Origin of the sequence: Nostoc sp. JL23 (assembly GCF_017115065.1) — a bacterium.
Taxonomy (GTDB): Bacteria; Cyanobacteriota; Cyanobacteriia; order Cyanobacteriales; family Nostocaceae; genus Nostoc; species Nostoc punctiforme_A.
This window is the reverse complement of record NZ_JABXKN010000126.1, coordinates 1-57,671: the sequence shown is the minus strand read 5'-3', so window position 1 is coordinate 57,671 and position 57,671 is coordinate 1. Positions and strand designations below refer to the sequence as shown.

Annotated in this window: 51 protein-coding genes and 1 pseudogene (1 of these 52 running past the window's edge); 33 read left to right on the top strand and 19 right to left on the bottom strand. The window is 40.4% G+C overall.

Features of this window, described 5'->3' with window-relative positions; all coding sequences use genetic code 11:
* A protein-coding gene (locus tag HWQ42_RS25715) for an AAA-like domain-containing protein (protein WP_292817055.1) crosses the window boundary here: on the top strand, positions 1-1,360 show its 3' portion. It extends 89 nt beyond the left edge of the window; the window shows 1,360 of its 1,449 coding nt (coding positions 90-1,449); its start codon lies beyond the left edge, outside the window; it ends in the stop codon at positions 1,358-1,360.
* Between the two features lie 234 nt (positions 1,361-1,594).
* Here HWQ42_RS25715 and HWQ42_RS25710 read toward each other — a convergent pair whose 3' ends face one another.
* On the bottom strand, positions 1,595-1,972 hold the full coding sequence (locus tag HWQ42_RS25710) for a hypothetical protein (RefSeq protein ID WP_292817054.1): 378 nt from the start codon (positions 1,970-1,972) through the stop codon (positions 1,595-1,597).
* A gap of 594 nt (positions 1,973-2,566) precedes the next feature.
* Between HWQ42_RS25710 and HWQ42_RS25705 the strand changes: the two genes are divergently transcribed.
* A complete protein-coding gene (locus HWQ42_RS25705) occupies positions 2,567-3,058 on the top strand; it encodes an orange carotenoid protein N-terminal domain-containing protein (RefSeq protein WP_292817053.1) in 492 nt (163 codons plus the stop codon).
* A gap of 316 nt (positions 3,059-3,374) precedes the next feature.
* Here the strand turns inward: HWQ42_RS25705 and HWQ42_RS25700 are convergent, their stop codons facing one another.
* Positions 3,375-4,148 carry a glucosamine-6-phosphate deaminase gene (locus HWQ42_RS25700; RefSeq protein ID WP_292817052.1) on the bottom strand — a complete coding sequence of 258 codons (774 nt, stop codon included), beginning with the start codon at positions 4,146-4,148 and terminating at the stop codon, positions 3,375-3,377.
* Positions 4,149-4,384: 236 nt separating this feature from the next.
* On the opposite strand from HWQ42_RS25700, the gene HWQ42_RS25695 reads away from it, so the two are divergent.
* A complete protein-coding gene (locus HWQ42_RS25695) occupies positions 4,385-5,071 on the top strand; it encodes an HAD-IA family hydrolase (protein WP_292817051.1) in 687 nt (228 codons plus the stop codon).
* A gap of 73 nt (positions 5,072-5,144) precedes the next feature.
* Here HWQ42_RS25695 and HWQ42_RS25690 read toward each other — a convergent pair whose 3' ends face one another.
* Positions 5,145-6,059 (bottom strand): AraC family transcriptional regulator, encoded by a 915-nt coding sequence (locus tag HWQ42_RS25690; protein ID WP_292817050.1) that lies wholly within the window; start codon positions 6,057-6,059, stop codon positions 5,145-5,147.
* A 208-nt stretch (positions 6,060-6,267) separates the two neighbouring features.
* On the opposite strand from HWQ42_RS25690, the gene HWQ42_RS25685 reads away from it, so the two are divergent.
* A complete protein-coding gene (locus HWQ42_RS25685) occupies positions 6,268-6,999 on the top strand; it encodes an SDR family oxidoreductase (protein ID WP_292817049.1) in 732 nt (243 codons plus the stop codon).
* A gap of 62 nt (positions 7,000-7,061) precedes the next feature.
* On the top strand, positions 7,062-8,060 hold the full coding sequence (locus tag HWQ42_RS25680) for an aldo/keto reductase (protein ID WP_292817048.1): 999 nt from the start codon (positions 7,062-7,064) through the stop codon (positions 8,058-8,060).
* A 95-nt stretch (positions 8,061-8,155) separates the two neighbouring features.
* Here the strand turns inward: HWQ42_RS25680 and HWQ42_RS25675 are convergent, their stop codons facing one another.
* The 3 genes from HWQ42_RS25675 to yvcK form a co-directional block, all read right to left on the bottom strand.
* Positions 8,156-8,794 (bottom strand): PadR family transcriptional regulator, encoded by a 639-nt coding sequence (locus HWQ42_RS25675; protein WP_292817047.1) that lies wholly within the window; start codon positions 8,792-8,794, stop codon positions 8,156-8,158.
* Positions 8,795-9,827: 1,033 nt separating this feature from the next.
* A complete protein-coding gene (tsaE, locus tag HWQ42_RS25670) occupies positions 9,828-10,283 on the bottom strand; it encodes a tRNA (adenosine(37)-N6)-threonylcarbamoyltransferase complex ATPase subunit type 1 TsaE (protein ID WP_292735393.1) in 456 nt (151 codons plus the stop codon).
* Between the two features lie 71 nt (positions 10,284-10,354).
* Positions 10,355-11,758, bottom strand: coding sequence for a gluconeogenesis factor YvcK family protein (yvcK, locus tag HWQ42_RS25665; protein ID WP_292817046.1), 1,404 nt, complete (start codon positions 11,756-11,758; stop codon positions 10,355-10,357).
* Between the two features lie 175 nt (positions 11,759-11,933).
* On the opposite strand from yvcK, the gene ruvC reads away from it, so the two are divergent.
* The 23 genes from ruvC (at position 11,934) to HWQ42_RS25550 (ending at position 38,641) form a co-directional block, all read left to right on the top strand.
* Positions 11,934-12,425, top strand: coding sequence for a crossover junction endodeoxyribonuclease RuvC (gene ruvC, locus HWQ42_RS25660; protein ID WP_292735399.1), 492 nt, complete (start codon positions 11,934-11,936; stop codon positions 12,423-12,425).
* A 462-nt stretch (positions 12,426-12,887) separates the two neighbouring features.
* A complete protein-coding gene (locus HWQ42_RS25655; RefSeq protein ID WP_292817045.1) occupies positions 12,888-14,942 on the top strand; it encodes an N-6 DNA methylase in 2,055 nt (684 codons plus the stop codon).
* Between the two features lie 30 nt (positions 14,943-14,972).
* Positions 14,973-16,352 carry a restriction endonuclease subunit S gene (locus tag HWQ42_RS25650; protein WP_292817044.1) on the top strand — a complete coding sequence of 460 codons (1,380 nt, stop codon included), beginning with the start codon at positions 14,973-14,975 and terminating at the stop codon, positions 16,350-16,352.
* A complete protein-coding gene (locus HWQ42_RS25645) occupies positions 16,349-16,822 on the top strand; it encodes a helix-turn-helix domain-containing protein (protein WP_292817043.1) in 474 nt (157 codons plus the stop codon). The genes HWQ42_RS25650 and HWQ42_RS25645 overlap by 4 nt, the downstream gene beginning before the upstream one ends.
* 72 nt (positions 16,823-16,894) lie before the next feature.
* Positions 16,895-17,281 (top strand): hypothetical protein, encoded by a 387-nt coding sequence (locus tag HWQ42_RS25640; RefSeq protein ID WP_292817042.1) that lies wholly within the window; start codon positions 16,895-16,897, stop codon positions 17,279-17,281.
* Positions 17,282-17,288: 7 nt separating this feature from the next.
* The gene (locus HWQ42_RS25635; RefSeq protein WP_292817041.1) at positions 17,289-17,459 is read left to right on the top strand and encodes a hypothetical protein; all 171 of its coding nucleotides are present in this window, start codon (positions 17,289-17,291) and stop codon (positions 17,457-17,459) included.
* Positions 17,459-18,046, top strand: coding sequence for a hypothetical protein (locus tag HWQ42_RS25630; protein WP_292817040.1), 588 nt, complete (start codon positions 17,459-17,461; stop codon positions 18,044-18,046). Before HWQ42_RS25635 ends, HWQ42_RS25630 begins: the two co-directional genes overlap by 1 nt.
* Complete coding sequence (locus tag HWQ42_RS25625; RefSeq protein WP_292817039.1) at positions 18,043-18,345, top strand: helix-turn-helix domain-containing protein; 303 nt, start codon at positions 18,043-18,045, stop codon at positions 18,343-18,345. Before HWQ42_RS25630 ends, HWQ42_RS25625 begins: the two co-directional genes overlap by 4 nt.
* 201 nt (positions 18,346-18,546) lie before the next feature.
* Positions 18,547-18,771, top strand: a complete 225-nt coding sequence (locus HWQ42_RS25620; protein WP_292817038.1) for a hypothetical protein — start codon at positions 18,547-18,549, stop codon at positions 18,769-18,771.
* Positions 18,772-19,062: 291 nt separating this feature from the next.
* The gene (locus HWQ42_RS25615; protein ID WP_292817037.1) at positions 19,063-19,908 is read left to right on the top strand and encodes a TnsA endonuclease N-terminal domain-containing protein; all 846 of its coding nucleotides are present in this window, start codon (positions 19,063-19,065) and stop codon (positions 19,906-19,908) included.
* On the top strand, positions 19,905-22,097 hold the full coding sequence (locus HWQ42_RS25610) for a Mu transposase C-terminal domain-containing protein (RefSeq protein WP_292817036.1): 2,193 nt from the start codon (positions 19,905-19,907) through the stop codon (positions 22,095-22,097). Before HWQ42_RS25615 ends, HWQ42_RS25610 begins: the two co-directional genes overlap by 4 nt.
* The gene (locus tag HWQ42_RS25605; RefSeq protein WP_292817035.1) at positions 22,094-23,668 is read left to right on the top strand and encodes an ATP-binding protein; all 1,575 of its coding nucleotides are present in this window, start codon (positions 22,094-22,096) and stop codon (positions 23,666-23,668) included. The genes HWQ42_RS25610 and HWQ42_RS25605 overlap by 4 nt, the downstream gene beginning before the upstream one ends.
* An 11-nt stretch (positions 23,669-23,679) precedes the next feature.
* Positions 23,680-25,638: a TnsD family transposase gene (locus HWQ42_RS25600; RefSeq protein ID WP_292817034.1), complete on the top strand. Its 1,959-nt coding sequence runs from the start codon at positions 23,680-23,682 to the stop codon at positions 25,636-25,638.
* A gap of 42 nt (positions 25,639-25,680) precedes the next feature.
* Positions 25,681-27,606, top strand: a complete 1,926-nt coding sequence (locus tag HWQ42_RS25595) for a TnsD family transposase (protein ID WP_292817033.1) — start codon at positions 25,681-25,683, stop codon at positions 27,604-27,606.
* Between the two features lie 758 nt (positions 27,607-28,364).
* A complete protein-coding gene (locus HWQ42_RS25590; protein ID WP_292817032.1) occupies positions 28,365-29,057 on the top strand; it encodes a type I restriction enzyme HsdR N-terminal domain-containing protein in 693 nt (230 codons plus the stop codon).
* A gap of 3 nt (positions 29,058-29,060) precedes the next feature.
* Positions 29,061-30,404, top strand: a complete 1,344-nt coding sequence (locus tag HWQ42_RS25585) for an N-6 DNA methylase (RefSeq protein ID WP_292817031.1) — start codon at positions 29,061-29,063, stop codon at positions 30,402-30,404.
* Between the two features lie 13 nt (positions 30,405-30,417).
* Positions 30,418-31,113: a restriction endonuclease subunit S gene (locus HWQ42_RS25580; RefSeq protein ID WP_292817030.1), complete on the top strand. Its 696-nt coding sequence runs from the start codon at positions 30,418-30,420 to the stop codon at positions 31,111-31,113.
* Between the two features lie 5 nt (positions 31,114-31,118).
* Positions 31,119-31,649: a hypothetical protein gene (locus HWQ42_RS25575; RefSeq protein WP_292817029.1), complete on the top strand. Its 531-nt coding sequence runs from the start codon at positions 31,119-31,121 to the stop codon at positions 31,647-31,649.
* 849 nt (positions 31,650-32,498) lie between these two features.
* Positions 32,499-33,032 (top strand): translation initiation factor IF-3, encoded by a 534-nt coding sequence (gene infC, locus HWQ42_RS25570; RefSeq protein WP_099103961.1) that lies wholly within the window; start codon positions 32,499-32,501, stop codon positions 33,030-33,032.
* Between the two features lie 313 nt (positions 33,033-33,345).
* Entirely contained in the window at positions 33,346-36,351 is a 3,006-nt protein-coding gene (locus HWQ42_RS25565) for an MFS transporter (protein WP_292817028.1), read from the top strand.
* 399 nt (positions 36,352-36,750) lie between these two features.
* The gene (locus tag HWQ42_RS25560; RefSeq protein WP_292817027.1) at positions 36,751-37,287 is read left to right on the top strand and encodes a hypothetical protein; all 537 of its coding nucleotides are present in this window, start codon (positions 36,751-36,753) and stop codon (positions 37,285-37,287) included.
* A gap of 54 nt (positions 37,288-37,341) precedes the next feature.
* Positions 37,342-38,019: a TrkA family potassium uptake protein gene (locus HWQ42_RS25555; RefSeq protein WP_094352965.1), complete on the top strand. Its 678-nt coding sequence runs from the start codon at positions 37,342-37,344 to the stop codon at positions 38,017-38,019.
* Positions 38,020-38,086: 67 nt separating this feature from the next.
* Positions 38,087-38,641: a DUF3124 domain-containing protein gene (locus tag HWQ42_RS25550; RefSeq protein ID WP_292817026.1), complete on the top strand. Its 555-nt coding sequence runs from the start codon at positions 38,087-38,089 to the stop codon at positions 38,639-38,641.
* A gap of 114 nt (positions 38,642-38,755) precedes the next feature.
* Here the strand turns inward: HWQ42_RS25550 and HWQ42_RS25545 are convergent, their stop codons facing one another.
* From HWQ42_RS25545 to HWQ42_RS25535, 3 genes and pseudogenes are all read right to left on the bottom strand, one after another.
* A complete protein-coding gene (locus HWQ42_RS25545) occupies positions 38,756-39,055 on the bottom strand; it encodes a hypothetical protein (protein ID WP_292817025.1) in 300 nt (99 codons plus the stop codon).
* Between the two features lie 30 nt (positions 39,056-39,085).
* Positions 39,086-40,639, bottom strand: coding sequence for a cation:proton antiporter (locus tag HWQ42_RS25540; RefSeq protein ID WP_292817024.1), 1,554 nt, complete (start codon positions 40,637-40,639; stop codon positions 39,086-39,088).
* A 70-nt stretch (positions 40,640-40,709) separates the two neighbouring features.
* Positions 40,710-41,734: pseudogene (locus tag HWQ42_RS25535) on the bottom strand (DUF389 domain-containing protein).
* Positions 41,735-41,845: 111 nt separating this feature from the next.
* Between HWQ42_RS25535 and HWQ42_RS25530 the strand changes: the two are divergent.
* Positions 41,846-41,977, top strand: a complete 132-nt coding sequence (locus HWQ42_RS25530; protein WP_292817113.1) for a hypothetical protein — start codon at positions 41,846-41,848, stop codon at positions 41,975-41,977.
* Positions 41,978-42,045: 68 nt separating this feature from the next.
* On the opposite strand, the gene HWQ42_RS25525 is transcribed toward HWQ42_RS25530, so the two are convergent.
* The 7 genes from HWQ42_RS25525 to HWQ42_RS25495 all read right to left on the bottom strand — a co-directional run bounded on the left by HWQ42_RS25525 (position 42,046) and on the right by HWQ42_RS25495 (position 50,060).
* Complete coding sequence (locus tag HWQ42_RS25525) at positions 42,046-43,098, bottom strand: saccharopine dehydrogenase NADP-binding domain-containing protein (RefSeq protein ID WP_292817023.1); 1,053 nt, start codon at positions 43,096-43,098, stop codon at positions 42,046-42,048.
* Positions 43,099-43,117: 19 nt separating this feature from the next.
* Positions 43,118-43,423, bottom strand: a complete 306-nt coding sequence (locus tag HWQ42_RS25520; RefSeq protein WP_292817022.1) for a putative quinol monooxygenase — start codon at positions 43,421-43,423, stop codon at positions 43,118-43,120.
* Positions 43,424-43,452: 29 nt separating this feature from the next.
* The gene (locus HWQ42_RS25515; RefSeq protein WP_292817021.1) at positions 43,453-45,093 is read right to left on the bottom strand and encodes a lipoxygenase family protein; all 1,641 of its coding nucleotides are present in this window, start codon (positions 45,091-45,093) and stop codon (positions 43,453-43,455) included.
* Positions 45,094-45,186: 93 nt separating this feature from the next.
* Positions 45,187-46,620, bottom strand: a complete 1,434-nt coding sequence (locus tag HWQ42_RS25510; RefSeq protein ID WP_292817020.1) for a c-type cytochrome — start codon at positions 46,618-46,620, stop codon at positions 45,187-45,189.
* An 89-nt stretch (positions 46,621-46,709) separates the two neighbouring features.
* Positions 46,710-47,120 carry a hypothetical protein gene (locus tag HWQ42_RS25505; RefSeq protein WP_292817019.1) on the bottom strand — a complete coding sequence of 137 codons (411 nt, stop codon included), beginning with the start codon at positions 47,118-47,120 and terminating at the stop codon, positions 46,710-46,712.
* Positions 47,121-47,132: 12 nt separating this feature from the next.
* Positions 47,133-48,599: a cytochrome c gene (locus tag HWQ42_RS25500; protein ID WP_292817018.1), complete on the bottom strand. Its 1,467-nt coding sequence runs from the start codon at positions 48,597-48,599 to the stop codon at positions 47,133-47,135.
* A gap of 66 nt (positions 48,600-48,665) precedes the next feature.
* Positions 48,666-50,060, bottom strand: a complete 1,395-nt coding sequence (locus tag HWQ42_RS25495) for an NADH:flavin oxidoreductase (RefSeq protein ID WP_292817017.1) — start codon at positions 50,058-50,060, stop codon at positions 48,666-48,668.
* 721 nt (positions 50,061-50,781) lie between these two features.
* On the opposite strand from HWQ42_RS25495, the gene HWQ42_RS25490 reads away from it, so the two are divergent.
* The 3 genes from HWQ42_RS25490 to HWQ42_RS25480 all read left to right on the top strand — a co-directional run bounded on the left by HWQ42_RS25490 (position 50,782) and on the right by HWQ42_RS25480 (position 55,403).
* Positions 50,782-52,737 carry a hypothetical protein gene (locus HWQ42_RS25490; RefSeq protein ID WP_292817016.1) on the top strand — a complete coding sequence of 652 codons (1,956 nt, stop codon included), beginning with the start codon at positions 50,782-50,784 and terminating at the stop codon, positions 52,735-52,737.
* A gap of 158 nt (positions 52,738-52,895) precedes the next feature.
* Positions 52,896-54,368: an alpha/beta hydrolase gene (locus HWQ42_RS25485; protein ID WP_292817015.1), complete on the top strand. Its 1,473-nt coding sequence runs from the start codon at positions 52,896-52,898 to the stop codon at positions 54,366-54,368.
* A 243-nt stretch (positions 54,369-54,611) separates the two neighbouring features.
* Positions 54,612-55,403, top strand: a complete 792-nt coding sequence (locus HWQ42_RS25480; RefSeq protein WP_292817014.1) for an SDR family oxidoreductase — start codon at positions 54,612-54,614, stop codon at positions 55,401-55,403.
* Between the two features lie 117 nt (positions 55,404-55,520).
* On the opposite strand, the gene radC is transcribed toward HWQ42_RS25480, so the two are convergent.
* The 3 genes from radC to HWQ42_RS25465 form a co-directional block, all read right to left on the bottom strand.
* The gene (radC, locus tag HWQ42_RS25475; RefSeq protein ID WP_292735444.1) at positions 55,521-56,252 is read right to left on the bottom strand and encodes a DNA repair protein RadC; all 732 of its coding nucleotides are present in this window, start codon (positions 56,250-56,252) and stop codon (positions 55,521-55,523) included.
* A 143-nt stretch (positions 56,253-56,395) separates the two neighbouring features.
* Positions 56,396-56,812 (bottom strand): transcriptional regulator, encoded by a 417-nt coding sequence (locus HWQ42_RS25470; protein ID WP_292817013.1) that lies wholly within the window; start codon positions 56,810-56,812, stop codon positions 56,396-56,398.
* Entirely contained in the window at positions 56,793-57,095 is a 303-nt protein-coding gene (locus HWQ42_RS25465) for a type II toxin-antitoxin system HigB family toxin (RefSeq protein WP_292817012.1), read from the bottom strand. The genes HWQ42_RS25470 and HWQ42_RS25465 overlap by 20 nt, the downstream gene beginning before the upstream one ends.
* A 214-nt stretch (positions 57,096-57,309) precedes the next feature.
* Here HWQ42_RS25465 and HWQ42_RS25460 point away from each other — a divergent pair, with 214 nt between their 5' ends.
* Positions 57,310-57,654 (top strand): hypothetical protein, encoded by a 345-nt coding sequence (locus HWQ42_RS25460; RefSeq protein WP_292817011.1) that lies wholly within the window; start codon positions 57,310-57,312, stop codon positions 57,652-57,654.
* Positions 57,655-57,671: the final 17 nt, after the last annotated feature.

Sequence of the window (57,671 nt, the reverse complement as noted above, 5' to 3'; positions counted from 1 at the left end):
AAAGGTAGAAAACAATGGAGAACGCTTCACTCTAGAAGATTTAGGCGATCGCATGAAGGTATCTACCAAAACTCTGAACCGATTATGGTCGTTGAATACAGGCGTCGATCAAAAAACCTTAAAATTGTGCTTTAGCGCCTTTAACCTAGAATTATGCAGGGAAGACTATGGAATCCTGAGTGAGCCTAATTATACGGAAGGCTCTCAAGCTCTCTCAGTAAGTTTAGACACAGGAGAAAGAAAATTATTTCCGTCTTTATCTTTAGATTATCTTGCGACTCAACACCATAACCAACTCGAAAATCTTTGGTCATACCCAGATGGTCCCGTACCTGTAGATTCCCCCTTCTATGTCGATCGTCCCCCAATCGAGGAACTAGTTTATCGAGAAGTAATTCAACCAGGCTGTGTGATTCGGATTCGAGCAACAAGAGAAATGGGAAAAAGTTCTCTTGTGGTGCGGCTGTTAGCCTTTGCCAAAATGCAAAGTTATCGCTCGGTGAATGTGAATTGCAACCAAATCGATTCAAGCTGTCTGACAGACTTAAATAAACTTTTGCGTTCTCTTTGTTGGCAAATTGCAACAGAATTAGGCATTGACCCAAAGCTAGATGACAACTGGGATGAGGAAATAGGTTGTAAGTTGAGTTGCAGTTTATATTTGCAATCTTATTTGCTCAAGCAGTGCAAAAGTCCAGTAGTTTTAGTGTTAAATGAGGTTGACCGCTTTTTTGAATATCCAGAAATTGCTCCAGAGTTCTTTGGTTTGTTGCGCTCTTGGTATGAAGAAGCACGACAAGATACCACCTTGCAGAAACTCAGGCTAGTGGTAGTTTACTCCACAGAAGTATATGTCTCGCTGGATATCAACCGTTCTCCATTTAATATTGGCCTACCGATCCGTCTGCCAGAATTTACTGACCACCAAGTAAAATACTTAGCCCAACGACATGGTTTAGATTGGACTCCTGATAACGAAGTTAACCAACTGATGTCTCTGGTGGGGGGACATCCAGCACTGATTCGGATTGCTCTATATTATCTATGCTGTCAAGGACTGACCTTAGAAGAACTGATAGAAGATGCGATCGCTAACGGCGGTATCTATCGCTATCATCTATGGCGACACTGGGCAATTTTACAAGAAAATCCTAGTTTAGTAAAGGCGTATGTTGAAGTTGTAGCCGCAAAGCAAAGCATTTCTCTCAATCCCATTGACACTCATAAGCTCGAAAGCTTGGGTTTGATCGCTTATAAAGGCGATCGTATCCTACCGCGTTGTGAACTCTACCGTGCTTACTTTAAAAAACAACTAGGTGTTGCTGAATTTGAATATAAATCATTGAAAAAACGTGCTTGAGAAATAATACTATTACAGATGCTTTCTCTGACGTTCATCGTAATCGCTCCCCTTAATCCCTTATTTGGCTAGAAACAAGTAGAATATAAAATCTACGTTTTGTCTTTTTAGGGTTCTTCAGACTTAATTAAGTAATCAAGCAAATTATGATCTTACTCCTGAATCCTGACGAATTACGATTTTATTTTGCTGGAGTTTAGGGCTGATGATTTTGTTATTTTCAACGAAAAATAATTAATTGTTTGACCAATAAAGTTGATAATCCTCGATATAAAATCTTCCATTATTGGAAGACATTTTGAAAAAGAAGTAATAATCTTCTGATTCCCAAATACTAAATTCTTGCTCTTGTTCTTGAAAACTAGCTGTTGAGCCACTATTAGGGATAGTCATACCAGCAGTTAGTGTTCTATTTTTCGCTCTCATTAGGAAAATTTCTAGCAGACAAAAGCCCTGTAGTTCAGCAGAATAACGAATTTTGAAACGGATTTTTCCACCATTCCGTAGGGTCTTTTGAATAGAAAAATTTTCAGTTTTAATGGGATTGCCAGACAGATAAATCCCTTTACCTTGTGTTATTATATGAGTTTGCCTTTGGTTGAATGAATTCATTATTTTTTCTCCTCCAAAAGAATAGAATTGATTTAAATAATTGCATTTTTAGCAAATAAATATTTTAACGGTAAGTTCTTTCTGTGCTTATGAATGTCACGTTTGTATTTTCTCGCTATCTTCCAAAAAATGCAATGACAGTTAAGACAGTTAAGAAGATAATTAAAAACTGAATTCTGAAAAGCGATCGCAATCTACAAAAATAGAGATTAACGTTTGACTTGAGGCAGTAGTCCACCCACAAAAGCATTACAATGCAGAGCCTTGTAACGAGATTTAATTTGCAGTTGGTTATTTATGTCAATACCTAAGCCCTAGCATTTAGCCCTTTCAAAGATTAACAAGTAGTGCTTTTTTATCCACTATTACAATCAAGCTAACATCTATCTAGGGAAATACCTTTTAACAATCATTCAATTTGGCAATAGACTTCTAATTGCTAACTATTTCATTTGGCACTTGTCAAGCATTATTTTGCCTTTGAACGATCCTCTTTATGATTTTAATACATCTGTCTTCAGTAGGGTAAAACTCCAAATGTACATTTGGTAACATTGATGAAGATTAAATAAGTAATTGCAATTGGACTTAATCATGACATACACACAAACTAACGATCCAACTATTCGGGAACACGTTCAAGCTTGGCAAAATTTAAATGTAGATCAACAACTTGCTTTGTTTTGGTTTATCTATAAAGAAATGGGGGGTTCAATTACTCCAGCCGCTCCTGGAGCCAGTACTGTTTCTCCAGAAATAGCTGAAGGTTTATTTAATCAAGTTAAGGAATTATCTCACGAACAACAATTACAAGTTCAGCGTGATTTGATTAATAAAGCGGATACCCAAATTTCTCGTGAGTATGGCTCTTTGGGTGATACGACAAAACTCCTGTTTTGGTATCGATTATCTCAAGGGATGGATAATGGTACTATCATTCCTGTACCTGATGATTATCAACTTCCTTCCGAAGCTAAAGCGTTGTTTGGCAAAATTCAAGGATTAGAGTTTGAACAACAGATTACTCTTTTCCGCGATTATGTTTCGCCAATGGGTGCTGAAGCAAAATCAGGTGCTGAAATTTAGCACTTTGGAATTTTTTAGGATGCTTGAGGGTATCTATTAAGTTATTTCTACCCTTCTTTTAAAGCTTGCTAGATTCGCCAGTCTCTTAATATAAAGCTATATTTTGATGACTGGCGTATTTAGGAATTTTTTAGTTAATTATTTCGAGATGCTTATGTTTTGTATAAACCAATACAGTTCACTTAAGCAAAGCGTGTTTGTATATAGACGCTCGCTTGATATTTATAACCTTATTGTATACTGAAACTACCTAATGCAATTACAGCGATCGCTGCAATAATTAGCTTGGAAGATTGAGGTGTTAATAAGTTTAACTTTATTCTAGTCTGCTAGCAGAATTAACATCTAAAAACAACGTCGCTTGGGGTTGTTGACGGAGAATAGAAGCCGCACAGTCTGTACTGATAGAAGCTTGCAGCATCTGTTTTACCACATTCGCTTTACGTTTTTCTGGAGCAAGACAGATAATTTTTTTAGCCGAACAAATTGCTGGAATGGTGACAGTAAAAGCATACTGTGGGACATTTTCTAAATTCGGAAAGTGACCTGTACTTACTTGTTGCTGACGGTTCACATTATCTAGTTTTACCAGTTTCACCCTGTAAGGATCTTGAAAATTTGCTACAGCTGGATCGTTAAAAGCTAAATGCCCATTTTCGCCAACACCAAGACAGCATAAGTCAATCGGTTGTGCTTGCAATAATTTAGTGTAGCGATCGCACTCTGCTACTGGTTGTAATGTATCACCTTCTATATAGTGAAATTTCTTAGGATTAACCCGTTTTTCTACACGTTCTCGCATATAACGCCGAAAACTGGCAGAATGATCAGCAGTAATTCCCAAATATTCATCTAAATGGAACAGAATAATCCGTGACCAATCTACACCACCCAATGCAATCAAAGCATCAAGAAATTTGAGTTGGGAGTTACCTGTAGCTAACAATACAGCAGCTGTATCCTGAAGATTAAGAACTTGTTGTAAATATTTTTGCACGATTTCGGCAACATCCTCAGCCATTTCGACTTCAGAGTTGTAAATCTGCACTAATAAATCATCAACGCGAAAAAAGTTTGTAGCGGCTACCATTTGCTTACGAAGAAGGTTATCAATTATACGGCAGTTTGCCCAGAGGTTTTACCTGTCTGCCTTTATATGCCCTATCCAGTATAGATTTTAGGATTTAACAGATTAATTTCTGACTCTTGAAATTTTTTTTTCGAGTCCCCAATCCCCGTATTAACGCAGGAACAATCACTAAAGACAAAAAACAATGTAAACTATTTAAATTAAGTTAACAATTATTTACATTCTACCCAAAAATCATGCTGGCTGCAATTCTCTTTGACCTAGACGGCACTATTGTCAACACTGACCCTATACACTACCGAGCTTGGCGGGAAATGCTGTTAAATTACAGCATAGAAATAGACGAAACATTTTATAAATCCCGAATTAGTGGAAGGCTAAATCCAGAAATTGTTAAAGATATTCTGCCACAATTATCAGCAGCAGAAGGGCAACAATTTGCAGACGAAAAAGAGGCGTTGTTCCGCAAACTCGCCCCACATCTCAAACCGCTAAGTGGATTTTCTGAACTACTAGAATGGACAGATGCACATCAGTTAAAACGTGCATTAGTTACTAATGCCCCTAGATTAAATGCAGAATTTATGCTAGAAGTTTTGGGGATAAAAGAAGCTTTCCATACAATTGTTTTAGCGGATGATTGTATTGCAGGTAAACCCGATCCTACGCCTTACCAAGTTGCCCTGAATAAATTGGGGATTACAGCAGAAGAAGCGATCGCTTTAGAAGACTCTCCCTCCGGTATTCGTTCAGCAGTGGGCGCAGATATTCGCACCATTGGCATCGCTTCCACCCACGATCCGCAAGTTTTGCAGTCAGTCGGTGCATTTATGGCAATTCCAGACTTTACTGATTTGCAGTTGTGGACATTGCTAAACTCACTCATTGAGCCAGATTTAAGTGCGATCGCTTCTAATTTTTGAGGACATGGGGAAGAGGAGGCAGAAGGCAGAAATTCTTTAATTTTGAATTTTGAATTGATTTCTCCCCTGCCCCTCATCCCCCATCCCCAAAAACTCCACTTTTTAACCGAGCCATATCACGCAACGGTGGTGCGCCGAACAAGCGACTGTATTCACGGCTGAACTGTGAGGGGCTTTCATAACCCACATAATGACTAGCTGTTGCCGCATCCATACCTTGCCCCAGCATCAGGCGACGGGCTTGTTGAAGCCTAAGTTGTTTTTGATATTGCAAAGGACTCATGGTGGTGACTGACTTGAAGTGATGATGAAGCGACGAGGGACTCATGCGCGCTTCACGAGCGATCGTATCAATCCGAAATGGTTTTTCGTAGTTCCATTTAAGCCAGTTGATCGCTCTGCTAATTGCTTGGAGTTGTTTATCGACTAAAGCAATCTGTCGCAATCTAGCACTGTGTTCGCCAGATAACAAACGGTAGAGAATTTCTCGAACAATCAAAGGTGCGAGGATGGCAATATCTTGAGGCGTTTCCAACAATCGTACAAGTCGGATTGCAGCATCAAGCAGTTGCGGGCTAACAGGATTGATAGACAAGCCCGGTTCCGGTGGTTCGTTCGCTGGAGCCTCTAGTTTTGCCTCCATCATCAGTGTGCTGAGTTCTCCCATATCTAAATCGAGCCGAAGACACAGATATGGAACACTTGGCGTTGCTTCAATCACTTGACCGACAACAGGCAGATCGATGGATACCACCAAATATTGGTCTTGACCATAAACATACAGATTGTTGGCCAACATTACCTGTTTCTTTCCCTGAGCGACGATGCACAGGGCAGGCTCATGCAGGGCATGGAGAGGCGCAGTAGGTTGTAAAGAGCGGATCAGGAATAACCGCTCGATCGCTGTGGGATGGACACCATCTCCATTACTGTTCTGTGCAATCAGAGCGGCTAGCTCAGACTGCTGCTTTCTAACAGTCTGTACCATAATGTCGTTTGAAATCCTTTATGAAACTAACATTCAGGGCAGCCGCAATTTATTTAGCCGCTTCAGTCAGCTTATCTTTTTACGATAAACAATGAAAAAAAATGCAGGATTAGGCAAGAATTTCGCAGGTTCAGATTACCGCATCAGGCTTTGACTCTCTTAGATTAAGAGTGTGCTAGAGAATACAACAACTTGGAGATCCGGTTTTATGACTACCAACCAACAGAAAGTCGTACTAATTACAGGTGCAAGTAGCGGTATCGGTGAGGCGACAGCACGTCTACTCGCTCGTAAGGGCATTCACGTCATCCTGGGCGCACGACGCACGGAGCGCCTAGAAACCCTCGTGGCTACAATCCGCTCTGAGGGAGGCTCGGCGGAGTATCAGACCCTTGATGTTACTAATCGCGCCGACTTCCAAGCCTTTGTAGAATTTGCTCAGAGCAAATTTGGCCGCATTGATGTCATCGTCAACAATGCAGGCGTTATGCCCCTCTCGAAACTAGAAGCACTGAAGGTTGATGAATGGGACTGGATGATTGACGTGAACATCCGTGGCGTACTCAATGGCATTGCCGCTGGGCTACCGCTGATGAAACGCCAGGGATTTGGCCAGTTCGTCAACCTATCCTCCATCGGCGGACATGCGGTTTGGCCAACCTGCGCCGTTTACTCAGCAACTAAGTTCGCGGTGTTGGCAATTTCAGAGGGGCTGCGTCAGGAAAATACTGACATTCGCGTTACAGTTATTTCGCCGGGCGTAACGGAGTCAGAACTGGCCGATAGCATTACTGACGCCGAAGCTGGCAAAGGTATGCAGGAATTCCGCAAGATTGCGCTTCCGGCTGAAGCGATCGCCAGAGCGATCGCCTTTGCAATCGAACAACCGGATGACGTTGATGTGAATGAGATTATCGTGCGCCCCACAGCCAGCGTATAGTTACGCAAAGATGCGGAGAATTTTCAACCTAAGCTAGCAGTAAAACAACTGAGAAGCCCTATATGACTACCCAAAATAAAATTCAACCTCGCCAACTTGGTTCTAAAGGTCTAACTGTTTTCCCCCTAGCTCTCGGATGTATGGGTATGTCTGGTGTGTACGGTGCAGCAGACGAAAACGAAAGCATTGCAACTATCCAAGCAGCTCTCGACCACGGGATTACATTACTGGATACTGGCGATTTCTATGGCAGCGGACACAATGAGATGCTAATTGGTCGGGCAATCAAGGATCGTCGAGACAAAGCACTAGTTTCGGTGAAATTCGGCGCTTTACGTACTCCCGATGGCGGATGGATTGGTATAGATACCCGCCCCGCTGCGGTGAAAAACTTTGTCGCTTATAGTCTTACCCGATTGGGAGTAGACCACATTGACATCTACCGCCCGGCTCGATTAGACCCGCAAGTTCCCATCGAAGACACCATCGGCGCGATCGCTGAACTAGTCACAGCTGGCTACATCCGACATATCGGGCTATCGGAAGTGGGAGCGGACACTATCCGCCGCGCCCACGCCATCCACCCCATCAGTGACCTACAAATCGAGTACTCCTTGATTAGCCGTAGCCCTGAGAGCGAGATTTTTCCTGTACTTAAAGAACTTGGTATTGGCGTAACTGCTTATGGTGTGCTTTCACGAGGGCTACTGAGTGGCTCCATTCCTGCCACACAGGGAGACTTCCGTGCCTACTTACCACGCTTCAGCAAAGAAAACCTTGCTCAGAATCAACGCCTGATCGAAGAACTAAAGCAAATTGCCGCCGAGAAAGGAGTTCTTCCTTCGCAGTTGGCTATTGCCTGGGTACTTGCGAAAGGCAGAAATATTGTGCCGATCATCGGCGCACGTAAGCGCACCCAACTTTCCGAATCGTTGGCGGCTCTGGATGTAAATCTATCCCCAGAAGAATTAACCCGTATTGAAGCAGCAATTCCCGCATCTGCGATCGCAGGGACTCGTTATGACGAACATCAGATGCAAATGCTGGACAGCGAACGCTAATGCTATCAACAGCGTAAGCAAAGTACTAGAGGGTTTGTAGTAAGCAGTTTGGTGCTTAGAAAATAAGGACTAAAGTCCTTACTACGAGCCTCTACTTATTTTTCAGCCAGAATCGCGTAAATTTCCCGTTTAACTTGCTCTAAAAGCTCCCGCACCCGATTTATCCGCTCCATATTGCCACTACGAGCAACCTGCACCACCGCAGCAGCTAACTCTGTGGCGGCATTCCGCAACTCAATGAACTCTTGGGGCTTACCTGTAACAAAACTTTTGAAGGTATCCCAAGGAGTATCTGAAGGTTCTTGTTGGGCACGTTCTGCCAATAATTGTTTACCCTCATCCGTAATCGTATAAATCCGCTTGCCCCCTTCCTGTGCGCTCTTGAGATAACCTCCTTCTTCCAGCAATTGGAGTGTTGGATACACCGAGCCAGGACTGAGGCGACGGAAACCACCATAGCGAGTTTCCATCTCTTTAATCAGGTCGTAACCATGACTAGGATGCTCGGATAACAATTCCAGCAGAATGAACTTGATGTCACCCCGACGAGTCCGGTATTCATCTCCCCAACCACGACCAAACATTTCATTATCAAAGCGTTTGTCATGATGTCTACCATGATGCTTGTCATGATGGTTGCCATGTCCAAACCAAGACCTGACAAGCAATGAATCCTCTTCGCTGACTCCCGCCCATGCAGGTGCGCCAAAACGTGACCGAAAATGTCTAAACATAAGTGAATCTCAAATCAACTTTCTCTAATATACGATATATCGGAATATATCGCGATATATCGGAATAGAATTTTGATGAAGATTTGTAACGAAAGCAGCTTCGACTAGCCAAGAGTCTGCACTTGTTCGACAGAAGACTCCAACTATTGCAAAAATGCTTAATCTACGATTAAACGCCGTAGGTTAAGCATTTTTGCTTAACTCTGAAGTAATAGGTGTAACAAAGAGGTCACTCCACAGACAAAACCTTGTATTTTTACATGATTAGGTTTTTTCCGTGCCAACTTACTTAATACATCTGTCTTTATAGATAAAAATATGTATAAATACGAGATATTTGAGTTAATATTTTCTTGAGATCGGTACTAATTACAGATGTGAATATAAGAATTTATTGCTAGTTAAAATTATTAGAACTAATTTTGTAAATTTATAAAATACTTTATTTTTTCTATAGATTGTGAACTTAATTTGGGAATAATAAGTGTGAGAAAAGTTAAAATTATACATAATTTTATAATCGCTTAACTTTTTCTACTAGCATTCGCTGCTAAATAATCTAGATTCCTTTTTTGAACCACAGTAGGGAACTAATCGGGTTCAATCGAAGCTGACTAAGTTCTCTCAAAACTCTCATTGACCCCAACAACAGTTTATTTACACTTGCTTGATTCATATATCCTGTTTAGTTAAGAATCACTTTAGGTTCAATACTATTCGGATAAGATAACCCCGCCTGGATTTAAGGGAGTGAAGAAAAAATATTCTCCCTTTTAAAGAAAGCCAGTGTGTTGCGAACTTTCCTCAATTTATAGAAGCAGTTATCAGCAAAGCTGACTACCAGTTTTCTATTGAAGAAAAGCTGATTAAAGATTTTTGTTTTGGTTGAGATAACAATGTTAGTAATTGACAGTGGTGAACGTGGTAGTGGCAGATAGGACGAGTGTAAAGTTCTCTCTGGATGATTTGCAGGAATTTTTGAGTGTTGCGATCAAAAAAGTGAAATCCCTCATACTTTAGTCGACCGATGAGCTTAAATCGCGGCAATGACTTTGCTAATGGCACAATTGAATGGTGTAAGTTCGACTTGACGAGTGCCTTCATGTCCATAAGTTAAACTCACGCTCAGATAACTATCTGGCTTGTAGGGCAATCGTTCCGCCCATTCAACAGCCACAATTCCTGGTATGACTTCAACACCTTCCCAGTAACTTTCTAAATTTAGGGTTGCAACTTCTTGCGGTTCTAAGCGATATAAATCTAGATGGTAAAGAGGAAAGCGCCCTTCCGTGTACTCATTAATCAGCGTGAAAGTGGGACTGACAATGGGTTCAGCAATTCCTAAACCTTTACCAATGCCTTGAACTAAAGTAGTTTTACCAGCGCCTAAATCACCTTCTAGTAAAATTACGCTCCCCGGTGTCAGGGATTCGCCAAGAGTAATACCCAAGCGTAGCGTCGCTTCTGTATCTGCAAGAAAAATTTTCATAATTTAGGTATTGGGTATTAGTCATTACTAATTAGTCTAAACAAATGACAAATAACAAACTTTCATCTTCCTTAATTTTGAATTTTGAATTTTGAATTTTGAATTCCCCGAAGGGACTGACTTCTACCGTACCACCGCAATAACACTTGTGCGAGTTTCTGCGGATTGTGACGTACAAAACCTATTTCATCTTCATACAAAACGTTAGCTGGAACAATCCGTCGCCCTAGTTGAGTTACGGCTTCTCTATCGAGGAAAACGGGATGGGAGTTTTGTTGGGCGTAGCGGATAAGTGATTGCTCCGAAGGGGATTTTTTGTGTATTAATACAGCATCGAATAGTCGTCTTTCTCCACAAGCAGCATCAATTGCTCTGATGTGATCAGCAACAGTGTAGCCTTCAGTTTCTCCGGGTTGAGTCATGATATTGCAGATATAAATACGGGGGGCATCTGATTGAGCGATCGCATCGGCAATTTCTGGTACTAATAAATTAGGAATTAGGCTTGTATAAAGGCTACCCGGACCAATAATGATGTAATCAGCTTCTTTAATTGCCTTAATCGCTGCTGGCACCGCTGGAGGATTAGCCGGAATGCAGCCAATTTTGACAATTTTACCGCCAGCTTTGGGAATACTAGACTCCCCCTCAATACGACGACCATCGGCTAATTCTGCCCAGAGGCGAACATCACTGAGAGTTGCTGGTAGTACTTGTCCTCGCACCGCTAGGACTTTAGAACTGGCTGCAACTGCTTGTTCTAAATCTCCAGTAATATCACTCATTGCCGTTAAAAACAAATTGCCAAAACTGTGACCAGTTAACCCATCTCCAGCCCGAAAACGGTATTGAAACAATTCTGTTAATAACTTTTCTTCATCAGCTAGTGCAGCCAAACAATTGCGAATATCTCCTGGTGGTAGCACTCCAAACTCTTGACGCAAACGCCCAGAAGATCCACCATCATCGGCGACAGTAACAATTGCAGTAATATTAGCGCTGTAGGTTTTCAGTCCTCTCAACAACGTAGAAAGTCCCGTACCACCACCAATTACCACGATTTTTGGGCCTCGGTACAATCGACGATGGGCCAGTAAGACATCAATGAGTTCCTCTCCGCCTTCTGCTCTTAGTACCTTAGTAATTGAGCCTACAGTGCGAGTTTGCCCCCAAAGCACCAACAGCAAGCCGCCAAGCAGCACCAAAGGCCCACTAATATAGTTCGGTAAGAGGTTGGTGATGACTCCCAAGAAACCTCTAACCAACTCAATCATCCAAAAAATTGGGGTTAGCTTAATCCAAATAGCTAACCCCAAACTCGCCAGCAGTACACCCCCAACACTAATTAACAACCAACGTTTTACCGATAGTCCAGGGGATAACCATTTGAACCACTGGTTAACCCGATAGGAAGTACGAGAGCGCGACTGCTTTTGCAGGGCGTTGAGGGCTTGTCTGAGAAAACCAATTGACATACCTGATTTGGAGCAGTGCTACAAACAATAATTAACAGAAAATTTACACCGCTTGGTTTAAAAGACCAGGCGTGAAACTATTATATTTATCAATCCTATTAGACTAAGAGCAAGTCGTGAACATTGCCAGTATTTCTAGTTAAACAATAACCCTGGCTTGGTAAAAGTGAATTTAATGGAAAAACGAATTTTAGGATTAGATCCAGGACTGGCAATTTTAGGATTTGGGGTAATTAGCTGCACACAAAATCTCAACAAAGTACCAGAGACTACAGTAAATATGCTGGATTTTGGAGTAATTAAAACGTCAGCAGATGTAGAAATGGGACAGCGCTTATGTACCTTGTTTGATGATTTACACACCGTGATGGAGGAATTTCAACCAGATTTAGTGGCGATCGAGAAACTATTCTTCTATCGTATGTCAAGTACTATCCTGGTTGCACAGGCGCGGGGTATAGTCATTTTAGTGTTAGGCCAGCGTCGTCTTCCTTATGTAGAGTTTACTCCGGCTCAAATTAAACAAGCTTTAACAGGCTATGGCAATGCCGATAAGTCAGAAGTGCAAGAAGCGGTGGCGCGGGAGTTGGATTTAGATGAAATTCCTAAGCCAGATGATGCTGCGGATGCTTTGGCTGTGGCTTTGACGGCTTCTTATCAGCTGTAGTTACTGTAAAAAGAGAATAGTTAGTTGAACTGGAGAATAATTAATTGAACTGGAGAATAATTAGTTGAACTGAGAAATAAGCGTTCTATCTATATAATTGATGGCTATGAGGGCGATTGCCTGAACCGATTAACTTTGATTGGGAATGAGCGATCGCTTTTTGCTTGAAGGTTAACTTGTGGTGTGTGGGTAGATGTCGCTAGGCTTAATTTTCTGTAGGTTAGATACTATATTTAAGTGTAACTGTCAACTACCAATGCAATAAAGTCTAAGTTAATCTAGCTTACGTAACTGGGAATAATCATCTAGGTAGCTTAGATTCTAAAATATACTACCACGTGGAATTTCTAACTACTTATAGGGTTGGTCTTAGAGTAAATACTTGCTATGTCTGATTTTCTGCCATCTTGCAGTAGTATATTAATTCGCTAGTCCATAATCTGTCATCTACAGCGATCGCTCATGCCATTCACCAATTTCACAAATCCTTACAAAAATCCAGTTGACATACCAGAGATATACCGTCAGCACATGAACTTCCAGAAGTTATTTAAATCTGATGGTTCTTACGTGCGTCCGGCGGAAGACCCTGTAACAATATGGGCAATCCAGATTTTAGTAGAGGAGTACAGTGTACCACTAGAGGCGATGGAGCTAGAACTGTACGCAGATTTTGCTGAAGGAACTTATCAAGGTGGGCGACGCTACCAAGGTCGGGCGGATGTAGTTGTTTACGATGACCGTTATGCTGACGCTGTAGGTAATTTAGATGTAGCCTTCATTATGCTGGAGGCGATGGAACCTAATAAAAAGCTTGATGGGAAAGACCCAGAAGGTTGGGTAGATCATTTAAATCGACTCAATGCTTACATGAGTGCTTCACCATCTGCTCGTTACGCAATTTTAACCAGTGGTAAGCACACAATAGTCTATCGTCGTGACCTTGACTATCCACGCAAGCTAGAACCAATTGGCGATGCTTTACCCAGTAAGTATGAAAGTTCCCGTGAAGCGGCAAAGCATAGTCGTTATACAGTAGTTCTTAATCCTAATGAGCCGGATGGTATTCAAACAGGACTCATACCACTCAGCCGTGATAGATTTCGTGAGGTTTTAGGAGATACCCGTTCTGGATGCCATTCGATCCTGAGAGATAACGAGGGTTTGCAGCCCCAGGAAGCCGTTGATGCAATGGTTAAATTCTTGTTTGCTAAATGGTACGACGAGCAGGCGACTGTTGATTTGGCCAAGCAAACAGGTGAGTCACGAGCTTACGTATTTAGTATTAATCCTGAAACTGACCCAGAACGCTTATTAGTACAAGTACGAGATACTTTTGAAAAAGCCAAGCAGTGGGAAAGAGATACACTAGCGAAAAAATTTGGTGATGATTTGGGTGTACGCTTGGCTTTTAATGAGGCTGATGTGTTGCAGTTCAAACCTTATACCACAATGCAAATTGTTGAACGGTTGCAGTCTTGGAGTTTGCGAAAATCTTCGGCAGATGTCAAAGGTGGGGTATTTGAAGACTTTTTAAGTAAAACTTTCCGTGACGATTTGGGGCAATATTTCACGCCTACGCCAGTAATTAATTTAATGGTGGGGATTTTGCAACCTACAGTAAATGATTATGTTGGCGATCCTGCTTGCGGTTCAGCGCGGATGTTGACGCACGTTTTGGATTATGTGCGTAAGCAGGAGTATGCAAAAGCAATCGCAAATAATGGTGGTAATCCTGAAGGGATTAATCCTGAAGAACCAACGCAAGAGTTTATCAAGTTTCGAGATAATCATTTATTTGGTGCTGAATATTCTCGAAATGTGATGCACGTAGCGCGAGTTAATACTTTAATGAATGGCGCACAATATGCGGATTTAAAGGTAATGGATTCGCTGGAGCGATTGGGTAGCATTACAGGAGGAATTACAGAGGGGCTTCCAGAACGTCCTGGGTTTTATCTGCGAGGGTTGACGATGATTTTAACTAATCCTCCATTTGGTTCTAAATTAACAAACGAAAGTGTTTTGAAGGATTTTGCTGGACGAGATGGGGTGACAAGGAAGAAGGGCAAGGTTGTTAAAAGTATTCCTCAAGAAGTTGCTTTTTTAAATCGTTGTTTGGAATATCTTGCACCAAATGGAAAGCTAGCAATTGTTTTACCTGATGGAGTGTTGGCAAACAGTTCAATGCAGGATGTTAGAGATTGGATTTTACGCTGGGCTAGATTGAAGGCAATTATCAGCTTACCACAAGCTACATTCGCACCTTATGGTGCGGGTGTGAAAACTAGCGTGGTTGTTCTACAGAAGCGTGAAATACTTTTGACAGCCGAAGGTCAGCTAGAACTTAGTCAGGAAGTTATGGAATTTGATGAAGATTATAAAGTTTACATGGCACGAATTGATGATATTGGTTATGATGCTGCGGGGCGTATGTCTATAGCTGAAAATCATGCTCATGAACCACCAGAAGTACAAGAGAAAATAGTGGATTTTGATAAAAATCTAGGCTGGTAATTATTAAAGGAATAGATTTAGTTATAACTTATGGTTTCAACTATAATTTCAATCAATATAATAAAAAAAGGGCGGTTTATTGCTGAACAATTTTTACTACCAGATAAAGTACTAATTGAAAAAATTAATAAAGGCAAGTTTACACTGAAAACTATCTCTAAAATAGGTAAAGTGAGAGGAGGTAAAAGATTACCCTCAAATAGTAGATACGTTTTGGAAGGAATACGAATACCTTATGTTCGTAGTACAGACATCAAGGAATTGAGAGTAGATTTTAAAAATGTTGTTTTTATTTCACCTGAACAAGAGAAATTTATACTTCGCTATCCGCTTAAATATCTTGATGTAGTAATTTCTATTGCGGGAACTATTGGTACAGTAGGTTTGATAGACGAATATATTGATCCATGCTATTTTAATGAAAATTTAGCAAGAATAACAGAAATTAACGAGCTAAATCCTTTATATCTTGCAGTTTATCTTAATTCTAAATTTGGGCAGGCATATATAAAATATTTTACAGGAGGCGCTGTTCAACCAAAATTAAGCCTCGAAAGTATTAACAAAATAGCAGTACCATGTCCTCCGCCTTCTGTTCAAAAATGTATTGCTCAAATAATGCAGAATACTTATGCTACACGACAGAATAAATTAGCTGAAGCAAAACAAATATATAGAAAAATTGAGCAATATATTTTGGGAGAATTAGGAATTGACCTTACTAAGCTTCAAAGTCAACATCGATCTATAAAATCTATTAATTCTATTGCTGGCGGTCGATTTGATTTTGAAGCTGTAGTTACTTTGCAAGAAATAAATTTTGGATTAATGAAACCAGTTTTACTCGGAGAAGTTGTTAGCCAAGTTAATCAACGTATCACTCCTGTTGATGAATATGCAAATGAAAATATTAATTATATTGGACTAGGTAATATTGCTTCAAATACTGGTGAATTAATAGATTTTTTCCCAGTTCGAGGAGAGCAAATTCTGAGTTCATCACCAAAATTTGAACCTGGTGACATACTTTTCGGACGTATGCGACCATATCTAAATAAAGTCTGGTTGGCTGAATTTAATGGCGTGTGTTCAGGTGAAGCCGTTGTACTTAGACCTAACAAACAAAAAGTAGATCCTATATTTTTACAGGGACTTCTCTTAAGTCAAATTACTCTTAATCAAGTTGTGCCACTACAGAGTGGTACTTCACTTCCCAGAGTTTCTGCATCAGATGTTCTTAGTATCAAATTACCAATACCTGAAGATTTAAATAAGCAAAGAGAAATTAGTGCTGAAATTTCACGTCGTCGTGCTGAAGGTAAAAGATTGCGTGTAGAAGCCGAAAACTTAGTCACGGAAGCAAAAACTCGCGTTGAGCGCATGATATTGGGAGAAGAAGAGGTGACATGAAGGAGGGCAGCAAGTACCAGCCACTCCTTGAATTTTTGCGTGGCAGTGAGCAAAATGAAATAAATTTATTATTTGCTGAAATTGAAACTTTAATAAATGATGTGTTGCCTGAATCAGCAAGAAATAAACAGGCATGGTGGAGTAACCGCAAACAAGGCTCATCACAAGCTTATGCTTGGATGGAAGCGGGATATCGTGTTGAGAAAGTAGATTTTGATCAGCAACAAGTGACATTTCGTAGACCTCCTGATAAATATCAAGTTGAGCTTCAGGGTGATACTGTTCTGTGGAATGCTGAATTAATCAAAGCACTGCGGCAACACATGGATTTAACACAAGCGGAGTTTGCACAAAGGCTAGGTGTGCGACAAGCAACAGTCAGCCAATGGGAAAAAAGTGTATATGAGCCGACTTTAGCCACATCTAAGTATTTGACTTTAATTGCAAAACAAGCTGGATTCAAAATTTAAACTAAACTTCTTTACATAAGAATACTTTACCGCATATATTGTTTTTTAGTCAAACATTTTATTCGGTAGAGCATGAATATTCAAAACACCGAACCCAAAGCCCTCTTTCTCTCGCCTGACGGTAACGTATACCCTGATAACCTAATTTGCACTGGCATCATCCCCGCAGAACTCGACAGCAGACCGTGCCCCCATTCCCAAGCAGGGCGCTTTCCTGGAATTAAACCCCTCAATCCTGAAGACTCAAACTACACCATCGACAAAGGAAAACCAGGCGACCTCTGCCCAATCTGCGCCAAACAACAACTTGCACACCTTGGACACTGGCAAGGTCACAGAAATCAAATATTCCCTGAAGAACTACTATCACTCCGGTTATTCAAATGCCGGATGTGGCTGTGGCTAGTAGTTCCAGGACTACACGACTATGATGCAACCAAACTTTTACTCCAACAGTGATGCGGCAATGAGGAAGTGTAGAGAAGCGATCGCCCCATCCTTACACCCAGCAGCACCAATAGTAGAAATGCAATTAATGCGATCGCAAAATTATTTAAATCTTGTCAGAAGTCAGCAAACAAGTTTCCGACGCTTCCTGCTGACTCCTGGCTCCTCAGTAACAAGGAGACTCTCATAATGATAGAGCCAATTAGCGATCGTCTATGCGTGAAACAAAGTTGTTCCAAAGGCAGACGTAATGATACTTATCAACAAGCGCTAGATGATTTTGGCATTACACAACTACTATCCCGACTCAGCAATTATTGTGATGCTGAATTCAATGCAACTTGGATACATTTAACAGAACAAGAAATAGACTGCATAGCGGCTCTGCTGATTCAACAGCTAACTGTTAATCTCAAAGGCTCTGTAATTGGCAACTACCTTCATATCCTGAGAACTTGCCAGAGCGAGATAATTTCTGACCTACCTGCAACTGAATTCAAAGCAATCTCCACACCCCAGGCTCTACCGGAGGATTTTCCGCAAAACACTATACCACCCTTATTTTGGTGTGGCGATCGCATTCGTTGGATTCCTGTTGCCGATGAACCTGAAACCAACAGTGGCATAATTATTGGGCGTTTTTTTGCCTATGCTCAACATCAGGCTCAATGGACTTGGAAATACCTAATTTGGTTACACAACTCATCCAATGTAGTTGTAGTTGATACTGCTTGGGAGCAAGATATAGAACCCATCAGCGAGGAGCCAGTTTCATGAGACATCCTCGCCCCTTAACAGAGCGAGAACTCACCCTAATCAACTCATACATCAACTGTAAGTTAGAACTTTCACCCCGTACATTTTATGCAAAGTGGGATGTAGATTACGAGATGATTGCTAAGATTTGTTCTCGCTCTCCTTCAACTGTAAGGCGTTGGTTTAGAAGAGGTTGCAATTATCGCTCACCTAGCAAATGTGACTTACACCATCTTGCATTGATGGATTTTCTTCTAGAGCATTTTGAGGAAATTCCATCTGTAATTTTTGATTTGCTATGTCCCTTAAGTCAAGGTTGATAACTAAAACACAGAAATTGACTTTTGTCAAATAGCCATTGGGCCCTTTTTAGGTTCTCTTTTTCGCATAGGGTAATCACATCACACTTTGCCATATCCCTATCAACTCATTAACCAGGAAATTAGTCTGGTATTTCCCACCAATATCAGCACGATAACAACTTTTGTTATTTGTGCAAATAAAACACAACAGGAGAATGTATGAATCATCAAAGCATTTTTTCTAAAGAATCGAGAGCATTATTACATCGTCCTTGGATAATTGTGCGTATTTTACCAACCACTAAAACATATACCATTGCTCGGTTTTTTAACCGTCAAGATGCTGACGATCACCTTAAACTTTTACGTCGCTTTGTCCCAAAAGCTGTATTTGAAATTATCTTTGAGCCTCCGGAAACAGAATACCAGGGTGATGATACTTAAAATTTAAGTTTAACTCTAAACCAGGATATACATTGATTTATATCCTGGATACATAAAAATACAAAAATATATAAAAATTTAATAATTATGTAATATATGTTTAATTTCTTGTTTTTGCAATTAAATAAAATTCAATTTACTTATTTTCCATGAAAATATATAATTAATTTCATCCCTATTAATTTAGCCTTTAATATAGCAAAATATTTATTCGTTAACTAGTTAACGAATAAATTACATTTTATAAAAGCTTTTATATTTAAGTTAATAACATACCAGTAAACATCGATTATGGCTAAACGTTCCAGGATAACAAATCAGACAACCATTCACAAACGTATAAATGACGGACGTGGTGAAGGTAGAGGGTCAGACTATAAACCCTGGCTACTAATTCAAGATGTACCTTCTCAGGGTCTAGCAACACGGATTAAGGGTTGGAAGACTCAACGAGTCCACCACTTTCTTAGTAACTTAGAACTTAGCTATTTTTATGTACTTGAATGGTCGCCAACTGTTATTGATATTCGCGAGCAGTATCCACTACTACCCTTAGTAGAAACTCTAGCTATTGCTGAAGAGTGTGGCTTCCGTCATCCAACCGATCCAAAAACAAAAGAACCGATTGTCATGACAACGGACTTTTTGATTACGGTTCCTCGGAGTATTGACATAATCGAACAAGCTCGGACAGTTAAAAGCGCAAAAGAATTACAGGAAGAACGAAAGTTAGAAAAGCTAGAAATTGAATGTCGTTACTGGCAAAATAGAAATATACATTGGGGTATTGTTACAGAAGCAGAAATTCCTCAAGTATTGGCTAAAAATGTTGACTGGTTACACCCTTTTTTCAGAACCGAAGATATTTCAGGCTTAACAGACCTCGATATCAGTTATATAGCAACTGCATTGACATTGAGAGTAACTCAAACTCATTCGTCATTAGCTGAGATTGCGGCTGACTGTGATGACAAACTAGGTCAAATTCCTGGGACTAGTCTTTCAATTGTTCGTCATCTAATAGCTAATCGCAAGTGGCAAGTTAATATGAATAAGCCAGTTCAACCTAGTAAGCCTTTATCTCTGCTAAGTGTTCCTTTAGCAGCATCACCTCAGGCAATAAGGAGTGCAGGATGAGTCTCTTCGTAAATATGCTGCTAGAGTGGCAAAATTCAACTAATGAGCCTCACATTGAGCGTGTACTTTGGATTGACCCATCTGGTACAGATGTGGTTACCATTGAGATTATTAACCGAAAAAGTCTCCCAATATGGCAGAAGTGTAAGGAAATAGAAACTGCTATTCTTGCTCAAGAAGTACATATTTTAACAGTTGACCCATATGGAATAATGCTTCGTCCTGAAAGTGTAATTCCTGAGAACCACCAAAAGCACAGGGATCAAGCATGGGAAGTCATTGCTTCATTAGTTGAAAGTGAAAATTTATTTAATCCGCGCGATCGTGGACCACTTGTAGAAGCAGCAGTAAAACGTACAGGACGGACAAAAGCCACGATTTACAGCTACTTACGACGTTACTGGCAAGCAGGACAGACAAAAAATGCTCTCCTTCCTTTATTTGATAAACGTGGTGGTAAAGGGAAGGAGAGAAAGAATGGAGATATCAAACGCGGTCGTCCCAGTAAGCTATCAAAAGCAATAGAGCTACCCTTGGGAGTAAATATTGACTTCCGAATTAAAGAAAAATTTCGTCGTGGCATTAAAGATTTCTATAAAGACCAACAAGGAATAACTTTAAAAGATGCGTTTCAGTTAACCCTAGAAAAACATCTTCATATAGGTTATGAAATCGGGGAAAATGGGAAATTAATTCCTGTGCTACCTCCTGAAAATCAGCAACCTACATTTGCTCAGTTCCGTTATTGGTATGAGAAGGAGCGCGATATTACTCAAGAAAAGATTTCGCGCGAGGGACAGCGACAATTCAATTTACGCCATCGATCTGTGCTTGGTGATTCAACTCAAATGGCATTTGGACCAGGCTCAGTTTACCAAATTGACTCAACTATCGGTGACATTTATCTAGTTAGTTCTCTAGACCGAAGCCGCATTATTGGTCGCCCTGTAATTTATTTTATCATCGATACCTTTAGTCGACTTATCACGGGATTTAGTGTGAGTCTGGAAGGTCCAAGTTGGTTAAGTGCCATGTTAGCACTCGAAAATGTCAGTGCTAATAAGGTGGTATTTTGTCAGGAATATGGCATTTCGATCAATGAAGAAGATTGGCCTAGCCATTACCTTCCGGAAGCAATCCTTGCAGACCGAGGGGAACTCGAAGGTTACAATGCAGACAATCTAGTGAATGCTCTCAATATAAAAGTATCCAATACACCGCCTTACCGAGCCGACTGGAAAGGCATTGTGGAAAGGAATTTCCGTCTTAGTAACGACAAGATGATTCATTGGATGCCTGGGGCAGTCTACCGAAAACGAGAAAGAGGTGAGCGAGACTATCGCCTCGATGCAGTCTTAGACCTCAACCAGTTCCGACAGCTAATTATCTACTGCGTCCTTGACCATAATAAAAACCACCGTATGGACTGGTATCGAATGGACGAGTTCATGATTCAGGAACACGTTGATCCATACCCAATCGAACTTTGGAATTGGGGAATCCGGAATCGGGGTGGTCATTTGCGCCAGATGGCATCTGACATAGTACGTTTAAACCTCTTGCCAACAGATGAAGCTTCTGTTACCTATCAAGGTATCTACTATAAAGGTTTGTACTACACCTGTGAACTAGCTTTGCGAGAACAGTGGTTTGTCAGGGCAAGAGCAAATGGCAGATGGAAGATTTCTATTGCTTATGATATCCGCAGACTTGACATAATTTATCTGCGTCTTCATGACACTCAACATTTAGAACCTTGCCAATTAATCAACACGCAAAACGCATTCCAAGGAAGAGACTGGTATGAGGCAATTGACTATTTTGCATTAAAACAACAAGCTCAAGAAATGGCTAGACCTAGCCAACAACAGGCAAAAGCTGTATTTCATGCCCAGGTAAATAGCATTGTTGCTGAAGCTAAACAGCAAACGGAAGAAGCACTCACTGGTCAAAGTAAGCGATCGCGTACCAAAAATATTAGAGAAAATCGCAAATCAGAGCGTGAAAATGAGCGAGAAACAGGAGCATGGGAGCTAGGAGTAACAAAGGATGCTCAAGACCCAGCGCAAGTAATTCTTCTACCTATACCTTCAGATACTTTATCAGAAGAAGATAACGAAGGCTATGTAGCCCCGCCAAAGCCTATTAATAAATTGCGTCAACTAAGGGAGAGAAAATTAAAACAATGAATTCGAGCGAATTTATACCATCTGTTTTAGTTGGTAAAGGGATTATTGTACCAGCTTCATATCGTGACCCTTTAATTTCTAGTTACCGTAACAATCCATTGATTGAGGCATTACCTCATATCTTCTCGGAAGAAGAAGCGATGATGTGTTTAAGTAACTATCCAACTTACGATCAAGATGAACGCCAATTACCTTCTCACTTACGTTTACATTTAGTGCAAAATGCACTGCAATTCGTGGCACCTCTTCCAACTCATCTGGATTTAGAACAGCGTTTTTCACGGATGATTCGGAGTGGATATCAAGCACGCAATCCTTTAATAGCAGATTTTTGGAGAGAATTTCAAAAGCGAATAGATGGATTGAGTTCTCAAAACATTACTCCAACTCGCTTACGCTCAACAGCCACAGGTTTTACAATTATTGGAATTAGCGGAGTAGGCAAGACAACTGCTGTAGAAGCAATTTTATCTCTCTATCCTCAAGTAATTATTCACAGCCAATATTGTGACCGTAATTTGACTTTGATGCAAATTGTCTGGCTAAAGCTTGATTGCCCTTTTGATGGTTCAATCAAAGGCTTATGTCTGAATTTTTTTCAAGCAGTTGATGACCTGTTAGGAACAAACTATTACAGAAATTTAGCAGGTGGAGGTAGACGCACTGTAGATGAGCTAATTCCAAATATGGCTCGTGTAGCCTCGCTCCACTGTATTGGAGTTTTAGTAATAGATGAAATTCAACACTTAAATGAAGCCAAAAGTGGCGGTTATAAAAAGATGCTTAACTTCTTTGTGCAAGTGGTTAATACCATCGGTATTCCTGTTGTTCTTGTAGGAACTTACAAAGCTATGCCCGTTTTAAGTGGAGAGTTTAGACAAACACGTAGAGCAAGTGGGCAAGGTGATTTAGTATGGGACAGGATGGCAGAAGATGAAGTTTGGGATTTATTTGTTGAATCACTTTGGCGATACCAATATGTTCGGAAACCATGCTCATTAAAGCCAGACTTAAGCCATGTGCTTTATGAAGTAACCCAAGGAATTACTGATTTTGCTGTTAAAGTTTATATGCTGGCGCAAATCCGAGCAATCGTTACAGAAAAAGAGGTGGTGACAGCAAGTATTATTCGGTCAGTTGCTAAGGATAGTCTTCGTTTAGCGCAACCAATTTTGTCAGCTTTACAATCAGGTAATATACAAGCACTTCAAAAGTTCGAAGATGTTCGTCCCCTTGATATCAATGTTTATATAGAAGAAGCTTTAAAGAATTTAAAAGTAGTTGGTAAGATTAATTCCTCTCCTACTATTCAAAAAAGCTTGATGAGTAATCAAGAAGATGAAAACATAGCTTTGAATTCTTATGATATAAAACCAGCAATTAACCAAAAGGATGTAAATGGTGATTCTCAAATTCAAAGCAAGAAGAACCAACGTAAACGTCAGCAAGATTCATTGGATAAAGGTAGTTTGGTAAATATTGCCTCTTTTGGTGTAAACGAGGGGATTACAGTTTATGAAGCATTAAAGCAAAAAGGCTATATCTGTTCTGCTACTGAATATCTTATTTAAGAGGCAGCGCAATGATTGGGTTTTTTCCAGATCCTTACCCCGATGAACTGCTCTACAGTGCCTGTGCTAGATACCAAGAGCGACTTACAAATATATCTAAGGAGTCTGTATGTTATGAGCTTTTTGGCTCAAAAGCCTCTGCTTATATTGATATACCTGGTCATTTGAGTTATCTAATTGCAGTTCTACCACCTGGCCATAGCTATACAATTGACTATTTGATAGATAACCATACTTTATTGCCTCTTTATCTCCCATTCCTAACACAGGAATTAGAGAATCAACTTCGAGATGACATGAAAGGAGAAGATGCCTCAAAAACATACAGGCATTTAGGCTGTTCATCCAATAAGGTTAAATCTCCAGACTGGCTAAAATTTTGCCCTTTGTGTGTTGAGGAAGACAAAAAGAAATTTGGCGAATGTTACTGGCATCGCATACATCAAGTGCCTGGTGTATTTGTTTGCCCTTTACATGAAGTTTTTTTGGAAAACAGCAATGTTCCTATGCGAAATAGGGAAAATCGCTATAACTTTTTCACAGCAGAAAAAGCTGTTAAAGAAAATTATTTTAGTACATCAGATTTATTGACTCCATATTATGCCTATTGTCTTAAGATAGCTCATGATGTTAACTGGTTACTAAATCAGCATCAGATACTACCTAATTCAGAGCTTCTGTATAATCGTTATTTATATTTAGTAATCCAAAACAAATTTTCAACCTATAAAGGTCAACTTTATAAGTTTGATTTCGTCAAAGCTTTTGCCAATTTTTATCCAGAAGGTTACTTAAAATTACTCAATTGTGAAGTTGATGAGAATTGGAAAAGAAATTGGATATATCGACCACTACGACCCAGTGAACGAAGTATCCACCCTTTAAGACATTTACTATTAATTCACTTTTTCGGCTATTCAGTAGAAGAGTTTTTCAATCTTTTCCCAAATTTAAAACCATTTGGTGAAGGGTCTTGGCCCTGTCTTAACCCTACTTGTAAATATTTCCGCCAGTTAAAAATTAAAGAATGTCAGATTACACATAACAATAAAAAGGGAAGAAGACCAATAGGATTATTCAGTTGTAATTGTGGTTTTACCTACACCCGAAAAGGACCAGATTTAGTAGCTGAAGATAAATTTTGTAAATCTACAGTCAAGCTATATGGAGAAGTATGGGAAGAGAGTCTACAAAATTTATGGAAGGATAGCTCAATTAGCAATCATGAACTATCGCGGAAATTGGGTGTTTCTATTCCCACTCTTTATTCTCAGGCAAAGCGTTTAAAACTTGTTAATTCTCATTCAGATTGCGAGAAACCACAGCAAGCTATAGAGCAAATAAGTCAAACAACAGTAAAAAATAGGTTAGAAAATTATCGACAAGAGTTGTTGTCTCTGCTCAACGAAAACCCAGAAAGTGGAAGGAGAGCATTAGCTACAAAGTGTCCTCGTGTTTATGGCTGGCTTCGCAAGCATGATTTTGAATGGCTGGAAGCACATCTGCCACCACCACAGACTAAAACTAAGAAGAAGTTATCATCAAGTCCAGACTGGGCTATTAGAGATTCTCAACTTGCTGATGCTGTAAAAGCTATAGCACTTCAATTCAAAAATATTCCTGGGTCTCCGAAAAGAATCACAAAAAAAGCAATTTGGAGATTACTCAACAAGTCATCTCTTCTAAAATGTCACTTACATGAGTTGCCACTGACTGCCAAAGTTATGAGTGAAGTTATTGAAACTCATGAAGAGTTTTCAATCCGGAAAATTCAATGGGTAGCAGAGTGTTATAGACAGCAAAATGTTCAACCACAAAGACATCAATTTGTCAACAAATTTAGCTCTTCTTATTCTCGCTCCATACCAAACCCAATTTTAGACAAAGCAATTGATGATGCTATGCGCTCTCTTGAGCTAATAAATAATGCTGGCGATGTAAATCCAATAGTTATTGAAGATGATTTGTAACGACAGCAGCATGAGATAAACTTACCAAACAAATAATAAACTATGCTTGGTTATTTTCCTGAGCCATATCCAGATGAATTACTATATAGCATCTGCGCTCGATTTCAATATCGATTAAATTATCCTAGCCAAAGGTTAATAATTCAAGATTTATTTCAAACAAAAAATGCGATCGCAATCTTTGACCTACCAAGCAGGCTTCATAGACTTGTTACCGCCTTACCTCCTGGATGCTGTTATACAGTTGACTATTTCATCCAAAATCACACTCTATTACCTTTTTATAGTCCGTTCTTGCCCCCAGAGAGACTTCAACTTGTTCGGGAGGATATGTGCGGTGATAATGGCTCCAAAATTCATACACGCTTGGGAATTGTGGCTGGATTTATTGAAATGCCTTCTCACCTACGCTTCTGTCCAGTGTGTATGGAAGACGATCGCAAGCAGTTTGGTGAGTGCTACTGGCATCGTCTTCATCAATTACCTGGTGTTGAAGTCTGTTCCACTCATGGAGTTTTTTTAGAGAAAAGTGTTGTATTAACCCACAATCGTAGACGAATATATGAATTTACTTCCGCAGAACAGGCAATTAAAGTAATATCTCCTCGTCCAATAGACCCCTTAAATTCTGGGCACAAAATTCTGTTGAAGATTGCTAGAGACATAGACTGGCTTCTGAATAATTGTCGCTTCGTCCCTGACTTAGAAGCTTTGTATCAAAAATACTTATCTTTAGTAAAAAACAATCCAGAGTTAGTGACTTACACAGGTAGGATTCGTGTTCAGGAATTATTGAGGCTCTTCAAAAATTACTACCCTTCGCAAGTTTTAGATTGGCTGCAATGCCCACTTGATGAGAAAATTCGCGATAACTGGCTTGCTCAATTAGTACGTTTCCCTAAAAGGGTTCATCATCCATTACGGCATCTGCTATTTATTCACTTTTTAGGATACACAGCACAAGAATTTTTTGAGCTAAAAGAAGCACCAAAACCATTCGGTCATGCTCCCTGGCGCTGCCTTAACCCTGTGTGCAAATATTTTAAAAAACCACACATAAAAAATTGCCAGATTACATATAATCAGGAGAATCATAAACCAACAGGTATATTTTCTTGTACCTGTGGTTTTGTTTACTCTAGGATAGGTCCCGATGAATCACCAGAGGATCACTTTCGATTCTCGAAAATCAAGGTATATGGTTCTGTTTGGGAAGAGTATTTAAAAACTTTCTGGGAAGACTCATCACTTACCCTTAAAGAGATTAGTCAACTTTTGGGAGTTGAGGTCAAGACAGTGCTTCGTCAAGCAGATAGGCTAAAGCTTACCTTTCCTCGGCCTAATACTAAGGCTAGAGCAACTGAGTTATGTCCTTCACTTAAGCCTCGTGCATTCACATTTATTCAGGCTCCAGATGTCCTTGAAAGTTGCCGTCAGCAATGGTTAGAGCTAATTGAAGCTAACCCTGAGGTGGGAAGAACACAATTACGAAGTAAAGCACCAGCAATTTATGCTCAGTTATACAAATACGACAAAAATTGGCTTTTGGAGCATTTGCCACCACCAATAACAAACAATGGCACTGTATGTGTGGATTGGAATAGACGAGGTGCTGAAACGGTAGAAGCAGTGAAGATTGCAGCACAGCGCTTAAAGCAAGATGCCAATCGACCAATTTGGATTAGCAAGACAGCGATCGCTAATTCTCTTACTCATCCTGCAAGTGCTTGGGTCAAAAAACATCTCAAAAGGCTACCAAAAACAGCAGAAGTTCTAGCTGAACTGAGCGAAACTAGAGAAGAATTTGCTGCCAGAAGGGTTCAATGGGCAGCGGATTCTTTCCGCCAAGAGAATATTGCTCCCCAGAGGTGGCAATTGGTACGCAGAGCAGGTCTACGTCCACAGACAAGAGAGTTGCGTTTAGTTAAACAGGCGATCGCAACTGCTTTGGACTCTTTCAACCTCTAGTGTACATTTGAGGATGCAGAAGGCTAAAATACTGTGTTCTGGCTCAATTTATCTACAGTTACCCTAGTTTCGATACCCAGATCAGCGTTATAGATTTCAGCAATGCCAACCGGAGTGATGCTAATGTTGTAAAAGCTTCATTTGCAGGCACTGTAGGACTTACAGAAGATATGAAGCACGACCTAGAGCAACGAGGCTCAACTTTTGACGATCACCCTCCAGTTCTAGAGCAAAAATAAGGTGATTGCTTTGGGTTGAAGTTGTAAAACCTAGCTATTTGATTGGATGACTAAGTATTCAAGAGCAAACACAGTAGAAGTGAGTGCTTTTTGCTGGAAAGCCAACTTATCATGTATGTTTGGATATCACTAGCCTCATACTCGGCACAAGATAATTTATGATTGCTGGAGTGATCGGCTGAAGTGATCAACTTTAATTAGAAATGAGCGATCACTTGTTGCTAGAAGGTCAACTTATCGACTATGGCTAGATATGACTAGGCTGATTTTTAGCTCTTTTTCATATTTAAGTATAATTGTCAACTACAAATATAAATAAAATATAAGTTAATTTAAGCTTGGGTACTGGGAATAATCATATTAAGTAGCTCAGATTTTGAACGACACTACTAAGTTGAATTGCTAACTGCTTATAAAGTTAGGCTCAGAGCAGTATCTGCTTATGTATTGCTCTTGTAATATATTGTATTAGTATATCAATCTGCTAGTCCATAATCTGTCATTTACACGGATCGCTCCATGCCATTCAGTAACTTCACAAACCCGTACCAAAATCCTGCTGACATACCAGCGAAGTATCGCCAGCACATGAATCTACAAAAGTTATTTAAAGCTGATGGTTCTTACGTGCGTCCGGCGGAAGATCCTGTAACAATTTGGGCGATTGAGATTTTAGTAGAGGAGTACGATGTTCCACTAGAGGCAATGGAACTAGGACTGTATGCAAATGTTGCAGAAGGTACTTATCAAGGCGGGCGGCGCTATCAAGGACGGACCGATGTAGTTGTTTATGATGATCGTTATGCGGACGTTGTAGGTAATTTAGATGTAGCCTTCATTATGCTGGAGGCAATGGAACCTAATAAAAAACTTGATGGGAAAGAGCCGGAAGGGTGGGTAGATCATCTAAATCGGCTCAACGCCTACATGAGTGCTTCACCATCTGCTCGTTATGCAATTTTGACTAATGGCTATCATACGGTAATTTATCATCGTGATCTAGACTACCCAAGAAAGCTAGAATCAATTGGCGATTTACCTAAGTTTGAAAGTGCGCGTGAGGTAGCAAAGCATAGCCCCTATACTGTAATTCTTAATCCTAGTGAGCCGGATGGGATTGAAACAGGACTCATACCACTAACCAGTGATAAATTTTGTGAGGTTTTAGGAGATACCCATTCTGGATGCCATTCGATCCTGAGAGATAACTAGGGTTTGCAGCCCCAGGAAGCCGTTGATGCAATGGTTAAATTCTTGTTTGCTAAATGGTACGACGAGCAGGCGACTGTTGATTTGGTTAAGGAAACAGGTGAGCCACGAGCTTACGTGTTTAGTGTCAGTAATGAAACTGATCCAGAACGTTTATTAGTTCAAGTAAGAGAAACTTTTGAAAGAGCCAAGCAGTGGGAAAGAGAGACACTAGCGAAAAAGTTTGGTAACAAAATTTCGGCAAGGTTGGGCTTTAATGAAGCTGATCTACTGCAATTTAAACCTTACACTACGATGGAAATTGTGAAGCGTTTGCAGCCTTGGAGTTTGCAAAAATCTTCAGCAGATGTCAAAGGTGGGGTGTTTGAGGACTTTTTAAGTAAAACTTTCCGTGATGATTTAGGGCAATATTTCACTCCTACGCCAGTAATTAATTTAATGGTGGGGATTTTGCGACCAACAGTAAATGATTATGTTGGTGATCCTGCTTGCGGTTCAGCCCGGATGCTAACTCACGTTTTAGATTATGTGCGTAAGCAGGAGTATACCAAAGCAATAGCAAATAATGGTGGTAGTGCTGAAGGGATTAATCCGGAAGAACCAACTGAGGAATTTATCAAATTTAGAGATAATCATTTATTCGGTGCAGAATCCTCTCCTAATGTGATGCGTATAGCGCGAGTTAATACTTTAATGAATGGCGCACAATATGCCGATTTAAAAGTAATGGATTCGCTGGAGCAATTGAGTAGCATTACGGGAGGAATTACAGAGGGTCTTCCAGACCGACCTGGGTTTTATCTAGGTGGATTAACAATGATTTTAACTAATCCCCCATTTGGTTCTAAAGTGACAAATGAAAAGATTTTAAAGGACTTTGCTTCACGGGATGGATTAACAAAGAAAAATGGCAAAGTTGTTAAAGCTATTCCTCAAGAGGTTGCTTTTTTAAATCGTTGTTTTGAATATCTTGCACCAAATGGTAAATTAGCAATTGTTTTGCCTGATGGCATATTAGCAAATAGTTCCATGCAAGATGTACGTGAATGGATTTTACGCTGGGCAACCCTAAAGGCAATAATTAGCTTGCCACAAGAGACATTCATACCCTATGGCGCAGGTGTGAAGACTAGTTTAATTATCTTAGAAAAGCGAAATCAACCTTTAAATTCAGATGATCAGCGAGAAAATCTGCAAATAAATGGTGAAAACAATGAAGATTATGAAATCTATATGGCACGAATTGATGATATTGGTTATGACAAATATGGGTCTATTAAGAATTCCCAGAATCAAAAAGCAATTTCTAGTGAAATGCAAGAAATAATTGATGATTTAACTAATTTCTAATGGTTACTATCTTATGGAAAAAACAAAGGTAAAACTAAGCGAATTACAAACAGAAAAAAGATGGAATTTCTCTGTTTTCTCTTCAGCATCACAAAAGGCACATGAAGCTTTAAACAAATTGAGATATCCAGTTCTTCTTCTTAAAGAAATTGTTAAAAAAACTGAGCGTGGATTTTCTGAAATACAAAAGATTACCTCGGCGGAAGGAATACCACTGTTATCATTAGAGTGTATAAAGCCTGAAGGGGTTGTAATAAGAAATGCAAATAAGTTTATCTCATTAGAAGAGCATCGGAAGCTGTATAAGAGTGCTGTTAAAAGAAATGATATTTTAGTAGCTTTATCTATACGTCCTAATATGAATATCTCTGCTGTTTATGAATCTGATTATCCTGCTAATCTTACATCATATTTAGCAAAGTTAGAACTAAACGAAAGAGTCTATCCACATTACTTATCTTTATTTCTAAATTCTTCATTGGGTAAAGAATTGATACAGCAGAAAGCTATAGGTAGTATCCGTCCCTCAATCAATATCTCTCATTTGCTAGAGTTGCCTGTTCCATTACCTCCTCTGCATGAACAAAAAATTTTAGTTGAAGCTGTACAAAATAAACAAATTAAAGCCCTAGAACTCCAGAAAGAAGCGGTAAAACTTATAGAAGAAGCTAGTCAATTAATAGAAACATTTTTCACCAATAAACAGTAGTTATTATGCAGGCTAGATATCTCACTGCTTACTCCAAAAGCGAAAGAAGCTTAATTCGTAATATAAAAAAATATTTTGATGAATTAGGTGCTGAATATGATAAAAATGTTCGTATTAATCCATCTAATAATTACCGTATAGCCGAAGCTAATGTAGCTCTAAATTATGAATTGAGTATTAAAGTTAAATGGAAATATCCAGCATCTAGCCCAAATTTATTGACATTTGATATTGAATCTTTCCAAGATATTGATATAGATAAGCTCAAGGACTTGATTGAAATAAGTGCGACAAGTTATTTTAGTAAATTAACTCTTGTATATAGTTCGTGTGGTCGTTCTCGTAATTTAGAAAGTTTTCCATTTTTCTTTGATTTAGAAAATGTAATTAGAGAACTGATTATCACGGTAATGATATCTTCTTACGGAAATGATTGGTGGGATACAGCAGGTATTGATAATAGACTATTACATCGGTTTCTTGTACAGCGAGGTTATGTAGGTGATTTCCTTGAACGAAAACTAATCAGTAGTTAATTTTCCGATATCAATTGTAACAAAATTTCTTTAATCCAGTAAAAACAAGCTGGCATAAGGTTGGTAGTAAAACAAGTGAAAAGTGTATTAAGAATAACACTAAATACAAATTAATCCTGGAGTATTTGCGTGGCATCAATCAAAATGAAGTAATCTTGTCATTGGCTGAAATTGAGGGTTTGATAAATGATACCCTACTCGACTCAGCAAAAAGTAAACCGGGGCATAGTCGAGTAATGGTAGCAAAAACGCATTACAAGCTTCTACTTGGATGTAAGCTCAGGGTATAGGAGTACGAACGCCTTCCCAAAACTCTTGGCATATAAGATTCGCAGAAGTTACACCAGTTTAATTATTTATTCTCTATCTCATCTTCCTCACTCAGAGATAGAATACACTCCAGTTTAATTAACTATTTTTGAACTATGCAAGAATAGCAACGAAAAACTAGGCATTACAGTCATTTGCAGTTCAACTAACTATTCTCTTTTTACAGTTACCAAACTACAATATTAGTCCATCACACAAGATCTTGAAAGGGCTAGTTCTGATGATGTTGCTGAATGCGATCGCCTATGGTGGGCGGTTACGCCATCGCAAAAAGTCTTGCTAAATAATTGTAATAATATTTAATATGAGTCTAGGTTGTGTAATTTAGATTAACTATTGCAGAGAAATTCTCTCAGACTGAGTAAAATGACAAATACAACGAGGCAACTATTTTATAGATTAGTTACCCTAGAACTGGAAACTATGTTTTCAGTCCTGAGTTACTTCTGTATTTTGCCTCTGAGGCATACCAATTTAGACTACACCAAATCCTTCATTTAAGAGCTCCCACTAATCATAATGGCTGTGATTGAGAAGAAAAGAACTCGCGATCTGCCCCAAATTAACGAACGAATTCGCTTCCCGAAAATTCGGGTCATTGACACTGACGGTGCCCAACTGGGAATTATGCCCCCACTGGAAGCACTACAACTAGCAGAAGAAAAAGAGCTAGATTTGGTGCTAATCAGCGATAAAGCTGACCCGCCGGTTTGTCGGATTATGGACTACGGGAAATACAAGTTTGAGCAGGAAAAAAAGGCGCGGGAAGCCCGGAAAAAACAGCACACGGCTGATGTCAAAGAAGTTAAGATGCGCTACAAAATAGAAGAACACGACTACAACGTGCGTGTTAAGCAAGCAGAGCGCTTTTTGAAAGATGGCGATAAAGTTAAAGCGACTGTGATGTTCCGGGGTCGAGAAATTCAACACAGCGACCTAGCAGAAGATTTGCTCAAGCGAATGGCAACGGATTTGGAGCCTTTTGGTGAGCTTCAACAAGCGCCTAAAAAAGAAGGACGAAATATGATGATGCTCATCTCGCCTAAAAAATAATTCTCTAACTGTTTAATAGACCAAGTTTGAAAATCCCCTGGCTAGAAGTCAGGGGATTTTTTCATCTTTTATTTGGATGCAATATGCGCTTTGGGCGCACATTTAGCTGTGTACTCCTACGAAAGCGTTTAAATTTATCTAAAATCGATAGTCCTGAACGCTGAGTGGGAAACATAATACTCAGTTGCTCAGGACTTTTGCTATTTCCAGGGAATGGGGGACAAGGGGACAAGGAGGTATATATATTTCTTCCCCTGCCCCTTGCTCCCCTGCCTCCCCATTGCGCGGTGATACTACCAGAAAATAAAACTGCATGGAACTGAAAAATCACTGGTTGGCTGCAAATAAAGTTGCTTTACCACGACTACTACAGTGGGTGAATCTCCGGCCAGAGGAGAGCGAACGAACCCAGATAATGTTTCTTTTTTACACAATTGTATGTGTAGGATTGCGGTGGGCAGAAGACAGTACGGTGGCGCTGTTTTTGGATGAATATGGTACTCACCTGCTGCCGTGGATGTATATTGCTAGTGCGGCAATGAGTGCCGGTCTGGTTTTTTTATACTCTTGGCTGCAAAAGATTTTTCCCCTGCGTTGGGTAATTGTGGCGATCGCACCTTGCATGTTGATGCCATTAGTTTTATTAGTTATATTACGTTGGGGATATCATTTTTCCTACCTGGCAGTGATTTCGGCATTTCTGCTGCGGCTGTGGGTAGATGCACTTTATGTGGTCAATGACCTCAACACTTCTATTGTCGCCAACCAAATATTTAATATTCGAGAGATTAAAAGAACTTACCCACTGGTGAGTAGTGGTCTTTTGGTAGCAGATGTAATCAGTGGCTTTAGTTTGCCTTGGCTAGTGCAATACACCACGCTGAATAAGATCATCCTCATCGCCTGTATAGTGATTTTATTCGGATCGGGCATTCTATTCTATTTAACTCATCACTATCGAGCAGCTTTCCCTGAAACCCCACAAAGACTAGTTCCTGAACAACAAGCTTCACGGGAGCGTTTCATTAAAAGTCCGCTGAAGCGGTACGTTTGGCAGTTGTTTGCTTTTGTGGGACTGTTGCAAGTTATTGGGTTGTTAATAGATTTTCAATATCTGCGCGAACTCCAATCCAATTTGAGTGACCGAGAACTTGCGAGCTTTTTGGGTCTTTTTGGTGGGATGTTGGGACTGTGTGAGTTGTTGTTGCAGTGGTTTTTTTCCAGCCGACTCATCGAACGTATGGGGGTATTTTTCACTGCCACGCTTTTACCAATCACCGTCGGCTTTTCACTCCCAGGAGTGCTGGTATTGCTGCATTTAATTCCAGCCATGCAATCGCAAAGCTTTTTCTGGGGTTTGATAATTGTCAAATTCTTTGATGAACTTCTGCGCTACACCTTTGTTATGAGTAGCGGCCCCATCCTGTACCAACCGATTCCAGAGGCAATTCGCAGCCGGATGCAGACTTTATCTGGTGGAACCGCCGAAGCGATCGCCACAGGTTTGACAGGAGCGCTAATTTTTGTAACTATCTTGTTTTGTGGGCGATTTGTACCCGAACCACTGCAAAAATGGGTGTTGGTAGCAGAAACAATGCTGATAACTGGCACTTGTTTAACAGTAGTTTGGGAATTGCGATCGCGCTATGTGGAACTGTTAGTCTTGAGTGTGGCGCGGGGTCACTTGAGTGCAAGCAATGTTGGCTTACGATTTTTCAAACAGGGTGTAGTCAAAGCTTTAGCAGAAAAAGGCAGTGAGGCTGATAAACGCTCTTGTATTGAACTTTTAGCCCAAATTGATTCCCAAGGCGCGGCGGAAGTTTTAGCCCCGCTACTAGTGAAGTTAACCCCAGATTTGCAGCGCCAAAGTTTGGAAGTGATGCTGATGGGAGGTGTAAATCCGGTTTATCTAGCCGCCATCCGTCCTTTGTTAGAAGAATCCCAAGAAACTAACCCCGAAGTTTTTGCCTTAGCGCTGCGCTACGTTTGGCTGGCTGAACCAAATCCTAATTTAAGCCTCTTAGAAGGATATTTACACCCCCGCCAAAACTCCCTCATCCGCGCTACCGCCGCCGCTTTAGTCTTACGCCAGGGAACGCCCATGCAAAAGGTAGCAGCTACCCAAACCATGCGCCGGATGCTGACTCATAAGCAAGAACGGGAACGGGTGAATGGAGTTAGAGCACTGAGAGAAGCAGTTTATTTGCAGGCGTTGCGGATTCATATTCCGAATTTATTACAAGATGAGTCGTTACGGGTGCGCTGTGCCGTATTAGAAATGATTTCAGCCACCCATTTAGAAGAGTACTATTCGGCACTGATTGCAGCACTTTATTACAAATCAACCCGCAGTACAGCCATGTCCGCACTAGTGCGGCTAGAAAATGAAGCTTTAGAAATGCTGTTGCAGTTGGCGACCAATATTTACAAACCAGAAGTAGTGCGGATGTATGCTTGGCGTACCATTGCTCAAGTCGGTACCCAACAAGCATTGGAGACTTTATGGGAAAATTTGGAAATATCCTGGGGTACTACTAGAGATCATATTCTTCGCAGCTTACTAAAAATCCACAAACAACCAGGAATTAAAGGTTTAGTAGATCGATTTTATGAAAGTCGGGTGGAAAATTTAATTAAGCAGGAATTAAAATTTTTAGGTGAAATTTACGCTGCATACATTGACTTCCAAACACTAGAGCAAAAAGAAAATCATCAATCCAATCAAAGGATTGTGATTGTCTCTGAATTACTGCAACGCGCCCTTATAGAATTGGAATTGGATGTCAAAGAGCGCCTGCTACTATTACTGAAACTGCTTTACTCGCCAGAAAAGATGCAGGCAGCATCCTTCAATCTGCGATCGCTCTCAGTGGTAAACTTAGCGCGGGGGTTAGAAATCTTAGAGCATACCGTAACTTTGTCTTCAAAGTCTTTATTGCTGAATATTTTAGACAACCGACCACAGGCAGAAAAATTGCAATATCTTGTAGAAGCCAAGATCGTAGAATATGAGAACATGATAGTTAGCGATCGCCTCCACAGATTGCTGATGTTGGGTAATTTCCTTTCTGACTGGTGTCTAGCTTGCTGTTTCCATTATGCTCAAGTGACACGCATCCGACTGACCAGTTCTGAGATATTAGTGAGCTTGCGTCATCCCACCGGCTTTGTCAGAGAAGCTGCGATCGCATACTTGAATATGGTTTCACATCGGGTTCTCCTGCAAATCCTCCCCCAGTTACAAAAAGATCCACATCCTTTGGTGGTTGCTCAAGTTAAGGAGTTACTCGAAAAATACCAATTCAAAAATTACAATTGATATTACCTGTAATGAAATAATACTGTTGTCTACTTGCGGTACTAGCGCAACATGGCAAAAATAAATTTGTAGTTAAATATAATACCAGTTCTGTATGAAGATGCGCTAAACCATATTAGGAGTAAAGTATAAGAAAAAAACGAACCACAAAGGGCGCAAAGTACACAAAGAAAGAAAGAAAATTTGGCGCAGCCTCACAAAGAAATGGTATAAGGCAAAGGTTCATATTAGCTTTGTTCACTTCTGCCATCTTACGCTAGGCATAAATTAAAATAATCACAAAGTTAATTTATTTGATCCCAATAAACCTAATTGCTCACAATTGCTAACACTTTCTGGTCACATTTGTTTGTCATACTCTAAACAAATCAATTACCAGCAAAAGCTTTGGGAGGCAAAATGGCTTCTGGTCAACTTCAACACGCTATTGGCATATTTCGTAATCGCAAAATTGCACTACAGGCGCTTGACGAACTGAGAAGTAGTGGCTTTTCGATGAATAAGATTTCTGTAATCACTAAAAAACCCAAGCTCAATGAGCAACTTGACAGTTCCGACACGAGTGAAAGTAGTATTGCTCCTGCTGAAGGTGCTAGGGCGGGTGGATTAGCAGGCGCTAGGGCGGGAGGTTTACTTACCTTAGTTGCGGGTTTGGGTATTTTGCTTATTCCTGGTTTTGGCCCTGCGCTAGCAGCAGAATCTGTTTTAGCCACCCTGTTAGGAAGTGGAGCTAGCGCAGCTGCTGGCGGTCTGATTGGCTCACTACGAGGTTGGTTTCTTCCTGAAGAAGTTGCCCAACTCTACAATGACCGAGTATTCCAAGGCGATTATTTAGTGACGATAGAAAGTACAGAAGACGATATCCGTCAAGCCGAATCTATTCTTAGACGTTGGGGTATTCAGGAATGGCGAGTTATTGACATTCCTAACAGTTGAAATCATTCCTCTGCTAACTTGTAAAGTAAGTGGAAGAGAGCATAAAGAGAATAAATGTACGTACTAATTGGTGGAGCAGGCTTAGTAGGCTTGAGTTTGGCGCAAAAACTAGTAGAACTAGGGCATACTGTTGCCGTAATTGACATTGACCCTATTGCTTGCCGCTATGCCCGCGAACAAGTGGGAGCGATGGCTTTTGAAGGCAGTGCTGTGAGTACAGAAGTATTGTTAGAAGCTGGGATTCGCAAAGCCGGTTCCTTGGCAGCAGTTCTCAGAAGTGATGCCTTAAACTTGGCAATGGTAACTCTTGCTAAACACTACGGCGTTACCCATATTTTGAGTCGGATGCGCCATCCTGATTTTGCCGAACCGTTGCGGATAGCTGGAGCTAACCATATTATCAGTACTGTTGAACTATCAGTTTCAACAATGGTGAACGCCATTGAGTACCCGCAAGTGGAATCAATGATGCATTTCGAGCAGGGACAGATTGAGGTTCTGAAACTTTCCATCCCCAACAATTGTTATGTTGCCGGTCGTAGCGTTGCCGAAATTGCTCAAGATCCCCAATTCCCTACTGGTTCGCTAATTATTGGCTATCAATCTCATCCCCACGAAGATTTGATGATTCCTAACGGCAGTACAATACTGGAACCTCATTCAACTGTGCTGATTGTGACTAAACCAAGATGCTTACATCAAGTGATTGATTTTATTGAACAAAGATGTTGAGCGCAGTTCCTACCTAAACTGTTTATTAGGTAGGGTTAGCTACACATATAAAAATTGGTGAGTTTTGATGAAGCTGTATAGATATATTTATTTAGCGAGCGCCGTTATTATTCTTGCATCTTGTGAATCAACACCCAAGTCACAACCCAATGCCATTCCAGCAACCCCATTGCAAAAAACAGTGACGCTGGATAAGAATTTTAAGATAGCCAGAGGTGAAACTTTTTATGTTCCGGTCTACTCTCATATCTATCATCACAATCGCCAAGAGATTTTTGAGTTAGCAGTTACGCTTAGTATTCGGAATACAGATTTGACCAATCCGATTATTGTTACTTCTGTGCGCTACTACAACTCAGAAGGGAAACTAGTGAAACAGTATTTAGAGCGCCCTATTCAACTTGATGCGCTAGCTTCGACAGATTTTTTTATCAATAGAAATGACACCAGTGGAGGTTTAGGCGCAAACTTCATTGTCGAGTGGGTAGCGCAAACAGAAATATCCGAACCGATAGTGGAAGCAGTCATGATTGGCACTGACTTTCAACAAGGAATTTCTTTTATCAGTCCTGGTAGGGTAATTAAAAGTCAAAATAACTATAAGCGATCGCCTTTAAAATAGAAATCTTAAAAAGCTAATTTATCATTTCCTCGTTCCCACGCTCCGCACGGGAATGCATTCATTGAGTCTCTGACTACATCTATAGCTGGAGGAGCTGGAGGCAACAAATCCTAATCAGCCAAAACTCAAAGGTTCATTCACAAAGCTCAAAGGTTCATTCACGAAGCTCAAAGGTTCATTCACGAAGCTCAAAGGTTCATTCACGAAGCTCAAAGGTTCATTCACGAAGCTCAAAGGTTCATTCACGAAGCTCAAAGGTTCATTCACGAAGCTCAAAGGTTCATCAACGAAGCTCAAAGGTTCATCAACAAAGCTCAGAGGTTCATCAACAAAGCTCAGAGGTTCATCAACAAAGCTCAGAGGTTCATCAACGAAGCTCAGAGGTTCATCAACAAAGCTCAGACTATCCCCCATGCCCAATGCCCCATGCCCAATGCCCCATATTTAATCATCTTCTAATTTCAGTAATTGTTCATCAAGAATTTGTATCCGCCCGCGCACAATTTCTTCTGAGAGAATTCGCTTCCGCATTGCCTCATTGAGCGCTCCTTTTTCTGCCAGCAGTAAACGTCGGCGAATAGCTTCAAGTTTACTACTCTTGCCACTTCCACCTTCCACCTCATCAGGGCGACGATTATATAGTTCCCGCAGTGTTTTTTCTGCACCGGCAATTCGTACCTGATAAGCTGAACGCATCTCTTCATAAACGGCTTTTGGTAATACCCCTGATTTCAACAGGCTATCTAATTCATCTTGTGCCGCCTTTCCCGTCATCAACTGAGCTTGCAACTCTTCAACCTGTTGTTGAACTTCGGAAAATTTAGATAACTTTAAGCGTTTTACCACCCAAGGCAAACTTAAACCCTGTCCCACTAACGACACCAGCACACAGCCGAAGACTATAGCTATCAAAACTTCTCGCCCTGGCATTGTTGTAGGTAAGCTCAATGCCAGAGCCATTGAGAGTGAGCCTTTGATGTTGCCTAAAAACAGTAAATGTTGCCAGCGTAGCGGAATTGGGCGGTCAATCCAACGAACCACTGCTAGCAGTGGATACACCGTAAGAACTCGCCCGATTTGATAAGCCAAAACTGCAAGTAGAATTGCAGGTAAAGTTTTCCAGAGCGTTACCAAATTTATTTCTACACCAATCAACAGAAAAATAAAGGTGTTGACGGTAAAACTGGCATATTCCCAGAAACTCAACAAGGTGATGCGACTAGAAGCAGAAGTATTCTGAGAAAGCCCTAAATTCCCGAAAATTAATCCAGCAACAACTACTGCCACAGGGCCTGATACACCGAGAAATTGCCCAACCTGAAAAGTTCCTAATGCAACTGCGACTGTTAGCAAAAGACTACTCAGAGCATCATCTAAACGGGCGAACACCGGTATACTCAAGTAGCCCAAAACTAACCCGACAACGCAGCCTCCTACAGAGATAAATAGCAGTTGTTGGATTCCCTCTACAAATGTGAGTGAGCCTGTTGAATATACTTGCACGATCAAGTTGAAGGAAACTAGGGCAGCAGCGTCATTGAATAGGGTTTCTCCTTCAACAATGGTGGAAAGCCGCGAGGGTACTGGTATATCCTTAAATACAGCAATCATGGAAACAGTATCAGTGTTGGCCAGAATTACTCCGACAAATAACGCAGGTATCCAATCCAGTCCCAGGACAAATTTCAACAGGACGGCAATAATCGCACTGGAAATCACAGCCCCGGGCCCAGCTAGTAAGGCAATTGGTTTAAAGGTGCTGCGTAGGCGGCTAACATCTGTATTAATACCAGCTTCAAAGATGAGAATTGGCAAGAAAAGATTCAAAACAAGGGTTGGATTTAAACCAATCCGACGAGACAATAACTCAGTGATGGGCAAACCTGCTAATACTAAACCCGTAACATAAGGGATTCCCAACCGCCGGGATAGCAAAGCGACTCCTGTAGCCACAACCAAGAGAATAATTGAAACTTTGACTAATTCGGTAATATCCACTATTGCGTTTTGGAGAGTTAGTTTGACTTAACTGATAGATTCTCTCTTCATTGATGCCAAATTAGCAAGTTCAGGGTGTGGGTTCAGAACTTCTAATTTCCTCCACTTGACCAACTTCAAAAATTAGCGTAAATGCTTGCCCCATCTCTCGCTTGATAAATTCTTCTAATAATTCTACTTGCCGAGGTGTGACAGGTTCTCTTGCCCGGACGCTCAAACGGACTTCTGGGGGATTTGTCAACCAATTGGTATTACTATTAAGCAATTGCAAGCGGCCAAAGGTGACAGTACGGTTCAATAATGCCCGTCTGAGACTGCTTTCTAGTTGTGCTTGTCGTACAAGTCGAGCAAAGCTGACTCCCAAGGGAATTAGTAGGATAGCTGTCAATGCCATAGTCCAAATTAGGGGTTGACGCGCCCGCGCCATTGAAGTGTAACCCGCTACTAAGAATGTCACCATACAGGAGAGGGCAATACCTAGCAAGTTGGTGAGATAAAGTAGAGTAGCCCCGAAACTGAGTGACCAATTTCCTTGTGCCAAGCCTAAGCCAATTACACAAATGGGAGGCATCAGGGCGACAGCGATCGCAGTTCCTGCTAAACTACCAGAGATTTTCGTTTCAATTTTCGCGTAGCCACTAATACCACCAGCCGCTACTGCAATTCCCAAATCTAACAACGTTGGTCTAGATCGAGCCAGTACTTCGCTACCATAACTCGGCAATCCTACCAGCAAACCCAAAGTAAAGGCGATCGCTACCGCTAATCCTGTACCCACCGCTACGGCAATAATTCCCTTGCGAAACAAAGTAATATCTGCTTGCAAAGCACCAAAAGCTAACCCACGAATCGGCAACATTAGAGGGGCAATAATCATCGCGCCAATAATCACAGCCGCACTATTAGACAATAAACCCAAAGTAGCGATCTCCTTCGGAGGAGCTTCGCTAACGCGCAGGAGCTAATAATTAAAATTATGTAAGCTGAGTCTAGAGTTGATTCTGCCAGCAAGTCTGTTTGTAACTGTTGGAGTTGTTCCGGCTGCGAACCCCGGCGGCGGAAATTTTTAAAGCGGTCTCGAATGTTATTACCCAAGACCTTCCTCCTAAATACTCGGTTAACTCTAATTCAAGTTTCCCATTGAACTGGTGTCATCTGAAAATAATCAGATGATGATAAATGCAAAGCTATACCAGGAATTTTCTTATGGTACTTGAATTAGCGATCGCCAAGGAAGTCATTACAAACAATCTCAACCAGTTTCTGCTGGTACTGTCGGTATCTTTAGATGCGGCGACACTACCGCAGATATTTAACTGGTTTAGCAAAAAAATCTAAGTATAGATACAAAAAAAGCTGGGTTTTTTCGCTATCAAGCCTAAAAAACCCAGCTTTCTTTTATATCCTTACTCGAACCCGGTAACTCCCGGAATTTCAAGGACAAAATCTGCCCCATATACGGATGCAGGAGTCTGGAATCCTACCTTAACTTCGCCTTGAATTACCCGTTTAATAACTGCTACAGCCGCTAACGCCGTAAAATCGTATGCTTCTGGCCCTAAGAGCTTTGCAGTTACTTGTTGACCAGTTTCATCCTCAGCAATACCAATTACTCTAACTTGCCCTTTGGCTCGTTCTGCTGCCGTTGGCCCAGTGGGTAGAGTTTTAATTAGACTTGCTAAAGCACTTTGGAATAAAGACGAGTTAAATAACCATCCCAAATACTGGCTCAACTCCATCAGGAAGCGCACAGGATTAGGAAATACGGTATAAACCTCAATATTGGGAATACCCGTAGTCTGAAACGCAGTGATAATATCAGCACGCCAAGGGTTTGTTACCGCTGTCACCGGGCCATAACCAAAATCAATTTTACGTCTTTTCGATGCTGGGCGAGATGGGATGAGCTTACCTGCTTCTCGGACTACCCCGATATGATGTAAAGTTGGCAGTACTGTATTTGCAGTTCCCTGAGATACACCGCCCACTGTTTCATAGATTAAAATCAGTCGCGTTGCAACTGCTAATTTCTGTTTCAGGTAAGCAGCTACACAATCAGTAGGGACAACTCCAAATCCCACACCAGGGAGAAGCATTATCCCTGCATTTTTAGCCTCAGCATCTCGTGCTTGTAGCGCCTGAAATTCAGGTACTTCGCCAGCTATATCTAAATAGTGAGTTTTAGTTTGGAGGCAAGCATCGACAAGTGGCTTTGAGGTTTTGGAGAAAGGCCCAGAGCAGTTGATGACAGCAATTATATCCTCAAGAGAGCGAGCGATCGCTTGCGGAGCGTCTAAGCCAAAAACCCGAAAGTCCAAACTTAATTCATTGGCTACAGCTGCGAGTGAACTTTGATTGCGTCCAGCTAAAATTAATTCCAGCCCGTTATTTTTAGCAGATTCAGCAATGAGTTTTCCAGCATAGCCAGTTGCACCATACAATAACACCCTTGATGTCATTATTATCACCAGCTAGGAATTAATTGTTTGCAATCTGCTGCCATAACCTGACTTCAGGTGGTTCAACTAAAAATTGTCCTGATTTTTCCCCTAAAGCTTTAATATACGGCTGCTCTAGGTGTTGAGCTAAAATTTCCTGGCTGACCCAGTTTTCATGTAACAGAAACAAAGATGGGTCGTCAACAGATTGGTGCAAATCGTAATTAATACAACCTTCTTCTATAAGAGTGAGAGCTATTACAGGTTGGAATTCCTGCTTGAAATTGTCTTCCAAACCTGGCTTCACTTTTAGTCGAGCAGTGACGGTTACTTGCTGATTTAACATTGTGATTCCTCTTTTTTACTAAAACTAATTCAAGTATTAATGCTGTTAATAATTTGCGAAGGCTTGAAGTAGTTGTAAGGTATGGGGCGAGTTTGATTTCTAATGTCTATTTGCCGTTCTATTTCATGCAAATTCTGTTGGAATTGCACCACAATTTCCTGCGCCAACGGATCAGCAAACTCCTCATCATAAAAACCCAATTTATCATAGTGGTACGATGTTAAAATCTCAGTCCACATCACCTGATCGGCAGCTTGTTTAAAGGGAGGAAGTATCTTCATGATAGTTTCCAAGTCCACACCTTTAGTTTCTGGAATTGGGTGGTAGGCTGCATAGGGCATATTGGGTACAAAAGCCATATATTCGTACTGAGAAAAATTCAAAGCAGAGTGTAGAGGAGCGCAAGTGAATACTACCACACTGATGATTTCGATTAGTTGTTCTAGAGTCTCAATCTTGGCTGGCATTCCCTTGACTTTACCACCATCTTGGGCAACTAATTCTCTAGCCCAATTTTGCAACTCATAGTCATCAATTAGATCCTGTGAGGTTTTGTAATAGAGTTGCAAATATTCATACACAAACTTTTCGACGGCATTCCAGATTAATATGCCATCATCCCGAAAAGGAAAGTGCGGTAAAATTTCTGGGTCATCCGTTCGACGACTTTTTATTAACCGAGGAAAGGTAAATTTTTCAACACTCCATTCTTCATAAACTTTTGCCACAAATCCAAGAGACTCCGCCAATGAACCTGCCATAAACTCATCAACCGGACCTCCGGGTTGTAAAAATTGAGTGCGCCCCAAATCGTTATCAAATAGCATAAAACGGAAGTGGGGTTTTAACAGTAAGGCGATAGGATGATTTTCTGCTAGTTGCCGCGCAGTTACAATTGCAAACGGAGCCATAACTGCATGGGTATAGGCGAAATGACTACCCAATTCTTGATGGTTGCCATCAGCAATTTGAACGCAGGTTTTTGCCAAAAACCAATCTAAATGGGGGTCATCTGGTGTATAAATCACGCTTTTTGCACCAGAGTCATGATTAATCTGAATGGCAACAGGTACTAGAGAACCACCATTAGAACTATCATTACTTTGCCAATAAAATAGAGCTTGTGGCTTGGGAAGGTACTTTTTAACATTATCGTAGACACCACCTTGAATATCAGATAACAAAGGGTAATCTAAGAAATACAGCTTGCCTTCCTTGAGTGCTTTTTCCAAAGTAAATTCTGTACCTGCAACCTTCTGAAAATGTGCATCTGTAACAGCAAAATTATCAGGTAATACATCAATTTTTTGGATAGCTAATGGGTTCGCTCCAGAGAGTCGTTGTTCCGCAAAACAAGAGTCTGTTTTGTAATTTTTTATGACATCGGGTTTTGGTAGTAGTGATAAAAGTTCTTCATATTCTTCCAATTCATCTAATGGGTCTAAAAAGTTTCTGGCTTTGGCAGCTAGCATATTTGGTGCAAGAGTTGCCATACTTGCCAAACGTTTAGCAGTATATTCCGCCGAGAATATTTCCTTATGAGGAACTTTATCAATGACTGGTAGAGGAGCTAGATAATCGTAATTAAATCTGTACTCTTCTCGATTTTTATCTAGCCAATTTATTCGGACATTAACATCAGGATCTTTTTGTGGTAAATATGGTTTCACGATTATCTCCAATTCGGTTTTTTAGCGTTTGGTAGTAAACGAGCGGCATCAGAAAGTTGCTAAATGCTAATATGATTTAGCAAACAACTTTCATTACAGAGTTTTTAGATACTCAATTAAGGCTTTTTTATTCTCATCAGATAAATCAGTGCCATAAATATGTCCCTGATTTGAATTAGCAGTTACCTTGGTATCGTATTTAAAACCTATAGCTTTGGCTTCATCTCCCTCAGTAATAAAGCTAACTTTTTTCGGGTCGTAGACATCATATCCCCGATAGAAAACTTGAGGACGATTCTCTGGTTTTTCTAACAAATCTTGTAGAGATGGGACTGAACCATTATGTAAATATGGCGCTCTTAACCATAATCCATCTAGAGAAACAGATACATACCCATTAGTTTTGCGTAAGTTTTTAAAGTCCCAAGGGTAGCCATCACCAAAATGATTGTAAGTATCCGCTCCTTCTTGCGTCCACATATCTAACCGATGGCGGTCAGTTCCCACTTCTTCAACAGGGATAACAGTACCAGTTCTTTCCCCACCAAAAGCGTGACAAGATGCACAAGTATTAGCAAAAATTTGACTTCCTTTTGCAGCCACTTGCTCATCAATCGCAAATGGATATTTAGGAGGTGGTAGTTCTTGAATAAAATCTTCTACTCGTTGTAAATCGGCTACAGGAAGTGATTTTTTGGTAGCACCGTCACCAATTGCTCCAGTTTGAACAGTTTCTGTTAGTGAAGTTTCTAACCCATCCCAATGGAGTGCAAAGCCTTTGTGCATCTTTTGATTCCAAAGAGGCATCATATCAGAGTTGCCAATAGTGTTATCTTTAGGCAACTTTAAAGTATTGAATTTAACTGGATTAAAAGGATCAATTCGACCAGGGCCCCAGTTAGGACGAGAATCTGTCCAACTATAGTCTTCTTTTTGTTGCAGTAGTGCTTTCTTAGTTTGAGGAATTAGCACATAGCGATAAAGTAAATTTTCTAGCCAGGAAAGGTTGTAATTATATTTGATTTCATCAAGGATATAATCTGCTGTAAATCTGGAATCACCAGCAGTTGCACTCAAAAATCGTAAATAGCCTTGCGAATCAAACTTATTAGCAGGAGCAGCGGCCACAATTGTGGGTTTATCTTTCTCTGTTTTTCTATAGGTAGCAGTATGGCAAACAGCGCAAGTTATACCGACGCGAGGGAAGCCAATGGTTTTTTTCGTAAATCCAACTGGCATTTCTTTACCCTCCTCCCATGTGATTCCCAAGGAAGTATAACCACCTGGCCCTGGTAATTTATCAGGGAATATTCGTGGTAGTACCAGCCAAATCCAATAGGGAACACCTTGCGCTTCTTCTGTGCCAATAGAACCATATTTAAAGTGTTCTTCAGGCGATTCATAATATGTGGGAACCTCTCGAAAAAGGTTGTACCATCCCACATACCCAACTACACCAGCTAAAAGAACCACAATTAAAACAATGCTTGTGATTACCCTACTTATTTTGTCTTTGAGTATTGTCATGGCACTCTTTTGCTCCTTTGCAGAAGAATCTGTTTGTAGTGCAGGAAATCTACCCACACTAAACTAGGGATAAAATTAGGAGAATTGCTTCACTGGAATTGCAGCGATTGCATTTTGCTACGCATTGCTAGTGTCAGAAGAATTACTTCCGCTAATCCAAAAAACAGGTCTACAAAGGCAATGGATAAAAATCCTTTATCTTGCCCAAAGAAAAGTACTGCACAAATGAAAAATGTCGATCCAAAAGCTCTTGAAGGAAATATTGATATCCAGGCAGTTGCCTGATATCGGTACGGGTCAAGTGCCCCAGGAACATAAAATGCACTAATAATAAATAACAGCATTCCCGCAGCACGAACCCAGATAATTGGCTCTGGTATATGCATTTTAAGGAACGTCAACATTAATTCTGGAAAGAAGCAAGAGGGAATGACAAAAAGCATATTAACAATAATGCCAACCCAAGTAACGCGACTAAACCATTTAGCATAATTATTCATTTTTCTCTCCTTTTAAAGCTTTTTCATGTACTCAACTAGTGCATTTTTATCTTCTGTAGGAAGATCGGTACCATATAAATGACCACTGTTACTATTTCCAGGTTTTGTGGTATCGAACTTAAAGTATTGCTTACCTTTTTCTACACCGACATCAGATACAAAACCAACTTTTGCTCTGTCAATCACATCGTAGCCACGATAGAATTCTTTAGGTCTATTTTCTGGTGTTTCTAATAAATCCCGTAAGGTGGGGACTGAGCCATTGTGCAGATAAGGGCCACGTAACCAAACACCATCAAGGGGCATATTTGCATAGCCATTAGTCTTACGGAAATTCTTAAAGCGCCACGGATACCCTGTATACAGAGTATTTTGGTTAGACATCGTTTTGTAGGTATATGAGTCGAGACGATGAGGGTCTGTACCAATTTCTTGAATTGGGACAACTTTACCTGTATATGCACCACCAAAAGCGTGACAACTAGCACAATTGCTTTGAAAAAGCTGTTCTCCCTTCGCTGCGATAGTTTCGTTAACTTCGTAGGGATATTTTGGTGGTGGTAGTTCCCACAACCAATCAGCAACTCTCTGAATCCGAGGCAAATCAATCGTTGTGGGTGTGACTCCCGCGCCTAAAGCTGCACTCTTATTTCGTTCATCAACAGAAGTATTATTACCATCCCAATGTAACTGCAATCCCTCACGGGGCTTTTGATTCCAAACTGAGGGGAAATCAGAAGTACCAATCAGTTCATCCTCACGCAATTTATCCATTGGGAAATGGAATTGAATTGCTTTATAAGGATTAAAAGTATCTACTCTTCCTGGGCCCCAATCTGGTTGTTTTTCAACGAAATTAAGTCGAGATGCCTGATTAATTAGTGCATCTCTAGTTTGAGGAATTGCAATGAAGCGATAAAGTAATTTTTCAATGGGATTAAGACCACCACTGATTTTTTCAATTTCTGGCAACATTCGATTAGCAGTAAAGCGCTGATCTACACCAACTGCTGATAAGAATTTGATATATCCCTGCAAATTAACCACATTAGCAGGCATTGTTGTGATGACTTGATGTTCGCTATTGGGGGTATTTCGCAGCGTTCCTGTATGACATACAGCACAATTCAACCCAACTCTATCGATAAAGACTCGCCGTTGCGAAAAACCTATAGGCAAATCTTTGTCAGGTTCTTTGATAAATCCCAGAGAAGTGTAACCTTTTCCAGGTAATTTATCTGGGAATAATTCTGGTAAAACTTTCCAAATCCAGTAAGGAATGCCATTGACCGGTTCGCTGCCGATTGAACCATATTTAAAATGGTTTTCAATATCAGCATAATCCACTGGGGAGTTGGACAAAATAGGCCAAAGGAAAAATACTGCTATTGCTACAATAACTACAATTACAACCCAAATCCGCTGGAAGATTCCCTTGATTGAGGTTGGAAGTAGGGTAGGGTTTGTTTGTTCAGTCATGAAACACTCCCCATTTTGTCGAGATTATTTGTAAGCGAAATTGTCGATGTGATCCGCATCGCTTTTTTATCTAGATAAATTTGCAAACTGAGTTTCATGAAAGACTGACATTACTTCTTCCATCATCTCTTCATAGCTATTGAAGCGATCCTGTTCGTAACAACCCAAGGGATTTTCAATTACATTCAGCAGACATTTATTGCAATAGGTACAGGGTTTATCTGCTAAGTCTTTACCTGCTTGAAAAGATTTAGCTAGGTCATTATTAGCAATTAGAGTACGAGCCATTGTGACGCCATCACAATAATGATCTTTAATTGCCTGACGAATATAAGAAGCTTGCTGTAAACCACCTGTACATAATACAGGAATATTAACGTGCTTTTTAATTTCTCTGGAATCTAGTAAGTTTCTGCCTTGGTTCTCTATTAGTAGCTGTTTGATTTTCGGGTCTTTTACATCATCACCACTAAATGCTTGAGGAGGCAATTGCTTTTTCACACGATTCCATAAAAAATTGAAAATTGGATGCAAAAATGCTTTACGAAATAAAATGTAGTTGCGTGTGGTTTCGACACCACTTGACAACATGGCATCATAAGTTCTGGTAATAACATCAAAATTAAAATCACCAATGGGATTGAGTGGGTGAGGAAATAAGCTACCAGTTGACACATGGACGGCATCAGCCCCAGCTTCTTCTGCCCATTTACAAACTTGGATGGAATCTTCTATGGTATTACCTGGTTTTTCCCAAAAGGTGACGGCGTTGTTATAGTCAACGGCACTAATTTTGAATTGCAGATGAAAGTCGTTGCCTACTTCTTTGCGAATTGCTCTAATTACATCTAGCAAAAACCGCGCTCGATTCTCTAATGAACCACCATATTCATCTCGACGGTCGTTAATTCCAGAACTGAGAAATTGATTAAAAAGATATCCATTAGCACTGTGCAATTCCACTCCGTCCAAACCTGCTTCACGGGCACGTCTAGCACCATCGGCGAAGTATTGAATTGTTTCTTTAATCTCTGTTAGTGTCATCGCTTGACACAAAAAGCCGTGGAATGGCTCTGTTTGGCTAGTGGAACTTAAGGCTTTTTTTCCTAAGTTTTCTACACCACCAATATCTTGCTGTCGCCCCGAATGACTTAATTGCAAAATAAATTTACAGTCATATTCGTGGACTCTTTCTCCTACTTTTCGCCAAAAAGGAATACGCTCATTACAGTTAATGGTGGCGTAATTGGGCATAATTCTTCCCCGGATGGCGACTGGGACAAAGGAACTAATAATCGCTCCTACACCACCACGAGCAAACTTTTCTTCCCAGTTGATTCGGGCTTGAGTACCTGAACCATCATAGTTATCCCATCTGCCAGAAATACTAGAGCGAAATATCCGATTTTTTACTGTGAGATTACGAAATCTCAATGGTTCAAAAATAATATCGTTTTCCATGTGTTTCTCTGTCTTTATCTATTGTTTCGGCAATAAAATTAGGTGTCAAAATTATTCGTAGCACTAACAGTCTCGCCAGAGAACTATTATTTCTAGTGTCTCTAGGAGGGCAATTTTTTATGTCTACAAATCTACAGTGGAGGTTTTCGGATGCGAGTGCTAAGTATTAAGTTTTTGTTACTTAGATTTACTTACCAAGTTTCAGCATGGATATTTATCCTTATTGGTTTTTACAGTTATATAAAGACTTTTGCAGTTTGTAAACCTACGGTATTTACAGAGCAATTCTTAAAAAAAAGTGACAATTCTCGTCTTTTGTGTCTTTTAAAAGGTTAAGCCAACCTTGAAAGTGGCTGCTAACAATTTGTTACAAACTTAACCAGGCACGTAGGGAACGGATATAACCATAGCAAATTGATTATTGAACACCATTGGAATTTTACAATTTTTTAAATTTTTGATTTATAAATGTATAAAAGTTTATTGATGACGTTTTACAAATTTGTGTAGTAACTTCATATATAACGAACCTCAGTTGGGTACATTCATCATCAAAATATTCCAAGACTAAATCTGGAAAATGGGAAATTGGTGATGAAGCATTAGTGTACCTCTGCAAACGTGAGGTGCAGTGGGAAAGGTTTAGGTGTTATGACCAGAGAGTTTTATGAAAAAGACAAGTCTAATTTTTAAGGGCTGTCTGCTCCTCCTATTCGCGACTATGTTTATAGTCTGCGGCTTTTATGGAACGCCTACAGCTCTAGCCGATGAGTATAGTGAAACACCTGCGCCCATAAGTAGTAAGTATTCGGATACTGGTGCATCTGAATACCTTGATAACTGCGAGGGTATCGGTTATCTCCCAGAGTACACAAAGGAGAATTTGACAGATGCCGAGAAACGGGGTCGTTGCACTTGGTACTTATGGACTGGCGGTAATTCTAAGTACTATCGCGATTTAGCGAAGCGAACGCGTGGTGGTGTTGACTTATTAAAGCTGATTGACTCGCGCGTGCATGACGAGCGATTGCAACGTTATGGCGCAATTAACGATCCTGGATGTGAAAAAGCAACAGCGCCAGATAAATATGGTTTGTGGCTAGATGAGTGTAAAGATCCACTTTCAACTGGCGTTATTGGGTTGCGTAAGTTTCAAAACCCCAACTTCGACTCGACAAAATGGAATACTGTTGAATATGCCAAAAACTCACAAATTGAGCCTCCATACGTAATTGGCCAGTCCTGCGCCATCTGTCACGTAGCGTTAGATCCCCTCAATCCACCCAAAGACAAGGAACATCCAAAATGGGAAAACCTGGTGGCAGCATTGGGTAATCAGTACATTAAGGAAAATAAATTATTTGCATCCAGCGTTGGAGAAAATAGTTTTGTTAAACAAGTACTAGATTCTCAGAAGCCTGGAACTTCTGATACTTCTCGGATTGCCACCGATCACATCAATAATCCGAATGCGATTAATGCAATTTTTAATTTAGGCGATCGCCCCAGATATCCAGAGGTAATGAACGATGGTTCAACCAAGGATGTTAATCATATTCTCAAGGATGGTGCGGACTCTACAGGAGTGGCAAATGCCTCACTACGCGTCTACGTCAACATTGGCATGTGCGGCGATTACTGGACAAGTCTTCATGAGCCTTTATTAGGCAGAACTCCCCAAAAACCTTTTGATATCGAAAAGGCGCGGAAGGAGTGTGAAGGTTGGAGACAGACAGAAGCACGCATGGCTGATGCCGAAGCATTCTTGAAAACCATCAAGCCGATGCACCTGAAAGATGCACCAGATGGTGAAAAGTTCTTGACTAAAGATGAAGAAGTTCTCAAACGTGGCAAGCTGGTTTTTGCCAGCACTTGTGCTAGTTGTCATTCCAGCAAAAAGCCACCTGCTGCGATCGCTGCTGACCCCGAACAGGCTCAAAAATGGTACGAAGAATCTGTACTCAGTAGTAATTTTCTCGACCACAACTTCTTGTCTGATGACCAACGTTATCCAGTGACACTAATTGGTACGAATGCGGCGCGATCGCTAGGGACAAATGCCGCTAAGGGGCATATTTGGGATCAGTTCTCGTCGAAGACGTTCAAAGAACTGCCATCACCAGGTACTTTGACGCTGTACAACCCCTTCGATGAGAAAAAACCCATCGAATTTAAGATACCTGATGGCGGTTTGGGTTATTACCGTACACCTTCACTAGTGAGCATTTGGGCAACAGCACCACTTCTTCACAACAATACACTAGGACTTTACAACGAAGATCCTTCAGTAAAAGGACGTGTAGAAGCCTATACGGATGCGATGGAAAAGCTGCTGTGGCCTGAAAAGCGTGAGGGAATTATCAGCAGGACAGATCGAGATACTAAATTAGAGCTTCCCCCAGGAGATCCGAATCCAAGATTTAAACTTCCTGTTCCTAAAGGTACACCTGTGAATTTGCTGGCAAGCATCAATATGAGAGAGGCAATTACATCTCTCAATCTCGGCAGCCTTTTTCAAGACTTGAAACCGGAGGGTGGAATTAAGGGTAAGTTGGCACGTGTACTTTTAAGAGCCAACAAATCTCCTGACTTTGTAGAAGATGAGGGTCATTATTTTGGCTCAAATCTCCCAGATGAAGATAAGAAAGCCCTAATTGAGTTCGTGAAAACTTTCTAAGTACAGCTCCCGTGTAAAATCGTAGTGTTTTAAACGCAGAGAATTCGCTACGAATTAATAAAATGTTGTACTAAGACAACTTGTTTTGATATTCTGCACTCGTTCCCAGATTTAACCTGGGAACGAGAAAAAATATTGATTAAATAGCAAGGATATATATGCAGTATTTACCAATCGTCTTCGTTCGTGGATATGCAGGTACACAAAAAGACGTTGAGCAAACAGTCAACGATCCCTTTTATGGATTCAATAGTGGTTCAACCCATATTCGAGTGGATGAGAAGGAAAATCCCCAGAAGTTTTTTTTCGAGAGTCCATTGCTGCGGCTAATGACCGATCATGGTTATCAACCGATTGTTGACAATCAGAATGTGAGCAATCAGATTAAAAGATTGTCCGATCAACTTCATCAAACTATTTGGATCTATCGATTTTATGATATATCTACACCTAGCTTTGGCTCCTCAAGTGTAGTTCGACAGGAAATGGAGGAAATAGCTAAGGGTTTAAGAGACTTGATCCAGAATGTCAAAGAAACGACGGGTGCTGACAAAATTTATCTGGTTGCTCACTCAATGGGTGGCCTTGTTTGTCGCAGCTTGATTCAAAAGATTTATCCAGAACAAGGCGAGCAAGCTGCCGATCACATTGACAAATTCTTTACCTACGCTACACCTCATGGCGGCATTTATTTTGAAGTAGGGAGTGGCTTGCTAGAAAATCTGAGGGACAAGTTTCAATTGAATAATTCTGATGACTTTGGCCCTCAACGGATGTATCAGTATTTAACACCTGGTATAAAGCCAACAACTGAATTACCCGATGACTTTCAGCTAGAAAAACTACAAAGCATAGAGGATGCATTTCCACCAAACCGCGTCTTTTCTTTGATCGGCACTAATGCACATGATTATGAAGAAGGTTTTGGTTTTTCACGCAAGTTTGTAGGAGTCAAAAGCGATGGTCTAGTTCAGATCGATAAAGCTTATATCGGGGGATCTCATCGTGCTTATGTTCATCGCTCTCATGGTGGACGTTATGGCATATTAAACTCCGAAGAAGGCTATCAAAACCTGCAACGATTTTTGTTTGGTGATATTCAGGTGAAACTCTCTCTGAGCAATATTGAGTTAAAAGACCTGGACAAGAATTTTTATCAACTGGAAACTAGGGTAGCTTTGCGTAGTCTTCCTATTCCTATATATGAGCAGGCGATCGCTCATTATTGCCCAATTACACAAGAGTTAACCCGAACAGATAAACCTGTTCCGCTATTTACAGCTTTCTTAATCCCAAGAAACTCAGCTAGTGATGATAATATATGTAGATATGCTCTGCGTTTAGCACTACATTCATTCACAAAACAAGAGACAAATTGGTTACGTGACAGTCATCTCGACCAAGTACCTTTGTGGTCTGACTATCTAATTACTGATGTTGCCGAATCAAATAGCAGTTATGAGGCTAAATACAGTTGGAATTCTGAAGAAAAAGAGCCAGTAATAAAGTTAAATCCGACTTCCGAATCCACTCCAGGTATATATGTTGCGTATGTTTATTTACCTGAACGTGGGCAAAAAGTCTTAGGAACAAATGCGGCAGTTCGCTTGGAAATTTCCCAATGGAAATAAAGAAATGCTTGTTGTGTAGTCAGTGATTAATTATGTTTACTTAGCAATTTTTGATTATTCTGGAGAGAGAATAATCAAGCTTAAAGAACGTTAGGTTAATAATGACTAATAACTAATGATTCATAAGAGACATGAGCGAAAAGGAATGGGAGATGTAGCCTATGTCTATATAAGGTTTCTGGATTAACACATAGTTATTTTTACGAGATGTCTATTTATTTCAAGCTGTTAAGGAGGAAAATTATGCAGACTAATCGCAAACAAACGGCTCTTATTACTGGTGCATCTGGCGGCATCGGTTATGAATTCGTGAAATTATTTGCTCAGGATGGTTACAATCTTATCTTGGTAGCTAGAAGCGTGGACAAGCTGAATAAAATCGCCGATGAATTTAAAAAGAAGTTTGGCATTGATGTCAAGGTTATTTCCAAAGATTTATCTAACCCATCAGCCCCAGAAGAAATTTTTAGAGAGCTAGAACAAGCATCGATTAATGTTGATGTGTTGGTGAACAATGCCGGGTTTGCTACCTACGGGTTATTTAACGAAATTGACCTGAATGCTGAAATGCAATTGCTACAGGTTAATGTTTTATGTCTGACACATTTAACCAAGTTATTTCTCAAAGGTATGGTTAAACGGGGATCTGGAAAAATATTAAACTTGGCTTCCACTGCTGCTTTTCAACCAGGGCCACTGATGGCAGTATACTACGCTAGTAAAGCCTATGTCTTATCGTTCTCAGAAGCGATCGCTAATGAATTAGAAGGTACAGGTGTCTCGGTAACGGCGCTTTGTCCAGGACCTACCGAATCTGGTTTTCAACAAAGAGCGGCAATGGAAGATTCAAAGTTGGTAAGCGGTCAAAAAATTATGACTGCGGAAACAGTAGCCCAAATCGGTTATCGCGGTCTATTTGAAAACAAAACTGTTGTTGTTCCTGGAATTAAAAATAAGCTACTCGCTGAATCTGTAAGATTTACTCCCAGAAAGCTAGTAACTAAACTAGTCAGAAATATGCAGGAAAGTAAGTAATAAGTAGGTCGGCGTAAATAATTAAGGCAGGAGGAAGAGGACTTGGGGACAAGGAGAAAGACTTGTTGCAAGTTCTCACCTCTTGTCCCCCCTGCTCCCTGCCCCCCTGCTTTTTCACTAATCCCCTTGTGGATGCTCATCCCACAAGGTTGTCAGTTCTCGTAAACTCTGATGATTGCCATTACCCAAAATCAGATGATCTAGTACCGGAATGCCCAAAAGCTGCGCCCCTAATAATAACTGACGTGTCAATTCTATATCTTCCTGGCTGGGTTCAAGGTTCCCAGAAGGATGGTTGTGGGCAACTATTACCCGCGTTGCGCCTTGACGAATAACTTCTCGAAAAATATCACGGGGAGAGGCTAGGGTTTCGGTTGCAGTACCAATAGTAATTACTTGCGTACCCAATAAACGATTCTTGACATCTAACAGCACCACTGCAAAACGTTCTTGTACCTGCCACATCAAATCTTGACTGAGGGTAGCAGCAGCAGCAAGTGGGCTATCAATCAATGTGCCATCGTTGGGCCGAGATTGAAAGGCGCGTTTACCCAATTCAATTGCTGCTAAGATACTTGTCGCCTTCGCCGGGCCAACACCAGAAATTTGCATTAACTCAGCAGGGCTAACTTCTCGCAGAACTACCAAAGGATCGCGTTGGTGTTTGGCTAATTCGCTCAAGATATATTGCCCCAAACCCACAGCAGATAGTTTTCCTGGCCCTTGACCAGTGCCTAGAAGAATTGCGATTAACTCCGCTGTGGCTAAAATTTTTGCACCATGCGTCATTAATCGCTCACGCGGACGCTCATTTGTAGGTAGATCGGCAATTCTGAGGCAATAGGTCATATTAAACTAAGAAAATAGCACCACACATAGAACTATCCTTAGTTATCCCTCGTTTGCTCTCAAAATCATCTTTATTTGAGAAAATCTTTAATTTTACCCGCCCCCCGTAGGCGAGCGCACTTCCACAATCAACCAATAACAAGTTACTCAAGACTATTTGGGAAGAAAGCAGCAGGTGAAATATGAAAAAACTTCGCCAGTTCTTCAATGTGTCTAGTTGTTAATTTACGCTGCTTTTTCAATATGGCCGATATAATAGATTCTGTTTTGAAAATGGGTACTAAATCTTTTTGAAGTAGCCCATTTTCTTCTATCAAAACCTGAAGTAAATCTATTCCATAAATATCAGGCACAGGCTCTTGCGTTTGTTCAAACTCGTAAACTAGAGTGCCTAAAATATTAAGATAATCTTTTTCATCCAATGTTAACGGAGCGCTATCTATCAAAGAATTAATAACTTTTTGGGTAGCAAATAACTCATCCTCAGTCTTGATAGGACGAGGAGGAAATGCTTGCAGCAGTTCAATGTAGGTAGGACGTTTATTTAAACCAAGGGTCATTTTTCCATTTGTCTGTGTCGTACTCTGCATGAGTTAATACGTTGCGAATAAATACTTTTTGACTTTGATAGTCAATATAGGTAATAAGGCGATACTTGTTTCCTTGAATGTTAAAAACTGTAAGCTCACCTACTGCATAGGTAGAATTAAAAGCTTGGCGAACTTCAAGTAAATTTTGCCACTTGGCTAATTTTGCAACTTTATTCCAACCACGTAAACTAGATTCAGCATCGGGATACTTTTGATAAAAAAGTTTTAGTGCTGTATTGGAAATAATATGCATAATAAATGAATTTTTTCAAAATAAAGCTCATAAGAATGTTTCTCTAAATGCCAAATCGTAGTTATTCAAACTTAGCAAATTGCTAAGTTGATGTCAAGAGTTTAATGATTAGGTTTTTCGCTTTACCCCTAACGACAGTAGACTTTCAGTGAAAATATACTTGTTACCAAGTTTAAGAAGTGTAATTATGTACCTGCTGCCATAGGCGATCGCTATGTTCGATGATTTATTCAACAATCTCAAAGGTTTTATTGACTCTAAACTTCAAGAAGTCGGTAACGATCTGCAAAAACGCTTCGGCGTTCCCGAACCCGCAGAGCCATTTGTGCTGATTCGTCAATTCACACCTGCTGATTCCACTGTGACAAAGGGATGTATTGCAATTGTCGGAGAAAGCTGGCAAATTGAAGCTTATGACGATAATACTCAGCGTTTTCTAACTAATAGTACAGATCCTTTGCGAAATGTCATATTATTTGAAGTTGCAGAACCCGATGTCCAAGAGTGTGTTCTTGCTTGTCAAGTTAAACAGTGTAGGATTAGTATATTTTGTAGCTAAATAAATGCTGTTCTTAA

Coding starts and splice junctions, on each gene's coding strand:
- HWQ42_RS25710 (WP_292817054.1), bottom strand. CDS start 1,972: ATGAATTCATTCAACCAAAGGCAAACTCATATAATAACACAAGGTAAA.
- HWQ42_RS25705 (WP_292817053.1), top strand. CDS start 2,567: ATGACATACACACAAACTAACGATCCAACTATTCGGGAACACGTTCAA.
- HWQ42_RS25700 (WP_292817052.1), bottom strand. CDS start 4,148: ATGGTAGCCGCTACAAACTTTTTTCGCGTTGATGATTTATTAGTGCAG.
- HWQ42_RS25695 (WP_292817051.1), top strand. CDS start 4,385: ATGCTGGCTGCAATTCTCTTTGACCTAGACGGCACTATTGTCAACACT.
- HWQ42_RS25690 (WP_292817050.1), bottom strand. CDS start 6,059: ATGGTACAGACTGTTAGAAAGCAGCAGTCTGAGCTAGCCGCTCTGATT.
- HWQ42_RS25685 (WP_292817049.1), top strand. CDS start 6,268: ATGACTACCAACCAACAGAAAGTCGTACTAATTACAGGTGCAAGTAGC.
- HWQ42_RS25680 (WP_292817048.1), top strand. CDS start 7,062: ATGACTACCCAAAATAAAATTCAACCTCGCCAACTTGGTTCTAAAGGT.
- HWQ42_RS25675 (WP_292817047.1), bottom strand. CDS start 8,794: ATGTTTAGACATTTTCGGTCACGTTTTGGCGCACCTGCATGGGCGGGA.
- tsaE (WP_292735393.1), bottom strand. CDS start 10,283: ATGAAAATTTTTCTTGCAGATACAGAAGCGACGCTACGCTTGGGTATT.
- yvcK (WP_292817046.1), bottom strand. CDS start 11,758: ATGTCAATTGGTTTTCTCAGACAAGCCCTCAACGCCCTGCAAAAGCAG.
- ruvC (WP_292735399.1), top strand. CDS start 11,934: ATGGAAAAACGAATTTTAGGATTAGATCCAGGACTGGCAATTTTAGGA.
- HWQ42_RS25655 (WP_292817045.1), top strand. CDS start 12,888: ATGCCATTCACCAATTTCACAAATCCTTACAAAAATCCAGTTGACATA.
- HWQ42_RS25650 (WP_292817044.1), top strand. CDS start 14,973: ATGGTTTCAACTATAATTTCAATCAATATAATAAAAAAAGGGCGGTTT.
- HWQ42_RS25645 (WP_292817043.1), top strand. CDS start 16,349: ATGAAGGAGGGCAGCAAGTACCAGCCACTCCTTGAATTTTTGCGTGGC.
- HWQ42_RS25640 (WP_292817042.1), top strand. CDS start 16,895: ATGAATATTCAAAACACCGAACCCAAAGCCCTCTTTCTCTCGCCTGAC.
- HWQ42_RS25635 (WP_292817041.1), top strand. CDS start 17,289: ATGAGGAAGTGTAGAGAAGCGATCGCCCCATCCTTACACCCAGCAGCA.
- HWQ42_RS25630 (WP_292817040.1), top strand. CDS start 17,459: ATGATAGAGCCAATTAGCGATCGTCTATGCGTGAAACAAAGTTGTTCC.
- HWQ42_RS25625 (WP_292817039.1), top strand. CDS start 18,043: ATGAGACATCCTCGCCCCTTAACAGAGCGAGAACTCACCCTAATCAAC.
- HWQ42_RS25620 (WP_292817038.1), top strand. CDS start 18,547: ATGAATCATCAAAGCATTTTTTCTAAAGAATCGAGAGCATTATTACAT.
- HWQ42_RS25615 (WP_292817037.1), top strand. CDS start 19,063: ATGGCTAAACGTTCCAGGATAACAAATCAGACAACCATTCACAAACGT.
- HWQ42_RS25610 (WP_292817036.1), top strand. CDS start 19,905: ATGAGTCTCTTCGTAAATATGCTGCTAGAGTGGCAAAATTCAACTAAT.
- HWQ42_RS25605 (WP_292817035.1), top strand. CDS start 22,094: ATGAATTCGAGCGAATTTATACCATCTGTTTTAGTTGGTAAAGGGATT.
- HWQ42_RS25600 (WP_292817034.1), top strand. CDS start 23,680: ATGATTGGGTTTTTTCCAGATCCTTACCCCGATGAACTGCTCTACAGT.
- HWQ42_RS25595 (WP_292817033.1), top strand. CDS start 25,681: ATGCTTGGTTATTTTCCTGAGCCATATCCAGATGAATTACTATATAGC.
- HWQ42_RS25590 (WP_292817032.1), top strand. CDS start 28,365: ATGCCATTCAGTAACTTCACAAACCCGTACCAAAATCCTGCTGACATA.
- HWQ42_RS25580 (WP_292817030.1), top strand. CDS start 30,418: ATGGAAAAAACAAAGGTAAAACTAAGCGAATTACAAACAGAAAAAAGA.
- HWQ42_RS25575 (WP_292817029.1), top strand. CDS start 31,119: ATGCAGGCTAGATATCTCACTGCTTACTCCAAAAGCGAAAGAAGCTTA.
- infC (WP_099103961.1), top strand. CDS start 32,499: ATGGCTGTGATTGAGAAGAAAAGAACTCGCGATCTGCCCCAAATTAAC.
- HWQ42_RS25565 (WP_292817028.1), top strand. CDS start 33,346: ATGGAACTGAAAAATCACTGGTTGGCTGCAAATAAAGTTGCTTTACCA.
- HWQ42_RS25560 (WP_292817027.1), top strand. CDS start 36,751: ATGGCTTCTGGTCAACTTCAACACGCTATTGGCATATTTCGTAATCGC.
- HWQ42_RS25555 (WP_094352965.1), top strand. CDS start 37,342: ATGTACGTACTAATTGGTGGAGCAGGCTTAGTAGGCTTGAGTTTGGCG.
- HWQ42_RS25550 (WP_292817026.1), top strand. CDS start 38,087: ATGAAGCTGTATAGATATATTTATTTAGCGAGCGCCGTTATTATTCTT.
- HWQ42_RS25545 (WP_292817025.1), bottom strand. CDS start 39,055: ATGGGGGATAGTCTGAGCTTTGTTGATGAACCTCTGAGCTTCGTTGAT.
- HWQ42_RS25530 (WP_292817113.1), top strand. CDS start 41,846: ATGGTACTTGAATTAGCGATCGCCAAGGAAGTCATTACAAACAATCTC.
- HWQ42_RS25525 (WP_292817023.1), bottom strand. CDS start 43,098: ATGACATCAAGGGTGTTATTGTATGGTGCAACTGGCTATGCTGGAAAA.
- HWQ42_RS25520 (WP_292817022.1), bottom strand. CDS start 43,423: ATGTTAAATCAGCAAGTAACCGTCACTGCTCGACTAAAAGTGAAGCCA.
- HWQ42_RS25510 (WP_292817020.1), bottom strand. CDS start 46,620: ATGACAATACTCAAAGACAAAATAAGTAGGGTAATCACAAGCATTGTT.
- HWQ42_RS25505 (WP_292817019.1), bottom strand. CDS start 47,120: ATGAATAATTATGCTAAATGGTTTAGTCGCGTTACTTGGGTTGGCATT.
- HWQ42_RS25500 (WP_292817018.1), bottom strand. CDS start 48,599: ATGACTGAACAAACAAACCCTACCCTACTTCCAACCTCAATCAAGGGA.
- HWQ42_RS25495 (WP_292817017.1), bottom strand. CDS start 50,060: ATGGAAAACGATATTATTTTTGAACCATTGAGATTTCGTAATCTCACA.
- HWQ42_RS25490 (WP_292817016.1), top strand. CDS start 50,782: ATGTTTATAGTCTGCGGCTTTTATGGAACGCCTACAGCTCTAGCCGAT.
- HWQ42_RS25485 (WP_292817015.1), top strand. CDS start 52,896: ATGCAGTATTTACCAATCGTCTTCGTTCGTGGATATGCAGGTACACAA.
- HWQ42_RS25480 (WP_292817014.1), top strand. CDS start 54,612: ATGCAGACTAATCGCAAACAAACGGCTCTTATTACTGGTGCATCTGGC.
- radC (WP_292735444.1), bottom strand. CDS start 56,252: ATGACCTATTGCCTCAGAATTGCCGATCTACCTACAAATGAGCGTCCG.
- HWQ42_RS25470 (WP_292817013.1), bottom strand. CDS start 56,812: ATGACCCTTGGTTTAAATAAACGTCCTACCTACATTGAACTGCTGCAA.
- HWQ42_RS25465 (WP_292817012.1), bottom strand. CDS start 57,095: ATGCATATTATTTCCAATACAGCACTAAAACTTTTTTATCAAAAGTAT.
- HWQ42_RS25460 (WP_292817011.1), top strand. CDS start 57,310: ATGTTCGATGATTTATTCAACAATCTCAAAGGTTTTATTGACTCTAAA.